This is a genomic window from Cryobacterium sp. TMT4-31 (assembly GCF_004403385.1).
GTDB classification, from domain to species: domain Bacteria; phylum Actinomycetota; class Actinomycetes; order Actinomycetales; family Microbacteriaceae; genus Cryobacterium; species Cryobacterium zongtaii.
On record NZ_SOGI01000044.1, the window covers coordinates 57,672 to 115,086 of the forward strand.

51 protein-coding genes and 3 tRNA genes (2 of these 54 only partly in view) are annotated in these 57,415 nt (G+C 68.2%); 20 read left to right on the plus strand and 34 right to left on the minus strand.

Features of this window, described 5'->3' with window-relative positions:
- From hutH to hutI, 5 genes are all read left to right on the plus strand, one after another.
- Positions 1-773, plus strand: the final stretch of a protein-coding gene (gene hutH / locus E3T19_RS10805) for a histidine ammonia-lyase (protein WP_241980165.1). Its footprint begins 817 nt before the window's first position; 773 of the gene's 1,590 nt are visible here — the last part of the coding sequence; its start codon lies off the left edge, out of view; it ends in the stop codon at positions 771-773.
- Between the two features lie 41 nt (positions 774-814).
- Positions 815-2,566, plus strand: coding sequence for a urocanate hydratase (hutU, locus tag E3T19_RS10810; RefSeq protein ID WP_134408790.1), 1,752 nt, complete (start codon positions 815-817; stop codon positions 2,564-2,566).
- Entirely contained in the window at positions 2,559-3,767 is a 1,209-nt protein-coding gene (locus E3T19_RS10815; protein WP_134408791.1) for an allantoate amidohydrolase, read from the plus strand. Before hutU ends, E3T19_RS10815 begins: the two co-directional genes overlap by 8 nt.
- Positions 3,764-5,227, plus strand: coding sequence for a formimidoylglutamate deiminase (locus E3T19_RS10820; protein WP_241980169.1), 1,464 nt, complete (start codon positions 3,764-3,766; stop codon positions 5,225-5,227). The genes E3T19_RS10815 and E3T19_RS10820 overlap by 4 nt, the downstream gene beginning before the upstream one ends.
- Before the next feature lie 183 nt (positions 5,228-5,410).
- Positions 5,411-6,619, plus strand: a complete 1,209-nt coding sequence (gene hutI / locus E3T19_RS10825; RefSeq protein ID WP_088454819.1) for an imidazolonepropionase — start codon at positions 5,411-5,413, stop codon at positions 6,617-6,619.
- A 37-nt stretch (positions 6,620-6,656) separates the two neighbouring features.
- On the opposite strand, the gene E3T19_RS10830 is transcribed toward hutI, so the two are convergent.
- From E3T19_RS10830 to pnuC, 17 genes are all read right to left on the minus strand, one after another.
- Entirely contained in the window at positions 6,657-8,087 is a 1,431-nt protein-coding gene (locus E3T19_RS10830; protein ID WP_240632317.1) for a Mur ligase family protein, read from the minus strand.
- 274 nt (positions 8,088-8,361) lie between these two features.
- Entirely contained in the window at positions 8,362-9,165 is an 804-nt protein-coding gene (locus tag E3T19_RS10835) for an ABC transporter permease (protein ID WP_241980178.1), read from the minus strand.
- 109 nt (positions 9,166-9,274) lie between these two features.
- On the minus strand, positions 9,275-10,300 hold the full coding sequence (locus E3T19_RS10840) for an ABC transporter ATP-binding protein (RefSeq protein ID WP_088454818.1): 1,026 nt from the start codon (positions 10,298-10,300) through the stop codon (positions 9,275-9,277).
- On the minus strand, positions 10,297-11,349 hold the full coding sequence (locus tag E3T19_RS10845; RefSeq protein WP_174776711.1) for an outer membrane lipoprotein carrier protein LolA: 1,053 nt from the start codon (positions 11,347-11,349) through the stop codon (positions 10,297-10,299). Before E3T19_RS10845 ends, E3T19_RS10840 begins: the two co-directional genes overlap by 4 nt.
- Before the next feature lie 54 nt (positions 11,350-11,403).
- Complete coding sequence (locus tag E3T19_RS10850) at positions 11,404-12,261, minus strand: aminoglycoside phosphotransferase family protein (protein WP_134408792.1); 858 nt, start codon at positions 12,259-12,261, stop codon at positions 11,404-11,406.
- Positions 12,262-12,299: 38 nt separating this feature from the next.
- Positions 12,300-13,157 (minus strand): Cof-type HAD-IIB family hydrolase, encoded by an 858-nt coding sequence (locus E3T19_RS10855; RefSeq protein WP_134408793.1) that lies wholly within the window; start codon positions 13,155-13,157, stop codon positions 12,300-12,302.
- Positions 13,158-13,237: 80 nt separating this feature from the next.
- Positions 13,238-14,659, minus strand: a complete 1,422-nt coding sequence (locus tag E3T19_RS10860) for a glycoside hydrolase family 1 protein (protein WP_134408794.1) — start codon at positions 14,657-14,659, stop codon at positions 13,238-13,240.
- Positions 14,660-14,758: 99 nt separating this feature from the next.
- A complete protein-coding gene (locus E3T19_RS10865) occupies positions 14,759-16,612 on the minus strand; it encodes a beta-glucoside-specific PTS transporter subunit IIABC (protein ID WP_088454814.1) in 1,854 nt (617 codons plus the stop codon).
- A 200-nt stretch (positions 16,613-16,812) separates the two neighbouring features.
- Positions 16,813-17,700 (minus strand): PRD domain-containing protein, encoded by an 888-nt coding sequence (locus E3T19_RS10870; protein ID WP_134408795.1) that lies wholly within the window; start codon positions 17,698-17,700, stop codon positions 16,813-16,815.
- A gap of 52 nt (positions 17,701-17,752) precedes the next feature.
- Complete coding sequence (locus E3T19_RS10875; protein WP_088457787.1) at positions 17,753-18,271, minus strand: DinB family protein; 519 nt, start codon at positions 18,269-18,271, stop codon at positions 17,753-17,755.
- A 95-nt stretch (positions 18,272-18,366) separates the two neighbouring features.
- A complete protein-coding gene (locus E3T19_RS10880; protein ID WP_241980170.1) occupies positions 18,367-19,752 on the minus strand; it encodes an AMP-binding protein in 1,386 nt (461 codons plus the stop codon).
- Positions 19,745-20,575, minus strand: coding sequence for a phosphohydrolase (locus E3T19_RS10885; RefSeq protein ID WP_134408796.1), 831 nt, complete (start codon positions 20,573-20,575; stop codon positions 19,745-19,747). Before E3T19_RS10885 ends, E3T19_RS10880 begins: the two co-directional genes overlap by 8 nt.
- On the minus strand, positions 20,568-22,550 hold the full coding sequence (locus E3T19_RS10890; RefSeq protein WP_241980180.1) for a VWA domain-containing protein: 1,983 nt from the start codon (positions 22,548-22,550) through the stop codon (positions 20,568-20,570). The genes E3T19_RS10885 and E3T19_RS10890 overlap by 8 nt, the downstream gene beginning before the upstream one ends.
- A complete protein-coding gene (locus E3T19_RS10895) occupies positions 22,550-23,290 on the minus strand; it encodes a hypothetical protein (RefSeq protein ID WP_134408797.1) in 741 nt (246 codons plus the stop codon). The genes E3T19_RS10890 and E3T19_RS10895 overlap by 1 nt, the downstream gene beginning before the upstream one ends.
- Positions 23,287-24,864, minus strand: a complete 1,578-nt coding sequence (locus E3T19_RS10900; RefSeq protein WP_241980172.1) for a MoxR family ATPase — start codon at positions 24,862-24,864, stop codon at positions 23,287-23,289. The genes E3T19_RS10895 and E3T19_RS10900 overlap by 4 nt, the downstream gene beginning before the upstream one ends.
- Positions 24,865-24,874: 10 nt before the next feature.
- Positions 24,875-25,978 (minus strand): AAA family ATPase, encoded by a 1,104-nt coding sequence (locus E3T19_RS10905; RefSeq protein ID WP_241980174.1) that lies wholly within the window; start codon positions 25,976-25,978, stop codon positions 24,875-24,877.
- Between the two features lie 4 nt (positions 25,979-25,982).
- Positions 25,983-26,630 (minus strand): nicotinamide riboside transporter PnuC, encoded by a 648-nt coding sequence (pnuC, locus tag E3T19_RS10910; protein ID WP_088454810.1) that lies wholly within the window; start codon positions 26,628-26,630, stop codon positions 25,983-25,985.
- A 161-nt stretch (positions 26,631-26,791) separates the two neighbouring features.
- On the opposite strand from pnuC, the gene E3T19_RS10915 reads away from it, so the two are divergent.
- Positions 26,792-28,282: an MDR family MFS transporter gene (locus E3T19_RS10915; RefSeq protein ID WP_134408798.1), complete on the plus strand. Its 1,491-nt coding sequence runs from the start codon at positions 26,792-26,794 to the stop codon at positions 28,280-28,282.
- A 22-nt stretch (positions 28,283-28,304) separates the two neighbouring features.
- Here E3T19_RS10915 and fmdA read toward each other — a convergent pair whose 3' ends face one another.
- Together fmdA and E3T19_RS19515 are read right to left on the minus strand one after the other, a co-directional pair.
- Positions 28,305-29,561, minus strand: a complete 1,257-nt coding sequence (gene fmdA, locus E3T19_RS10920; protein ID WP_134408799.1) for a formamidase — start codon at positions 29,559-29,561, stop codon at positions 28,305-28,307.
- A gap of 37 nt (positions 29,562-29,598) precedes the next feature.
- Positions 29,599-30,105: a zinc ribbon domain-containing protein gene (locus E3T19_RS19515; RefSeq protein ID WP_255416758.1), complete on the minus strand. Its 507-nt coding sequence runs from the start codon at positions 30,103-30,105 to the stop codon at positions 29,599-29,601.
- 196 nt (positions 30,106-30,301) lie between these two features.
- Between E3T19_RS19515 and E3T19_RS10930 the strand changes: the two genes are divergently transcribed.
- From E3T19_RS10930 to E3T19_RS10940, 3 genes are all read left to right on the plus strand, one after another.
- Entirely contained in the window at positions 30,302-31,030 is a 729-nt protein-coding gene (locus E3T19_RS10930; protein WP_134408800.1) for an HAD family phosphatase, read from the plus strand.
- The gene (locus E3T19_RS10935; protein ID WP_134408801.1) at positions 31,027-33,543 is read left to right on the plus strand and encodes a glycoside hydrolase family 65 protein; all 2,517 of its coding nucleotides are present in this window, start codon (positions 31,027-31,029) and stop codon (positions 33,541-33,543) included. Before E3T19_RS10930 ends, E3T19_RS10935 begins: the two co-directional genes overlap by 4 nt.
- Positions 33,544-33,632: 89 nt before the next feature.
- Positions 33,633-34,187 (plus strand): DUF4287 domain-containing protein, encoded by a 555-nt coding sequence (locus E3T19_RS10940; protein ID WP_134408802.1) that lies wholly within the window; start codon positions 33,633-33,635, stop codon positions 34,185-34,187.
- 10 nt (positions 34,188-34,197) lie between these two features.
- Here the strand turns inward: E3T19_RS10940 and E3T19_RS19000 are convergent, their stop codons facing one another.
- The 3 genes from E3T19_RS19000 to E3T19_RS10950 are packed head-to-tail and all read right to left on the minus strand — an operon-like array spanning position 34,198 to position 35,607.
- Entirely contained in the window at positions 34,198-34,359 is a 162-nt protein-coding gene (locus E3T19_RS19000; protein WP_166788854.1) for a hypothetical protein, read from the minus strand.
- A gap of 40 nt (positions 34,360-34,399) precedes the next feature.
- A complete protein-coding gene (gene mtnN, locus E3T19_RS10945; protein WP_134408803.1) occupies positions 34,400-35,158 on the minus strand; it encodes a 5'-methylthioadenosine/S-adenosylhomocysteine nucleosidase in 759 nt (252 codons plus the stop codon).
- On the minus strand, positions 35,155-35,607 hold the full coding sequence (locus E3T19_RS10950; RefSeq protein ID WP_088457783.1) for an S-ribosylhomocysteine lyase: 453 nt from the start codon (positions 35,605-35,607) through the stop codon (positions 35,155-35,157). Before E3T19_RS10950 ends, mtnN begins: the two co-directional genes overlap by 4 nt.
- 161 nt (positions 35,608-35,768) lie before the next feature.
- On the opposite strand from E3T19_RS10950, the gene E3T19_RS10955 reads away from it, so the two are divergent.
- Together E3T19_RS10955 and E3T19_RS10960 are read left to right on the plus strand one after the other, a co-directional pair.
- A complete protein-coding gene (locus E3T19_RS10955; RefSeq protein ID WP_134408804.1) occupies positions 35,769-37,181 on the plus strand; it encodes a hypothetical protein in 1,413 nt (470 codons plus the stop codon).
- A gap of 739 nt (positions 37,182-37,920) precedes the next feature.
- Positions 37,921-38,739, plus strand: a complete 819-nt coding sequence (locus E3T19_RS10960) for a hypothetical protein (RefSeq protein ID WP_134408805.1) — start codon at positions 37,921-37,923, stop codon at positions 38,737-38,739.
- Between the two features lie 6 nt (positions 38,740-38,745).
- Here E3T19_RS10960 and E3T19_RS10965 read toward each other — a convergent pair whose 3' ends face one another.
- Entirely contained in the window at positions 38,746-39,681 is a 936-nt protein-coding gene (locus tag E3T19_RS10965) for an aldo/keto reductase family oxidoreductase (RefSeq protein WP_088454800.1), read from the minus strand.
- 268 nt (positions 39,682-39,949) lie between these two features.
- A tRNA-Leu gene (locus E3T19_RS10970) sits at positions 39,950-40,033 on the minus strand.
- Between the two features lie 216 nt (positions 40,034-40,249).
- Here E3T19_RS10970 and E3T19_RS10975 point away from each other — a divergent pair.
- The 7 genes from E3T19_RS10975 to pknB all read left to right on the plus strand — a co-directional run bounded on the left by E3T19_RS10975 (position 40,250) and on the right by pknB (position 49,170).
- Entirely contained in the window at positions 40,250-40,996 is a 747-nt protein-coding gene (locus E3T19_RS10975; RefSeq protein WP_088454799.1) for a DUF3662 and FHA domain-containing protein, read from the plus strand.
- Positions 40,993-41,586, plus strand: a complete 594-nt coding sequence (locus tag E3T19_RS10980; RefSeq protein ID WP_088454798.1) for an FHA domain-containing protein — start codon at positions 40,993-40,995, stop codon at positions 41,584-41,586. Before E3T19_RS10975 ends, E3T19_RS10980 begins: the two co-directional genes overlap by 4 nt.
- 3 nt (positions 41,587-41,589) lie before the next feature.
- Entirely contained in the window at positions 41,590-42,819 is a 1,230-nt protein-coding gene (locus E3T19_RS10985; protein ID WP_088454797.1) for a PP2C family serine/threonine-protein phosphatase, read from the plus strand.
- Positions 42,803-44,203 carry an FtsW/RodA/SpoVE family cell cycle protein gene (locus E3T19_RS10990; protein WP_088454796.1) on the plus strand — a complete coding sequence of 467 codons (1,401 nt, stop codon included), beginning with the start codon at positions 42,803-42,805 and terminating at the stop codon, positions 44,201-44,203. Before E3T19_RS10985 ends, E3T19_RS10990 begins: the two co-directional genes overlap by 17 nt.
- Positions 44,204-45,655: a penicillin-binding protein 2 gene (locus E3T19_RS10995; protein WP_088454795.1), complete on the plus strand. Its 1,452-nt coding sequence runs from the start codon at positions 44,204-44,206 to the stop codon at positions 45,653-45,655.
- Entirely contained in the window at positions 45,652-47,391 is a 1,740-nt protein-coding gene (locus E3T19_RS11000) for a protein kinase (RefSeq protein ID WP_134408806.1), read from the plus strand. Before E3T19_RS10995 ends, E3T19_RS11000 begins: the two co-directional genes overlap by 4 nt.
- An 81-nt stretch (positions 47,392-47,472) precedes the next feature.
- Positions 47,473-49,170, plus strand: coding sequence for a Stk1 family PASTA domain-containing Ser/Thr kinase (gene pknB / locus E3T19_RS11005; protein WP_121678457.1), 1,698 nt, complete (start codon positions 47,473-47,475; stop codon positions 49,168-49,170).
- Positions 49,171-49,274: 104 nt separating this feature from the next.
- On the opposite strand, the gene E3T19_RS11010 is transcribed toward pknB, so the two are convergent.
- Genes E3T19_RS11010 through E3T19_RS11015 form a run of 3 tightly spaced genes read right to left on the minus strand, consistent with a single transcriptional unit; the run spans position 49,275 to position 50,918 of the window.
- A complete protein-coding gene (locus E3T19_RS11010; RefSeq protein ID WP_088454792.1) occupies positions 49,275-49,913 on the minus strand; it encodes an aminodeoxychorismate/anthranilate synthase component II in 639 nt (212 codons plus the stop codon).
- A complete protein-coding gene (locus E3T19_RS19005; protein ID WP_166788855.1) occupies positions 49,910-50,071 on the minus strand; it encodes a hypothetical protein in 162 nt (53 codons plus the stop codon). Before E3T19_RS19005 ends, E3T19_RS11010 begins: the two co-directional genes overlap by 4 nt.
- 46 nt (positions 50,072-50,117) lie before the next feature.
- Positions 50,118-50,918, minus strand: coding sequence for a class E sortase (locus E3T19_RS11015; protein WP_241980175.1), 801 nt, complete (start codon positions 50,916-50,918; stop codon positions 50,118-50,120).
- 85 nt (positions 50,919-51,003) lie between these two features.
- Here E3T19_RS11015 and E3T19_RS11020 point away from each other — a divergent pair, with 85 nt between their 5' ends.
- Positions 51,004-51,246, plus strand: a complete 243-nt coding sequence (locus tag E3T19_RS11020; protein ID WP_088454791.1) for a cell division protein CrgA — start codon at positions 51,004-51,006, stop codon at positions 51,244-51,246.
- 150 nt (positions 51,247-51,396) lie between these two features.
- Here E3T19_RS11020 and E3T19_RS11025 read toward each other — a convergent pair whose 3' ends face one another.
- Positions 51,397-52,242 carry a rhomboid family intramembrane serine protease gene (locus tag E3T19_RS11025; RefSeq protein WP_134408807.1) on the minus strand — a complete coding sequence of 282 codons (846 nt, stop codon included), beginning with the start codon at positions 52,240-52,242 and terminating at the stop codon, positions 51,397-51,399.
- A gap of 13 nt (positions 52,243-52,255) precedes the next feature.
- Positions 52,256-52,795 carry a peptidylprolyl isomerase gene (locus tag E3T19_RS11030; RefSeq protein WP_088454789.1) on the minus strand — a complete coding sequence of 180 codons (540 nt, stop codon included), beginning with the start codon at positions 52,793-52,795 and terminating at the stop codon, positions 52,256-52,258.
- A 123-nt stretch (positions 52,796-52,918) separates the two neighbouring features.
- On the opposite strand from E3T19_RS11030, the gene E3T19_RS11035 reads away from it, so the two are divergent.
- Positions 52,919-53,455, plus strand: a complete 537-nt coding sequence (locus E3T19_RS11035) for a hypothetical protein (protein WP_088454788.1) — start codon at positions 52,919-52,921, stop codon at positions 53,453-53,455.
- A gap of 245 nt (positions 53,456-53,700) precedes the next feature.
- On the opposite strand, the gene E3T19_RS11040 is transcribed toward E3T19_RS11035, so the two are convergent.
- The 5 genes from E3T19_RS11040 to gyrB all read right to left on the minus strand — a co-directional run.
- Positions 53,701-53,773: transfer RNA gene (locus E3T19_RS11040), tRNA-Ala, on the minus strand.
- An 87-nt stretch (positions 53,774-53,860) separates the two neighbouring features.
- Positions 53,861-53,934 (minus strand) — tRNA-Ile (locus E3T19_RS11045).
- Positions 53,935-54,018: 84 nt separating this feature from the next.
- The gene (locus tag E3T19_RS11050) at positions 54,019-54,426 is read right to left on the minus strand and encodes a DUF3566 domain-containing protein (protein WP_088454787.1); all 408 of its coding nucleotides are present in this window, start codon (positions 54,424-54,426) and stop codon (positions 54,019-54,021) included.
- Positions 54,419-56,911, minus strand: coding sequence for a DNA gyrase subunit A (gyrA, locus tag E3T19_RS11055; RefSeq protein ID WP_241980184.1), 2,493 nt, complete (start codon positions 56,909-56,911; stop codon positions 54,419-54,421). The genes E3T19_RS11050 and gyrA overlap by 8 nt, the downstream gene beginning before the upstream one ends.
- An 82-nt stretch (positions 56,912-56,993) precedes the next feature.
- Positions 56,994-57,415, minus strand: partial view of a DNA topoisomerase (ATP-hydrolyzing) subunit B gene (gene gyrB, locus E3T19_RS11060; protein ID WP_134408808.1) — the 3' portion only. Its footprint extends 1,558 nt past the window's final position; only the last 422 of its 1,980 coding nucleotides appear in the window; the start codon falls outside the window, past its right edge — the gene reads right to left on this strand; it ends in the stop codon at positions 56,994-56,996.

The following is a 57,415-nucleotide window of genomic DNA, read 5'->3' on the forward strand; positions in this document are numbered from 1 at the left end:
AGAACCTCCGCCACCTGCTCGCCGGCTCGCCGATCGTGGCCAGCCACCAGACTCCGGAGTGCACCCGGGTGCAGGACGCGTACTCGCTGCGCTGCGCCCCGCAGGTGCACGGCGCCGCCCGGGACACCGTTGAGCACGCGGGCCGCATCGCCGACCGCGAACTGGCCTCAGCGATCGACAACCCCGTCGTCACTCTCGACGGCCGTGTCGAGTCCAACGGCAACTTCCACGGCGCCCCGGTCGCCTACGTGCTCGACTTCCTCGCCATCGCCGTCGCGGACGTGGCGAGCATGTCCGAGCGCCGCACCGACCGGATGCTCGATCCGGCCCGCAACAACGGTCTCCCGGCCTTCCTCGCCCACGACGTGGGGGTCGACTCCGGCCTGATGATCGCCCAGTACACCGCCGCCGGCATCGTCTCCGAGCTCAAGCGCCTCGCCGTGCCGGCCTCGGTCGACTCGATCCCCTCCTCGGCCATGCAGGAGGACCACGTATCCATGGGCTGGCACGCCGCCCGCAAGCTCCGCACCGGCATCGACGGCCTCGCCCGGGTGCTCGGCATCGAGATCATGACCGCGAGCCGCGCCCTCGACCTGCGCGCGCCGCTGAAGCCCGGGCCCGCGACCGGTGCCGTGCTGGCCGAGGTGCGCCGGGGCGTTGCCGGCCCCGGCCCCGACCGGTTCCTCTCCCCCGAAATCGAGTCGGTCGCCGCATCCGCACGCAGCGGCGCCCTACTCGACGCCGCCCAGACCATGACCGGCTCGCTGTACTAACCGCATCCGCACGCTCAGCTCTCGAGAAAGCAGACCCGCTCATGACCGACCTGACCGACAGCACGGCGCCAGCAGCCGCGGATGCGCCGCCCACCGACCCGCACGCCCCGCGCGTCGTGCGCGCCGCCCGCGGCAACACCCTCACCGCCAAGAGCTGGCAGACCGAGGGCCCGCTGCGGATGCTGATGAACAACCTCGACCCCGAGGTCGCCGAGCACCCGGAGAAGCTGGTGGTCTACGGCGGCACCGGCAAGGCTGCCCGCAACTGGGCGGCGTATGACGCCATCGTGCGCACCCTCACCACGCTGGAGAAGGATGAGACCCTGCTCGTGCAGTCGGGCAAGCCGGTGGGCGTGTTCCGTACCCACGAGTGGGCGCCCCGGGTGCTGATCGCCAACTCCAACCTCGTCGGCGATTGGGCCACCTGGCCGGAGTTCCGCAGGCTCGAGGCCCTGGGCCTCACCATGTACGGCCAGATGACCGCCGGATCCTGGATCTACATCGGCACCCAGGGCATCCTGCAGGGCACTTACGAGACCTTCGCCGCCGTGGCCGCCACGAGGTTCAACGGCACCCTGGCCGGCACCCTCACCCTCACCGGCGGCGCCGGCGGCATGGGCGGCGCCCAGCCGATGGCGGTCACCCTCAACGAGGGCGTCGTGCTCATCGTCGACGTCGACCCGTCCCGGCTCGAGCGCCGGGTCGAGCGCGGCTACCTCGACGAGATGACCGACGACATCGACGACGCCATCGCCCGGGTGCTGGCGGCGAAGGCCGATCGCCGGCCACTGTCGGTGGGCCTGGTCGGCAACGCCGCCACGGTGTTCGCCGAGCTCCGCGCCCGCGAGGTAGCCATCGATATCGTCACCGACCAGACCAGCGCACACGACCCGCTCGCGTATCTGCCCGAGGGCGTCAGCGTCGCCGACTGGCACGCCTACGCCGCCGACAAACCCGAAGAGTTCACCGACCGGGCCCGCGCCGCGATGGCCAAGCAGGTGCAGGCGATGGTCGATTTTCAGGATGCCGGAGCCGAGGTCTTCGACTATGGCAACTCCATCCGCGCCGAGGCGCTGCTCGGTGGCTGCGAGCGGGCGTTCGAGTTCCCCGGCTTCGTGCCCGCCTACATCCGGCCGCTCTTCGCCGAGGGCAAGGGCCCGTTCCGCTGGGCCGCGCTCTCCGGCGACCCGGCCGACATCGCGGCCACCGACAAGGCGATCGTGGACCTGTTTCCGCACGACGAGCACCTGCGCCGCTGGATCACCGCCGCCGGCGAGAAGGTGCGCTTCGAGGGCCTGCCCGCCCGCATCTGTTGGCTCGGCTACCAGGAACGCCACCTGGCCGGCCTCAAGTTCAATCAGATGGTCGCCTCCGGCGAACTCTCCGCCCCGATCGTGATCGGCCGTGATCACCTCGATTCCGGCTCGGTCGCCTCGCCCTACCGGGAGACCGAGGCCATGAAAGACGGGTCAGACGCCATCGCCGATTGGCCGCTGCTGAACGCCCTGCTGAACACCGCGTCCGGCGCCACCTGGGTCTCGATCCACCACGGCGGCGGGGTCGGCATCGGCCGCAGCATCCACGCCGGCCAGGTGATCGTGGCCGACGGCACCCCGCTGGCCGCCGAGAAGATCGAACGGGTACTCACCAACGACCCGGGCACCGGCGTCATGCGCCACGTCGACGCCGGCTACGAACGCGCCGAAGAGGTGGCCCGCGAACGCGGCCTGCGGGTGCCGATGTGGGAGACGGATGCACCCGCCGGCTCGGTCGCGGATGCGCCGCATGCCTGACCTCATCGCGCACGGCCTGCTGGCCGGCCTCGACGAGATCGCCGACACCGGCAGGGACCGGCGTGCCGCCGGCTACTCCCGGCACCTCTGGGAGCCGGCCGAACACGAGCTGCGGGCCTGGTTCACCGAACGTGCCGAGCGGCTCGGGCTGGCTGTGGAGACAGACCGCAACGGCAACACCTGGGCGTGGTGGGGCGAACCTGGCGCGGATGCCGTGGTGGTCGGCAGCCACCTCGACTCGGTGCCCGGCGGCGGCGCCTACGACGGCCCGCTCGGCGTGGTCTCCGCCCTCGACGCCGTCGCCCGACTGCAGGCCGCCGGTTTCGTGCCGAGCCGGCCCTGCGCCGTGCTGGTGTTCGCCGAGGAGGAGGGCTCGAGATTCGGGGTGGCCTGCCTCGGTTCCCGGCTGCTCTCCGGCGCGATCGACGCCGATACGGCCCGTGCCCTGACCGATCGGGCGGGAATCACCCTCGCCGAGGCGGCGAAAACGGCCGGGCTCAACCCTGCACACCTGGGCCGAGACCAGGCCGCCCTCGACCGCATCGGTATATTCCTGGAACTGCATGTGGAGCAGGGCCGGCGCCTGATCGACCTCGGTGAACCCGTCGCGGTGGCCTCCTCCATCCTCGCCCACGGGCGCTGGCGGCTGAGTTTCACCGGCCAGGGCAACCATGCCGGCGCCACCCCGATGACCGGCCGCCGCGACCCCATGGTGGCCGCGGCACACGCCATCGTCGCGGTGCAGCAGGCCGCCCTGGCCAACCCGGGGGCCCGAGCCACCGTCGGCCGCATCGAGGCGATACCCGGCGGCACCAACGTGATCCCCTCCGTCGTCACCGCCTGGCTGGACGCCCGCGCGGACACCGACGACCAGGCCCGCGCCGTGGTCGCCGACATCACCGCCCGGCTGCAGGCCCCGCACTCCGGCTGCGCCGCGACCGTGGTCGAGGAGTCCTGGACCGGCACCGTCACCTTCGACCCGGAGCTGGCCGCCCGCCTGGCCCTCGCGCTCGGCGGCGTGCCCGCGCTGGCCACGGGAGCCGGCCACGACGCCGGAGTGCTCGCCGCCCGGCTGCCCACCGCGATGCTGTTCGTGCGCAACCCCACCGGCATCTCGCACTCCCCCGAGGAATTCGCCACCCTGGCGGATTGCCTCGCCGGCGTCGAAGCCCTAGACACCCTGCTGCGGGAGCTGCTGTGACCCCGCCCCCGGCGAGCAGCCCGCTGCCGAGAGTCGCCACCTACTGGTGCGAGGCGCTGCTGGTCGACGGCGTCGCGGTCGCCGGCGTGCGCCTGTCCGCCGGCATCGACGGGCGCCTGACCGACCGCGCCGATGGTGTTCCGGTCGAGCCCGGCGACATCCGCCTCGGCACTGTTCTGCCCGGCCTGGCCAACGCGCACTCGCACGCCTTCCACCGGGCACTCCGCGGCCGCACCCACGACCAGGGCGGCGATTTCTGGCACTGGCGTGAGTCCATGTACGCCATGGCGCAGGCACTCACCCCCGAGCGCTATCTGCGACTGGCGCGGGCCGTTTTCGCCGAGATGCTGGTCAGCGGCTACACCGCCGTCGGCGAATTCCACTACCTGCACCACCAGTCGGGCGGCGCGCCGTACCCGCAGGCCCACGCCATGGAGCTCGCGCTGGCGACCGCGGCCCGCGAGGTGGGCATCCGCTTGGTGCTGCTGGACACCAGCTACCTGGCCGGCGGTATCCATACCCCGTTGCGGCCCGAGCAACGCGCCTTCGGCGACGGTTCGGCCGCCGGCTGGCTGGCCCGCTGGGCGCGTCTGCGCGAGACTCTCGACGCGGATGCCGCCGCCCGGCCGGCCGAACCGGCCCTGGTCAGCCTCGGTGCCGCGCTGCACTCCGTGCGGGCGGTCCCGACGGAGGCCATGCGCGAGATCCTCGCCGGGTTGCCGGCCGACGTTCCGCTGCACATCCACCTCTCCGAACAGGTGCAAGAGAACGCTGACTGCCTGGCCGCCTACGGGGTCACGCCGACCGGACTGCTCGACGGCCTCGGCGCGCTCACACCACGGTTGAGCGTGGTGCACGCCACCCACCTCAGCGACGACGACGTGCGCCTACTCGGCACCAACGGTGTCACCGTATCGATGTGCCCGAGCACCGAGGCCGACCTCGGCGACGGCATCGGTTCGGCCCGGGCCCTGGCCGACGCGGGCTCACCGGTCGCCCTGGGCTCCGACCAGAACGCCGTGATCGACCCGTTCCTGGAGCTGCGCGGCCTGGAGATGGGCGAACGCCTGGCCTCCGGTTGTCGCGGCCGGTTCACCCCGGCGGAGCTGCTGCAGGCCGCCGGCACCGACGGTTACGCCGCCCTCGGCCTCGGTCGGGCGCGCCTGGTCCCGGGTGACCCGGCCGACCTGGTCGAGGTCGATGCGCGCAGCATCCGCACCGTCGGTGCCCGGCTCGACCAGCTCGTGCTCGCCGCCACGGCGAGCGACGTGCGGCGGGTGATCGTGGCCGGCCGCATCGTCGCCGACAGTGGCCGCTTGGTGGGCACCGCCGCGGCCGCCCTCGCCCTCGACGGGTCGCCCGCGGCGCTCCTCGGCGAGGTGCTCGACGCCCTCGATCCCTTCGACGCCCTCAGCTCCCCCGACACAGGCAGCTTCCCCGCCGCCCCGAGCCCCGCATGACCACCCGCGCCCGGCTCTTCTGTGCCCCATGCGGACAATTGTTACCGGCGCACCGGCCACAATTGTCCGGAACAGGAACAGTTGCATCGGGCCGGATGCCCGGGCCGCGGTCCGCCGAGAAACCCCGCCTCGCTCAGCCCGACCCGACTCCCACCGTTCTACACCCGACCGGAAGGCCCGACGATGACCGCCGAACTGATCACCGGGATCGCAGAGCTCACCACCCAAGCCGCCGAGTCCAGCCAAGACAGTCATGACGACAACAGGCTGGCGGATGCCGCGCTCGTGATCGAGAACGGCCGCATCGCCTGGATCGGGCCGGCCGCCGACGCGCCCGCCGCCGACAGTGAGGTGAATGTGCACGGCCGGGCGGTGCTCCCCGGTTGGGTCGACACCCACACCCACCTGGTTTTCGCCGGTGACCGGGCTGCCGAGTTCGAGGCCCGCATGGCCGGGCAGAGATATGCAGCCGGCGGCATTGCCACCACGGTGGCCGCCACCCGGGCGGCGAGCGAGGCCGATCTGGTCGCCAATGCCCGCCGCCTCCGCCGGGAGGCCGCTGCCTCGGGCACCACCTTCCTGGAGACCAAGACCGGCTACGGCCTCGACCTGGCCAGCGAACTCCGCGGGGCCAGGGCGGCGGCCGAGGTCGCCGACGTCGTCACCTTCCTCGGCGCCCACCTGGTGCCGCCGGGCATCGACCGGCGCGACTACCTCGACCTGGTGACCGGTCCGATGCTTCAGGCGGTGGCCCCGCACGTCGACTTCATCGACGCGTTCTGCGAGACCGGGGCGTTCGACGTCGACGAGTGCCGCGAGGTGCTGCTCGCCGGCCGGGCCGCCGGGTTGGGCCTCCGCCTGCACGGCAACCAGCTCGGCGCCGGCGGTGGCGTGCGGGTCGCCGTGGAGCTCGGCTGCGCCAGCGTGGACCACTGCAACCACCTCGACGACGCCGACATCGACGCCCTGGCCGGCTCCGACACCGTGGCCACCCTGCTTCCGGCCTGCGACCTGTCCACCCGGCAGCCGTTCCCGCCCGCCCGACGGCTGCTCGATGCGGGCGCGCACATCGCACTGGCCAGCAACTGCAACCCGGGCACCTCGTACACCACGTCGATGCCGTTCTGCGTGGCCACGGCGGTGCTGCAGATGGGCCTGACCGTGCGCGAGGCGGTGTGGGCGGCCACCCGCGGCGCGGCGCGGGCGGTCGGCCGTGAGCACGGGCCGGATGCCGTGGGCTCGCTCCGCATCGGCGGCCGCGCCGATCTGCAGGTGCTGGATGCCCCGTCGGTGGCACATCTGGCCTACCGGCCGGGGGTACCGCTCTGCGTCGCCACCTGGACCGAGGGTGTGCGCGCCCACCCCCGCGTAAGCCGTGACTTGAGCACCTGAAACCGGGAGTCTTGGTGATTAAGTCACAGTTCGCGAGTTAGGAGACCGGCCAGCCGTGCCGGGCGAGGGCCTCCCGGGCCAACGCGCGCGCCGAGTACGGTGTGCGCACGCCTCGAATATCGCGGTAGTCCTGGTGGCCGGGTCCGGCCCAGAGGATGGCATCGCCGTCCCTGGCCAGGTCGACCGCGTAGTCGATCGCGGCCTCCGGCGGTGAGACCTCCACGATCTGCTTGGTGGGGAAGGCTTCCCTGGCGGCGTCCACGAGCATCCGTCGGATGCTGGCCGGGTCTTCGAAGCGGGGGTGATGGTCGGTGATGACCACGATGTCGGAGCCGGCCGCCGCGACGCGCGCCATTTCGGGGCGCTTGACCGGGTCCCGGTCGCCGTCGGCGCCGAAGAGCATGATGACCCGGCCCGTGGTGACGGCCTTGACCGCACGCAGGGTCTTCTCGAACGCGTCGGAGCTGTGGCCGAAGTCCACGTAGACGCGCGGGCCGGTCGGACCGGACACGCTCTCGGTGCGGCCGGGGATGTACACCTCGATGCCGTCCTGCAGCGCCGCCTGTACCCGGGCGGCGTCGTAGCCGGCCTCGACGATCATCGCCACGGCCAGCCCGGCGTCCGCGACGAGGTGGTCGCCCAGCAGCGCGACCGTCGTTTCGACGAACTCGCCGGCCCGGTTCTGCACCCGGAACCGGGTGGCCTCCGGCAGGGCCTCGAGGATCTCCAGGCGCCAATCCGGGTCGGTCTTGGCATCCGCCGAGATCGAGGTCACCGGGATCTTCGGCTCGGACAGCAGCTTGAGGCCCCAGGGGGTCTCCATGCTCACGACGCCTCTGCGGGCGCGGTCCGGCCGGAACAGAAGCTCCTTGGCGTCGAAGTAGTTCTCCATGGTGCCGTAGTCGTCGAGGTGGTCGATCGAGAGGTTGGTGAAGCCGGCGACGTCGAAGACGATGCCGTCGACCCTGCCGTGGGTCAGGCCCTGGGCGCTGACTTCGAGCACCACGGCCTCCACCTGCTTTTCCTTCATGCGGGCGAGGAGAGCGTGCACGTCGGTGGCCTCTGGGGTGGTGAGCCTGGAGACGAAGACCTCGCCCGCGATGTGGCGTTCGGCCGTGGTGGACAGGCCGGTGACCAGGCCCATCTGGCGCAGCACGGCCTCGAGCACGTAGGCGGTGGTGGTCTTGCCGTTGGTTCCGGTGATGCCGAAGATCGTGGGGGCGCTGTCGGCGGTGCCGTAGATGAAGGCGCTGAGGTCGCCCAGGCGACCGCGCAGGTTGTCGCTCACGAGAACGGGCACGCCGGCGGCACGCGCCTCGGCCTCGCCGTCTGCATCGGTGAGCACGGCGACCGCGCCGGCCTGCACCGCGCCGTCGGTGTACGCGGCGCCGTGGCCGTTCTTGCCGGGCAGGGCCACAAAAAGGTCGCCCGGCTGCACCGACTGGGTGGAGAGGGCGATGCCCGTCACGATTGTGCCCGCGTCGGCCGGGGCGCACGAGGTGTCGGCCCGAACGGCAACATCCGCCAAGCGAACCCGCGGCGGGCTGCTCGGTCTAACGACGGGTGGGGTACTTTCGATTGCCAAAACAGGTGCCTCCGGATTCACCCCCCGAATGAGGGCAGAATATTACCGTAGGCTCCCGTTCTGCAAGTGACCTGCGATAGCGGCCCGTTCTGGCACACTCATGTCAATTGCATAGAAAGCGGCGCAGCGCGGGCCCGTCTCGGGTTGCCCCGCGCCCTCAGCTCAGGATGTCCTTGGTGGCGAATCGGCCGTAGGCGAGCGCCCCGAAGACCAGCAGATAGCCGCCCTGCAGCAACGCGTTGGCGCCGAACGAGGTGAAATCGATCGGTTGCCGCAGCAGGTCGGCGAAGTCGAGCCAGTAGTGGCTGAACAGCCACGGATGCAGCCAGTCCAGTTGCGGCAGAGAGTCGAGCACTTGCGCCACGACCGAGAGCACGATGGTGGCGGCCATCGCCCCGACGGGCACCACGGTGAGGGTGGAGAGGAACAGCCCGATGGCCGAGAGGCCGAGCAGTGAGACCGTGACGTAGCCGGCGATGAGCACGGCCCGCAGGAATGACTCGGCCAGGCTGATGGTGTCTCCGGAGAGCAGGGTCAGCGGGCCGACCGGGAACAGTGCCAGCCCGGCGAGCACCCCGGCGGTGACGACGGTGAGCGTTGCCGCGAGGCAGAACACCGCGGCGCCGATGTACTTCACCACGAGCAACCAGACCCGTCCGGCCGGGGCCGCGAGCAGGTAGCGCAGGGTGCCCAGGCCGGCCTCGCCAGCGATGGTGTCGCCCGCGACGACGCCCACGGTGAGCGGCAGGAACAGCGGGATCGACACGATGAGTCCGGTCACGGCGACGAACAGGCCGTTCTGGGTGACCTGGTCGAGGAACGGCGGACCGCGGCCGGGGGTCGGCTCCTGCGAGGAGAGCCGCACGGCGACGGCTATGAGCACCGGCACCGCGGCCAACGCGAGCAGCAGCGCCCAGGTGCGGCGGCGGCGGAAGAGCACCGTCAGTTCGGAGACCAGCAGCGCCCAGGCGCCGCCGGGTCGAGCCGTCGCCGAGGATGCCGCTGGCCCACTCTCTGGCGACGTTCTGTCGGACACCGACCTATCGGACACCGTCTTATGGGACACCGTCTTATCGGACAACGTCGAACCCCTCTCCGGTGAGAGCCACGAAGCGGTCCTCGAGGCTGGTGTCCTGCAGGTGGAAGCCACGCACCCGCACCCCGCCGGCGACGAGCGCCGCGACGAGGTCTTCCTCTGCGAGGTGTCCGCCTGCGGGCACCTCGAGGGGGGCGCTCACCCAGTGGTCGGCGGGCCGGTTCGAGGAACCGCCGGCGGAGGAGAAACTCTCGGCGCCGCGCTCGTCCGGCGGGGACTCCAGCTCGGCCACCAGTCCGGCGGCGGCCAGCACCCGGATCGCCGCCGCGGCATCCGGGGTTCGCACCCGCACCCTGGCTGCACCGGCGCGCAGCTCGTCGAGGGTGCCCTGGGACACTAGGCGTCCGGCGCTCATGATGGCCGCGTGCGTGCACATGTGCTCCACCTCGGCGAGCAGATGGCTGGACACGAAGACCGTGGTCCCCTCGCCGGCCAGGGATCGCACCAGGGCGCGCACCTCGCGGGTGCCCTGCGGGTCGAGTCCGTTGGTCGGTTCGTCCAGCACGAGCAGTCGGCGCGGCATCAGCAGGGCGTTGGCGATGCCCAGGCGCTGCTTCATACCCAGCGAGTACGCCGACACCTTCTTGCCCGCCGCGTTCGACAAGCCCACCCGGTCCAGCGCGCGGTCCACCCGGGCCCGGCGGCTGCGGCCGGGCGCGGCGCGGTCGGCGGAGTCGAGCCGGCGCAGGTTGGCGGCGCCGGAGAGGAACGGGTAGAACGCGGGGCCCTCCACCAGGGCGCCCACCTGCGGCAGCACCCTGGCCAGGCGGCCCGGCATCGACTCACCGAGCAGGCTGACCTCGCCGCTGGTGGCCGCGGCGAGACCGAGCATCACCCGGATACTGGTGGTCTTGCCCGACCCGTTCGGGCCGAGGAAGCCGAACACCGAGCCCATCGGCACGGCAAGGTCGATGGCGTCCACGGCGATCTGGCGGCCGAACCGCTTGGTAAGAGCCCGGGTCTCGATGGCCAGGTCGCCGGCCCGGGCGGCGATGGTCACTCCTGGGCTGCGGCGGCCTGCAGCCGCTCCACAGGGACGGAACCGGCGAACACCCGGCCGTCGTCCGTGATCAGCACGCTCATGAGGGTGGTGCTCAGGGCCCGGCCGCCGTCAACGGCGTCGGTGAGCTGGCTGTACAGGGGTGAGGCGGTGAGTTCGGCCATGGCCGCGGCATCCGCGCCGGCCGGCACAGACACGACGGCGTCCCAGCCGGAGCCCGTGACGGTCACGCCGCTGGTCTCACCCTCGGGGTGGCCGGCCGCGTCCTTGGCGGGCAGGGTCTCCTCGGTGACCGTGGCTCCGGCCGGCGCGGTGAAGACGAACAGGTCGGCGGGCGGGGCGTCGAAGCTGAGCGAGGTGAAGGCCACGCTGATCACGGGCTCCGCTGCCTCCTGCGCCTCGACCTGCACGCGCAGCGGCAGCCCGGTCTCGGAGTCGACAGCGATCGAGACGGATCCCACCAGGGTGTCGTCGGTGTTCGGGGTGAGCACCAGCTCGTACGCGGTGCGACCGGCCACCTCGGTGTTCTCACCCAGGGTCACCTCGGTGCTTGGCGCCACCTCGGCGAGGAACGTGTCGGCCATCTCGCTCGGCGTGTAACCCGGCGCCGACCGGTCACCCGTGTCGGCCGGCAGGGTCGTGTGCGCGGCGGTGTTGTCGGCGGAGTCGTAGAGCCAGAGGTCGGCGCCGTTCTGAATCAGGTTGCGCTCGGACATGGTGTCCTGCACCTGTACCCGGCTCTGGTCGGGGCCGTTCTGGTAGACCCGCACGGTGTGACTGCCGGTGAGCAGGTCGAGGGCGTCGGCGAAGTCGGCGGTGGCGGCGTCCCCGGTGCTGGGGATCTCGGGCAGTCCGAGTTCCGAGGTCTGCTCGATGGTGCCGGAGAAGGTGTCGACGGTGCTGCCGGCCGCCAGTTCGAGCACGTCCTGCGGGGTCTTGTCCGGCAGGTCAACGGCCGCGCCGGCCTGCAACGGAACCGCGAGGACCCCCGCGACGATCACGGTGGGAACCGCGACGGCGGGCATCCACTTCAACCAGGTTCGGGACATGACAGAAGACCTCCAGTGTCACCACATAGAACTGCGCAATGCGTATCCCCGACACTACGCTCCGATGCTGAAAGTTCCACTCGACTTATACCCGTCGTTCAGGCTTTCCAACAGGAGTTCCGCCACGGCGCGGGCGGTTCGGGCATGCCAGGTGGGAATGGCGTCGCCCAGCGCCCAGGCCAGGGACAGACCGCACCAGGCGATGGTCCACTCCGCTAGCGTCACCGGGTCGATGCTCGCCTGGCGGCTGATGGTGTTCAGCCGCGCCGCGAGATTGTCGAGCGCGGCCGTCTCTGTCGGGTTGCAGAGGATGTTGGCGAAGTCGAAGGCGCGATGCCCGATCAGGCCCTTCGGATCGATCACCGCCCAGCGGTCGCCGAAGTCGAGCACGTTGCCGTGGTGGATGTCGCCGTGCAACACCGCAACATCCGCCGGCGAGGTCGTGGCCAGCAGCCGTTCGGCCCGTTCGGCCGCCCGCTGCAGCACCGGGTCGTCGGACCGGGTGGTGAGCAGGACCTGGAACCAGTCGCGGAGGGCGACGAGAGGCACCTCGCTGGAGGAGGGCGGTGTGTGCTCGTGCAAGGTCAGCGCGGTCTGCACGAGGACGGCTGTCGCTGCCGCATCCTGACCCGCCGCCGCCATGACCGTCAGATCGCGAGAACCGGTCGCTCGCACCATCAGCGTCGCCCGGTCGGTCCGCGCCAACACCCGCGCGGCTCCATGCCCGCCCCACCACTCGAGGAGGGTGGCACCCCGAGCTTCCTCCTCCACCAGCGCAATCTTGAGCATCACGGCTTCACCCCCGCGGGTACCGGGCATGAGCTCGCTCGACGGTGTCGAGAACCCCGTCCCCACGGGCGTCACACCCCACGCGGTCAGCCGCGCGCGCATCTCGGCCGAGGGCTCGTTCATCCGCTCAGGCTACCCGCGCAACCCGGGGCGAGCAGCACTCAGATCAGGCCGTGGCGGCGGAACGCGTTCCAGACGCCGTCGTCGAGGACCGAGGTGGTGACCTCGTCGGCGTGCGCCTTGACCGTGTCGGTGGCGTTGCCCATGGCGATGCCGACGCCGCAGACCTGCAGCATCTCGATGTCGTTGGTGCTGTCGCCGATGCCGATGGCGGATGCCGCGTCGATGCCGACCCTGTCGAGCAGCTGCAGGAGGGTCGTGCCCTTGTTCACCCCGTCAAGGGTGACCTCGCCGCTGCCCCTACCCATGTGCGGGATGGTGCCGGTGATCACGTGGAAGTCGCCGCTGAGCGCTTCCGACACCCTGTCGAAGGCCGTGAGGTCGGCGGCGAGGAACACGGACTTCGCGATGCCGGTGTAACGAAGCGGTCGTACGTCGGCGAATGCCTTCAGCGCGGGGTGCTCGTCGGCGTCGGTCACGGAGGCCAGGTCAGTACGGGTTTCACCCTTCCGCTCGCTGTCGTCGTCGAGGTACGCCGCGAACCGCCCCCGAACCCCGGGGCTCGGGAAGAGCTCATCGTAGGACTGCAGGTAGAAGTCGTACCCCGACTCCTCATAGAAGCCGACCATCCGGGCGACCGCATCCTCGGGCATCGTGCGGGAGATCACGAGCTCGTCGCCGATCTCGGCGAAACCGCCACCGGCGGTGATGGCACCGTCGAAGCCGATGTCGCGGATCGCCGCGTAGATCTCCACCGACGCCCGCCCGGTGCTCAGGTAGACCAGGTGCCCGTTGGCCCTGGCGGTCCGCACCGCCTCGATGGTGGACGGGGCGATCACTTCGCCCGAGTCGATGAGGGTGCCGTCCACGTCGAGAAAGGCGATGCGCGGGGAAATCATGTGGAGCTCCAAACGAGGCGGTCTCCCGGGCCGAACCGGGTCCGGAAGACCACCCAAGGGTTAATACCTATACATCGACGCTAGCGGGTGAGGCTGGCACCGTTCGACTCGATGACCTCGGCGTACCAGTCGAACGACTTCTTCTTGTACCTATCCAGGGTGCCGCTGCCGTCGTCGTAGCGGTCGACGTAGATGAACCCGTAGCGCTTGCTCATCTGTGCCGTGCTGGCGCTGACGAGGTCGATGCAGCCCCAGGGTGTGAAGCCCATCACCTCCACGCCATCGGTGAGCGCCTCACCGACCTGCACGAGGTGGTCGTTCAGGTAGGCGATGCGGTAGTCGTCGATGACGGTCTTGCGGCCGTCGACCTCGACGAGTTCGTCCTTGGCACCCAGGCCGTTCTCCACGATGAACAGCGGCTTCTGCCAGCGGTCCCAGAACTGGTTGAGCACGATGCGCAGGCCCACGGGGTCGATCTGCCAGCCCCACTCGGATGCCTTCAGCGTCGGGTTGCGCACGCCGGGGAAAATGTTGCCCTCCCCCACGACCCGCTGCGATTCGTCGGCCGTCTCGGCCACACTCACGTAGTAGCTGAACGAGACGAAGTCGACGGTGTTCTCTTTGAGGACAGCGCGGTCGTCGTCGGTGATGACAAGGTCGACGCCCTGGTCGCGCAGGCTCCGCAGGTAGTAGCCCGGGTATTCGCCGCGCACGTGGATGTCGCCGAACGCGAGGTTGGTGCGCTCGGTGGTGAGTGACGCCATCATGTCATCGGGAGACGGCGACAGCGGGTACACCGGCATTGCGAGGATCATGCAGCCGACCTGGGCGTTCGGGGCGAGCTCGCGGGCGGCCTTGGTAGCCAGCGCGCTGGCAACCAGCTCGTTGTGCACGGCCTGGTACAGGTCGGTTTTGGTGAGCTGGCCCTTGGGTGTGTTGATACCGCCAGAGAGAAGCGGGGCGTGCAGCACGGAGTTGATCTCGTTGAACGTGAGCCAGTACTTCACCCGGGCACCGTAGCGGGCGAAGAGCACGCGGGCGTAGCGCTCGTAAAAGCCGATCAGCTCGCGGTTGACCCAGCCGTCGTAGGTGTCGGTGAGGTGGAGCGGCGTCTCGTAGTGCGAGATGGTCACCAGCGGCTCGATGCCGTGCTTCTCGCACTCGTCGAGAACCCGCTCGTAGAACGCGAGGCCCTCTTCGTTGGGCTCGGCCTCGTCGCCGAGCGGGAAGATCCGGCTCCAGGCGATGGAGAAGCGGAAGGTCTTGAAGCCCATCTCGGCGAACAGGGCGATGTCTTCGGCGTAGCGGTGGTAGAAGTCGATGGCCACCTGCTTGAGGTTGTCGTCGGTGGGGCCGTCAGTACGCGGCGTAGTGATGCCCTGGGGCATGACGTCCTGGATCGACAGGCCCTTGCCGCCCTCGGTGTATGCGCCTTCGATCTGGTTCGCGGCAGTGGCGCCGCCCCAGAGGAAATCAGCGGGAAACGTTGTTGAATCAGTCATTCGTGTGCTCCTTCTATTGCGCAGTGCAGATGGGGTGCAGTGCACGGGGCGGAGGAGCGGCCGGGCCGATCCTCCGCCGAGACGTGCTGGGTGTGCTTGTTAGGCGGTGGCTAGTTCTGCTTCGGCGATGGCGAGGAAGAGGGCGTCACCGTGGGCCACCGGTCCCGATGCGGGCGAGCCGATAGTCGGGTACTTCTTCGGGTTGGTGATGATGACCGGCGTGGTCACGTCGTAGCCGGCCGCGGTGATCGCGGCGATGTCGAACTCCACCAGGAGGTCGCCGGCTTTGACCTGCTGTCCCTTTTCGACCTTGAGGGAGAAGTGCTTGCCGCCGAGCTTGACAGTGTTGATGCCGATGTGGATCAGCGCTTCAGCGCCGTCGGCGTGCTGCAGGCCAATCGCGTGACCGGTCGGGAACGCGGCGACCACGAGAGCGTCGAACGGGGCGTACAGAGCGCCGACGCGGGGGATGATCGCAACACCCTTGCCGAGTGCGCCACCGGCGAAGACGGCGTCGGGAACCTCGGTGATCGGAACGGCGGTGCCGTCCAGCGGGCTGAGGACGACAAGGTCGGTGCCATCCACCGGGGCGGCGCTCTCAGCGACCGGATCCTTGAAGCCGACGATGACGGTGAGGAGGAACGGCACCAGGATGGCGACGGCAAGGCCGAGGACCAGCATCACGATGCTTCCCTCGCTGAATAGCGCGGGAAGGCCCAGTGCCGAGGGGAGCACGAAGGCGTTGCCGGCCACACCGCCCGCCGAAATCAGCCCGCCGCCGATGACACCGCCGATGATTCCATACAGGAACGGGCGCTTGAGCGGCAGATTCACGCCGTAGATGGCTGGCTCGGTGACACCGGCCAGGAAGCCAGACAGCGCGGCGGGGGCCGCGAGGGACCTCAGGTTCGCATCTTTGGTGCGAACCCAGACACCGGTGACGGCCGCGGCCTGCGCCAGAACTGCAGCGAATAGGGGCGCCAGGAGGTAGGTCAAACCTGTGCTCTGCAACTCGGCCGTCATCAGGGGAACAAAGCCCCAATGCAAACCGAAGATTACAAAAACCTGCCACAGACCGCCCATGATTGCGCCGCCGAGCCACGGCAGAACGGTGAAAATCCAGCCGATGCCGCCGGCGAGGCCGCCGCTGATCAGGTTGGAGAGCGGGCCGATGGCGAGGAAGGTCAGCGGAACGAGAACAACAACCAGGAGCATCGGGGTGACGAACCGGCGGATCGCGGCGGGAAGCTTGGCGTAGAGAAAGCGCTCGGCGTGGCTCTGCAGCCAGACGATGACGATGATCGGGATGACACTCGACACATAGCTGACCATTGTGACGGGGATACCGAAGAAGGTTATGTCGGGCACCCCGTTGAGGGCGACGATCGACGGATAGACGAAGGCGCCCGCGATCGCGAGTGAGGTGAACTGCTCGGCCTTGAAGTACTTTGCCGCCGTGATCGCCAGTGCGAGCGGCAGGAAATTGATGAACGCATCCGACAGCGCATTGAGGATCACGTACGTCGTGGTCGTGTTGTCGAGCCAGCCGAAGGTGACCGCCGCGGCGAGGAACGCCTTGAGCAGGCCCGTTCCGGCCAGAGCCCATACCAGCGGGGTGAAGATCGCCGAGATCATCGCGATGAAGCGGTTGAGAAGGTTTCCCTTGGGTCCGTCCGGGGCGGACGTCTCGTTCGCGGACAGACCGGCGAGCTTGGAGATCTTCGCGATCTCGGCGAAGACCTCTGGGACCTCGTTGCCGATGACGACCTGGTACTGGCCGCCGGCCTCGGCCGTGGCGATGACGCCCGGGGCCGCCTTCACGCCGGCCTTGTCGATTTTCGAGTCGTCCTTGATCACGAACCGCAGCCGGGTGGCGCAATGCACCAGCGACGAGACATTGTCTTCGCCGCCCACGCCCTTGAGAACCGCAGCAGCGGTTTTGGAGTAATCCATCGTTCTGGTTCACCTTCCGCCACGGCATCGCGGCTTCTTCGTGCCAAGGAAGCGGGACTTCGGATTTTGGGCAAAAAAAAGACCTGAACTCAGACATCGCGCTATGCGATGAGAGTCCAGGTTTTGCCTGCTTGCGCAGTAACAATCCGAAGAGCTTCCACAGGTCGTCTTCGCCCTGCGACGCTTACGCTAGCACACCGTCAGGGCGCTGCGCCATCCACAACCTGGTTGGCCAGGCGCTCCACGTGCACGATCACGTAGAGGAGTTCTTCATCGGTGAGCTCGGAGCCGGTGGCTTCACTGACGTACAGCTTGACGTCGGCGGCGATCGCGTACGAGCGCGGATAACTGTGTTTGGCGAACTCGAAGAACGACGTGTCGGAGCCTCGCAGCATCGTCTTGGCCACGAGTCGCTGCAGGAGAAATTGGATGTGCAGGATGAACCGCGCGTAGTCCGGGCTCGCCACGTCCAGCTGCACGCCGAGGCCGCCCTCGACCGTGGTGACCACGTGCTGTACCCGACGGAAGAGCAGCGCCGCGGTGCCGTTGGGCTCGTCCCGGGTCGCATTGAGAATATGCATCGTGAGGAATACGGCCTCCTCCGCCGGGAGGTCGGTCTGGAGACTGGCACTGACGGATCGTGCCATCGCCAGCGCCGCGTCGAACTCCTGCGGGTGCAGCACGCGCAGTTCGGGCATCGCCGTGCTCGGGATCCGAATGCCTTTCTGCATACGCTCGAGCACGTATTGCACGTGGTCAATGATGGCCATCGGCAGCCGCCGACCGAGGCTGCGCCCCAGGATCCGCTCGGCCTCATCGACGGCGGTCGTGACGGCCTCGATAACCGGGTACGGTACCGAGGCGAGCAGCTGCCGGGCGTGATCGGCTCCGCTACCCTGCTCGAGGATGAAGGTCTTCTCGACCTTCGCCGGGTCGATGGTGTCGGTGGGCTGCAGCTGGAATCCCAGCCCCCGCCCCATCAGTACCCGTTCCTGGCCGGCGCTGTCGACCGAGATGACGACGTTGTTGTTGAGCACCTTGTGCGCCACAACGGCCGGGCTGCGCGCCACGCTGCGGTCCGTCGTCATGGCCGAAGTTTACAGCGTCGGCCGTTCAAGTGACCGGATCGCTGACGTCCGGTCAGCGGGACACGTCGTGCAGGTGGTGCGTCGGGTCGTGGAGGAAGTACTGGGCCAGCGTGGTCACGGTGAAGCGGGCGCCGTCGCTGCGGCGGCCGGTGCGCTGCCGGTCGGCGGGCGGCACGGCAGCAAAGGCGTCGGCAACGGATGCCGCGGCCGCGGCCAGTTCCGCCGCCACGACCCGCGGATCCTGCTCGTTGTAGCGTTCGGCCACCGCGGTGGCGTCCTGGTCCCAGTTCGCGAAGAGCGGGTCGTCCTCGGCGCGGATCAGGCCCAGCCGAAGGTCGAAGATGCGGAACACGTCACGCACGTGGGCCGCGTATTCCAGCTCCGACCAGGTGGTGTCGTCGGGCCGCGCCGTAACATCCGGTCGGTCGAGCACGGGTGCCCAGGCGGCCGCGTTCTGGCGCACAAGATCGGGTACGTCGTCGTAGCGGAGCTCGGCGGCGGAGAATCCGCACTCGGGGCAGGGGCGCTCGAGCACCCAGGTCCAGTCTTTGGTGTCGGGGGTGATCGGCATCTTCACAGCCTAGGGAAACCGGCCGGCCGGCTGCGGGAACTGACTGCCACAAATGGTGCAGACACTGCCAATCGCATCCGTGTCGCAACGGTGAGCTAGGTGCCCGGCGCCTCCGACTCGTAGCGGCGCGGTTTGCCCTCGCCGAGGTCGAGCAGGGTCGGCACCGCGGTCACGGTCACCGGCTGTGCCAGCAGCCGTCGGAGCGCCGTACCGATCTGCCCGGTTGCACCGCCCACCACGGTGGCGGTCACGCTGCCGTCGACGCCCTGCCGCACAGCCCAGCCGCGCGCCCCGCCGGCCTGCAACTGCTGGGTGAGGTCGACGCAGGGCACCAGGGAACCGTCCAGCGCCAGAAACCGGGTGGCCTCCCGGCCCTCCAGGTCGGCCAGTGCGGGCCGGCCGGCCACGTCGACCAGCCGGCCGAAGTCCCCGGTACGGTACCGCACCAGCGGCAACAGCGGGTTCTCCCCCGCGGTCACCACGATCTCGCCGCGCTCCCCGGGTGCCACCGGATGGCCGGAACCGTCGAGCACCTCCACGTGCACCCGCCGATCGAGGATCACGAAGGGTCCCCCGTCAGTGCTGGCGGCGATCGGCCGGGTCTCGTGCAACCCGTAGACGTCGATCACCGGGCAGTCGAATGCCGCCTCCAGGTCGCGGCGGAGGGCGAGACTGAGCGCCATCGCGCCGCTGAACAGCGCGAGCGGCCGCAGGTCCGCCACGAGGTCGGGGTGCAGCAGCTCCGCCAGGCTGGTGGGGTTGCCGGTGATCACCTGCGGCTGCTGGTCCAGCAGGAACCCGGCGCGCTGCCCGGGCGCCGGCCACTGCGAAGGGTGCAGGTTGAGCCTGGCCATGGTGGACTGACCGAAACTGCTGATCGAGGACGTGTACGTGAACGCCTGGCGCTGGTGCACCAGGTGGGCCAGGGCCATCCGTGCCGGGTCGGGCCGCCAGTCGATGCCCTGCTCGGCCACCAGGGTCACCAGCAGGTGGAAGCTGCGAGCGACCTCCTCGATGTCGTCGGGGATCTGCAGCGCCCGCCCGGTGGTGCCGGAACTGGAGCCCTCGATCATCCGATCGAGGTCGGCATCCAGCGGCACGAACGCCGACACGTTCTCGAGCAGGTCGTCGCGGGTCACGGTGGGCCAGGTGCCCAGCTCGCCGAGGGTATCGGCGACCCTGCGGTAGGCGGGCAGCCGGCGGGCGATGGCAAGGTGCTCGGCCAGCCAACCGGTGACGGGCAGCGCCCTCTGGGCCCTGGCGACTCCGTCGGCGGTGAGCCTGTCACCGGTCCGGTGTACCCAGGCCGGGGCGAGCGGATGCCGCTGCACGGTATCCAGCCGCGCCGCGCCGGCCACATCGAGGGTGGGCCACCGTTCGGCGTCGGTGAGCGCGACGGTGCCGCCCGGGGCGTATTCGGCCAGCGCCAGCGGGTCGTCCGGGTCGGGCACTGCCATGGCCGGCCCCGGCGGGTTACTCATTCGAGTACCGGGCGGCGGCCTCGCGGGCCCTGGCCTCCTGCAGCCGTTTGGTCACCTGGAGCCGGTGTTCGTGTTCGGCCATGGTCTGGGCCAGCGCCGCGTTCTGCTGCAGGGAGTCGCGCATGGCGAGGATCGACCTGGCGGTGGCCTCGTCCTCGCCGGCCGGCAGGTGGCCGGACCAGAGCAGGAAGGTGCGGGCTGCTTCGTCGCGACGGTCGGCCGTGCGCACCCACTCGGCCGGGTCGACCACCGCCGCCAACCGAAACGAGAGCGCGGCCATGGCGCGGCCGTACCAAACCGGGCTCAAGGGCACCGACAACGGACCGTTCAGGTCCTCGCTGGCCCAGAGCCACAGCACCAGGGCCGCGCCCCGGCGGGCGGCGGCCGACCCGGTGGCACGCACCTGGTCCACAATCCGGAGGACCTCCTGCCCCCTCCGGTCCGGCGGCGTTGATCCGACGCCGCCGTATTCCATTTCAAGAATATTCTCGGCGAGCGGGAGGATATCCACGTCGTCGGCGAGGAAGGACGCCGGAACCAGTGACAGGCGGGTGGCGATCTCGGCGGTATTCGCCCCGGGCAGGCAGGTGCGCCAGACGAGCATGTCGTCCTGCTCACGCGCGAACCACACCGCGAGAAGCGCCTCCGAGTCAACTGCATCCGGCGTGGCGCCGGCTGGCTCCGCGTCGGCCGCCGGGCGCGGCACCCGCGCGGTTGGAGGAGAGAACGGCGTGGCGTTCGTCGCCAGCTCCCCCCGGTCGGGCTCCCTGAGCCCGGCGGAGTTGGTCAGCCGTCGCCAGAACGGCGCGGGTCTCTCAGCCACGGAATCCTCCTGGTGTTCGGGTGGCACGGCGCGGATCGCTCTCCGTCAGTCGCCGGGCGAGCCGGGCGCAGGCGGCCGGGGCATCGTCCATCCGCTGGATGTACTCGACGTCATAGCCGGCCAGAGCGGCAGGCTCGGCGACGGAGCGGCGGGGATCCTGCAGGATCAGGGTGGCCGTGTCGAGCCCGCGGCGCACCCGGGCGGCGACGTCGGCGTGCTCTGGCTGCCCCGCGCCGAACATCGAGAGCAGTCCCTCGTCGGAAAGCACCACCACGTGCCGGCGCACACTCGCGCTGGTGCGGCCCAGGCCGCGATACCGGCTCCCGTACAGGTCGAGCGGGAAGACCGTGGCCCAGCCGAAGTAGGTGGTGAGGTCACGCAGCGCCTCGAGGCGGTCACGGGTGAATCTCTCGCCACCGGCGACCTGTCCGGCCGCCGAGAATGAGGTCACCCGCACCCGGCCGCCGCCGCGCAGCACCGAGAGGATGAGGATGCTGCCGGCCAGGACGGCCGGCGACTCGTTGGCGGGACTCACCATCGACCCCGAGGAGTCGATGTACAGGTCCAGATCGAGGCTCGCGGTGGCCACGGGCGGCGCGTCGGGCAGGTATTCCCGCTGCCGGGTGGTCACCCCGGGCACGACCGTGGGGCTTCTCGCCATGGACGCGGCCCAGTCGATGTCGGCGAGGTCGTCGCCGAGCTCCCACGCTGCCAGGGGACCCGGGATCTCGGCGTCCGCCGGGGGCGCATCCGGAGTGCGCTGCAGCAGCGGCTTCACGTAGCTGCGCGCCCGGGTCTGATACCAGGCGGCGATGACAGCGTTGGCGCCGCTGTCGCGGTAGAGCTCCAGCGTCCGGGCCAGGCCGTAGCCCTGGCCGGTGGGCGCAGTGGGCGGGCCGTCACCCGGGGAGTCTGGGGCGCCCGGCACCGTGCTGGCGCCGGGGCCGGCCGTCGTGAGGCCGCGGGCCTTGGCCACCGCCGGATGCTCCGGGTCTTCCCGTAGGCGCGCATCCCCCAGCACCGCGACCAGCTCACCCGCGGTCGCCGGGGTTGCTCCGGACTCGCCGTCGCAGCCTCCCCCGTGCACCACCAACCCGGGGCGGTTCCTGGTGGGCCCCTGGGCCACCAGGTACGGTGCCAGCAGCATCCCGAAGCGCAGCGCCCCGCTCACCGGATCGTCACCGAAGGTGCGCACGGTCTCAGCCAGCAGCACCGCGTCGAGCCGCGGGTCGGTGAGCGCCAGGGCGTCGAACTCGCGCTGCACTTCGGCGGCCAGCTCCTGGGTCCGCTCCGACAGCTGCAGCTCGGCGAGCTTTTTCGGGTCTTTGGTGGCCAAGACCTCATTGAGCCGGTTCTTCTTCTGCCACGCGTCGGTGATCTTCGATATCCGCTGCCGCACCACCTCGTCAGGGTCGATCGGGACGGCCGGTGGCTCGGCCGGGCAGAGTGCCCCGGCCGCGAGCACCCACAGAATCTCGTAGGCCCGCAGGAGCACCCACCAGAGCCGATCGGCGCTGTCGTTCCCGCCCAGCACCGCCCACATCCGCACCATCTCCGGCGGCGTCGCCTCGCCGTCCCGCCGCCGTTGCAGCTCGGCCACCCGCACGTTGATGAGCATGTCCGACCACAGGTTCGAGAGTTTGTGAACCTGGTCGGCGACATCCGGGATGCGCGCGGCATCGGTGGCCGCGAGCGCCCGCGCGATCTGGTGCCGTATTTTCAGGCTTGTCAGCCGGGTCGAGGGAGAAAGGGCGTGGTGGCCGATCTCGTGCGCGAAGATGCTCTCCAGAAACGCCCCGACGCCCAGCCGCTCGGCCTGCGGAAGGTCGAAGGTCACCTGGGGCGGGAAGCTGAACCAGGCGAAGGACGCCTCCTTCGCGTCCGGCGCGAGCTCGGGGTCGTGGAGTTCGACGCCCCAGAGCGCCTGGGCGCTCTGCCAGGCGCTGCGCTGCTCGGGGGTGAGCGGCGCAGCCATCACGGGCTCTCCTCCGGGGTCCACAGCTGTGCGGTGTAGGCGCGCACGGTCAGCACCGCGCCGGCCGCACCAGTCTCGGCGAGCCCCTGCGCGGTATCGCCCGCTGCAGACCACCGTGCGTCGGCCGCAGCGTCGACATTCCCCTGCTCGTCGGTCGCGAGCCGCACGAGGGTGTGCCCGAAGACATCCACGGTGAGCAGCCAGTCCTCGGCCGTGGCAGCACTGCCCGTGCGGATCAGGAAGCTGCCCGGCCGGTCGCCGGGCAGCGCCGCCACCGGGGGCGCCAGCCACGGGCCGTAGAGGCCGCGGAAACCGCCGATCACGGCGAGGAGTTCTCCGGGAGCGTGCAGGCCGGGCCAACCGAACCGGGAATTCAGTTGCAACGCCGCGAACGGGGCCACCTCGCCCTCACCCAGGCCCAGCGCCGCGGCGAGGGCGGGCAGGCCGGTGCGGCCGGCGGCCAGGGCCAGGTCGAGGCGACGCAGCGCATCCGTTCGGAACGCCGGCGCACCCGAGCGCCAGGCGGCGAGGGCGGCGAGGGTGAGCAGGTCATCCCGGTCGGCGGCGGGCGCTGCCGCCACGGCCCGGCCGATGAAGTGGCGGTAGCGGGCGCCGGCCGCCTCGCCGTGCCGCTCCTGAATGCGGGTCGCCGAGAGCTCGAGGTCGACCGTGGTCTCCGGCAGGGCCTCGTCGGTGAGCTCCAGCGACTCGTTCACGAGGTGCCGGGGGCGCTGGGTCACCCGCTGAACCCCAACCAGCTGACGTAGTTCGTGTAGCGCTGGTGCAGGTACTTGAGGGCGAGCAGGTCGTCGAAGTGCCGACCGTAGAGCTTGCCCTGCTTGGCGATGCCGCTGATCAAGGATTCAATACCGGTGAGGCGCTGCGCGGCCTCGGCGGAGCTGACTGCATCCAGGCCCTGGTTGAACAGGTCGAGGGCGTCGCTGATCGGGTCGTTGCCGCCGAGGCCGAGGGCGGTGAACTGCCGGCGGGACTCGGTGAAGAGGTCGGCGAGCCAGCTGATCGAGTCGGTAGCTAGCTCCCGGTCGGCACCCACGTCGAAGCGGGGGTGCAGTTCGTTGGGCAGTAGTTTGCCGCGCAGGGCGAAGGGCAGCACGGCGGCCAGGTCGTCCAGGCCCACCACGGGCCGGCCGCGAAAGTAAGCCATCGCCTTGGCGTAGCGGATGAGGGTCTGCAGCGACCGCACCGAGAGGCTGTTGCTGGTCTGCGAGCCGAGGTCGACCTGCAGGTCGGCACCGGAGTTGGCCTCGATCACCTCGGCCACCTCGCCGCCGCCGATGCGCACGGTGTCCTTGGTGCGGTATTCGAAGCGGCGCCCGCCCTGCTGCACGAATTCGAAGTGGCTGGCGAAGAACTCCAGCTGGCGACGCACCGCACCGGGCAGTGGCACGGCCCGGATGGCCGCCTCGAGCAGGCGCTGTTCGTCGGCGTCGAAGATGAGCTCGGGCGGCAGGTGGTCCTCCGGCCGTTCGCCGGCCTCGACGCGGGCGACGAGTTCGTCGAAGAACCGGTTGTTGAAACCCTGCGCGGCGACGGTCACGTCCATCCGGTCGCGGAGCGCCTGGATCACCGGGAAGGTGCCGCCGCCGGCGTCGTCGTTGGCGGTGAAGAACCAGCTCTCCACCCCGGATTCCGGCGCGGTGGAGTGCATCTGGTCGTGGCTTTCCACGTAGCCCTCGGCCACCATCGTGAGCAGCGCCGACTGGGTCTTGGTGGGGATGCGGTTGTACTCGTCGATGATCTTCACCGGCTGGCTGAGCCAGCCGCGCCAGGCGATCTCGATCTCGGCCAAGCTCCCGGCGGTGACGAGGTCGCGCGGCAGCGGCATCCCGACCAGGTCGCTCACCGTGACCTGAGGCTGGCCCTGTTGCACGTTGCGGCGCACCTCGCGGGCGCTCGACCCGGCGAGCACACCCATCAGGATGGCCAGGGTGGTCTTGCCACGCCCGGGACCGCCCACGAGCAGGCACTTGCCGCCCACCGCGAAGGTGAGCAGCGGCAGCAGCACGTTCGAGGAGTAGGACTGGTCGGTGGGCAGGTGCAGTTCGGCGCCGGCGTCGCCGAGTTCGAAGGTGACCGGGGAGCCGGTGGAGAATTCGACGTCGTAGAACGGCGAGATCACGGCCCGGTTCACCAACCAGAAGTAGGCCTGGCGCAGCTTCTCGTCCAGCGCCGTGTCCACCACCGCCGGCGCCTCGGTGAAGAGGTCCTCCGCGGTCAGCTCCTCGGCCAGTGTGGCGGCGTTAGCGCGCGTCGGTGATTCGGATACCTTGTTCCAACGATTCCCCAGCGCCATGGTTTTCAGCCTATCGGGCGGGCCCGGCGGCGACGGCGGCCTCGAGCGCGGCCTGCTGTTCCAGGGGCAGCGCGAAGTCGAAGACTCCGGCGAGCATCCGGTCGATGGCCACGGCCGCCTGCGCCAGGCGCTCCGGCACCGACCCGGTCACCTCCAGCCACGGCACGTCCTGCCCCGCCAGCGTCTGGCGAAACCGGTGCTGCATGGCGTGCCGGATGTGCTCGCCGTCGCGCAGGCCGTCCTGCACGAACGGGATCTCGTCCCCGGTGAGCAGGTACAGCGCGGGCGGATGCGCGGCGGCGCGCGCCACGAGCCCCGCCGGGGTCGGTCCCACGTAGCGCTCGTGCCAGAGGGTGGTGGCCAGCACGTCGGTGTCGCAGATGAGCAGCGGCCGCGGCACCCGGCGCAGGGCCTGGTTCTCCCAGCCGATCTGACGGTCCACGATGACGTCGAACTCGTCACTACGCCACGGGGTGTCCAGGCCGCCCACCCGTGTTTCGCTGTGCTCGCGGCCGTACTCCGGCACCCACGCGGTGTCGTAGTGGTCGGCGAGGGCTTCGGCGAGGGTGGTGGAGCCGGTGGATTCGGCACCGAGCACCACCACGCGCGGGGTCAGCCAGGCGCGCACGGCGGGGGCCAGCGCCCACCAGTGACCCGGCACATCCGCTCGGATCGCGGTGCCGGAGACCGGGGTGTGCCGCCGGCCGGGGTCGACCTGCACCCACGCGGCGCCCAGGCGGGCGGCGAGTTCGGCGCCGTAGGGGTCACTGGAGAACACGGCGTCGACCGGGGAGTCCAGCAGCGCCCGGATCAACACCATGTGCTCGTCCCAGGCGTCGGCGGAGTCGAAGTCCACCGGAGCGTCGTCGATGGCGCTCACGACGTGCGCGGTGGGGTGCTCTTCGCGCAGCCATTCCTCGCGCACGCTCAGCGGGATGGATTCCACGCTGGCCCCGAACAGTTGCACGGTGACCCTGTCACAGCGGCTGAGGGCCGCGCGGATCAGGGCCGAGTGCCCGGCGTGCAGAGGATAGAACTTGCCGAGCACCAGGCCGTGCCCGAATCGGGTCGCCGCCACCGGCACCGGGTCAGCCGCCGGCAGCGGGTCAGACACCGGCTCAGGCACCCGTCGTGCCGGCTGGCACCGGTTGGTGGGGCGAGGCGCCGGCCGCCCCGGAGTCGCTCGCCGTCTGATCTGTGCGGGCCCGCATCCAGCCGCGAAGGCCCCAGACGCACAGGCCGATGAAGAGCAGGTAGAGCGCGGCGGTGATGTTCAGCCCCTTATATAGGAACAGGCCCACATAGGCCACGTCGACGGCGATCCAGACGAACCAGTTCTCCAGCCAGCGCCGGTTGAGCATGTACTGCGCGACCAGGCTCACCGAGGTGGTGGCGGCATCCGCGATCTCGGTGGTGGAGTCGGTGTAGGAGTGCAGGGCGTAGGCGATGATCGCGGTGCCGGCCAGCGCGGCGGCGACCAGCGGCAGGATGGCTTGCCTGGGCATCCGGCCGATCAGCGCGCGGTCGTCGGCGGCCCGGTGCCGGGACCAGCCGAGCCAGCCCATCACCCCGAGCACCAGGTAGACGATCTGCAGGCCGAGGTCGGCGTAGAGCGCGGCGCCGAAGAACAGCACGATGAAGACCAGGTTGTTCGCGATGCCGAGCGGGAAGGTCCAGATGTTGCGGCGCGCGGCCAACCACACGCACGCGGCCCCCGTTCCGAATCCCAAAACTTCGGTCCAGTTGTCGATCAGCCATTCCCCCATGCTCCCCAGTCTAAAAGACCGGCAACTGTTGCCCGTGCGGACAAATGGTGCCGGTGCGCCGGACGCAATTGTCCGATTCGGGAACATAACCGGCGCATTCTGGTTGAACCATGGGTACCTCAAACCGGGGTCGCACCTGAGCCCGTTCCGTTAGGACCCCGATGACCGACTCCGCCGTCACCACTGCCCCCGCGCCCGCCGCGCCGACCGGCAATGCCCCGGATGCCGCCGGCACCAAGCTCGTCATCTCGCTGCTGCTGGTGTCCGCGTTCGTCGTCATCCTCAACGAGACCATCATGGGTGTGGCGCTGCCGCACCTGATGAAGGACCTGAACATCACGGCCGGCGCCGCCCAGTGGCTGACGACCGCGTTCATGCTCACCATGGCCGTGGTGATCCCGATCACCGGTTTCCTGCTGCAGCGGTTCAACACTCGCCCGGTCTTCCTCGCCGCGATGACCCTGTTCAGCACGGGCACCCTCATCGCTGCCATCGCACCGGGCTTCGAGGTGCTCATCGTAGGCCGGGTGGTGCAGGCCATGGGCACCGCCATCATGATGCCGCTGCTGATGACCACCGTGATGACCCTGGTGGCACCGGCCGCCCGCGGCAAGACCATGGGCAACATCTCCATCGTGATCTCGGTCGCCCCGGCGATCGGCCCCACCATCTCCGGCCTCATCCTGAGCGTGCTCGACTGGCGCTGGATGTTCATCCTCGTGCTGCCGATCGCCCTCGGCTCCCTGGCCCTCGGCGCCGCACGCATCAAGAACGTGACCACTCCCACCGCGGTGCCTCTCGACGTCGTCTCGGTGATCCTCTCGGCTTTCGGCTTCGGCGGCCTGGTTTACGGGCTGAGCAACCTCGGCGAATCTGCCACAGGCAACGCCGCCGCCGGCCTGGTGCCGCTGGCCATCGGCGTGCTGGCGATCGCCCTGTTCGTCTGGCGCCAGCTCACGCTGCAGCGCACCGACCGGGCCCTGCTCGACCTGCGCACCTTCGTCTCGCGCACGTTCAGCTTCGCCATCGTGATGCTCGCCGTGAGCATGATGGCCCTGTTCGGCACCCTGATCCTGCTGCCGATCTACATGCAGACCGTGCTGGGCCTGGATGCGCTGACCACCGGCCTGCTACTGCTGCCCGGCGGTCTCACAATGGGCCTGCTCGCCCCGTTCGTCGGCCGGTTCTACGACAGGTTCGGCCCCACCGTGCTGCTCGTGCCCGGGTCGATCATCGTCAGCGGCGCGTTCTGGTTCCTGACCATGCTCACCGCGACGACACCGTTCTGGTACGTGCTGGTGGCCCACGTGGCGCTGAGCTTCGGCCTGGCGTTCCTGTTCACCCCGCTGTTCACGTCGGCGCTCGCCTCCCTCAAGCCGTCGCTGTACTCGCACGGCAGCGCCGTCGTCGGCACCGCCCAGCAGCTGGCCGGCGCCGCGGGCACCGCCCTGTTCGTCACGGTGATGTCCTCCACCGCGGCAACCCAGCTCGCCATCGGCGCCGGCGAGGTCGCCGCAACCGCGGCGGGCACTCAGAGCGCCTTCCTCTACGGGGCGATCATCTCGCTCTTCGCAATCCCGCTGGCGTTCTTCATCCGCAGGCCGGCCCCGTCGGTCACCGACACGCTCGACGCGCCGATGACGGCGCACTGACCAAAAGCGCGCCGAGCCCGGGTCACCGGTTGGCAGCCCGGGGCGCTCCGATCCCCCGCTCGATCTGGAACGGCCCGGCCGCCGACGGCCGCACGTCGAAGTCGAAGATGGCCGTGGGGATATACACCGTCGAACACGAGTTGGGGATGTCCACCACACCCGACAGGCGGCCTTCGATGGGTACGGCCCCGAGCAGCAGGTAGGCCTGCTCCGGGCTGTAGCCGAACTTCGTCAGGTAGTCGATGGCGTGCAGGCAGGCCCGCTGGTACGACAGGTGCGAGTCCAGGTACTTCTGCTCCCCGTCCAGGGTCACCGAGGTGCCGGAGAAGGCCAGCCACTGGCTGAACCGCGGGTCGACGGTGCCCGGCAGGAAGATCGCGTTCTCCCCCACGCCGTAGGTCTCCATGCCGCCGCGGATGATATCGACGCGCAGGTCGATGAAGCCGCCCATCTCGATCGCACCGCAAAAGGTGATCTCGCCGTCCCCCTGGGAGAAGTGCAGGTCGCCCAGGGACAGGTTCGCGCCGTCGACGAACACCGGGTAGAAGATCCGGCTCCCCTTCGACAGGTTCTTGATGTCCTGGTTCCCGCCGTTCTCCCTCGGCGGCGCCGTGCGGGCCGCTTCACCGGCCACCCGCGCGAACTCGGCCGCGGGCAGGCTGCCCAGCACCGCATGTTCCGCCTCCGGCGGCAACGCCAGCGGCGGCACCCGGTGCGGGTCCGTGGCGATGAGGGCACCCTCGCGCTTGTTCCAGGTGGCGAGCAGCTTCGCTGAGGGGGCCGTGCCCATCAGGCCGGGATGGATCAGTCCGCTGAACGAGACTCCCGGGATGTGCCGCGACGAGGCCACCTGCCCGGTGAAGTCCCAGATGGCCTTGTAGGCATCCGGGAACTGCTCGGTGAGGAAGCCACCGCCGTTGTTCCGGGAAAAGATGCCGGTGTATCCCCAGCCCTGACCGGCGAGGGGGCCGGAGTCCTCCTGCGGGATGGGGCCAACGTCCAGGATGTCCACGATCAGGAGGTCGCCCGGCTTCGCCCCCTCCACCGCGAACGGTCCGCTGAGCTTGTGCACGGTGAGCAGCGGAGCGTTGAGGATGTCTTCGGCCGAGTCGTCATTGACGATCGCGCCGTCAAACCACTCCCGGCAGTCGACCCTGAAGGAGCTGCCGGGCTTGACGGTTGCGACCGGCGGGACCTCCGGATGCCACCGGTTGTGCCCCACCTTCTCCTGGTCTTCGAATTTCCTGCTCGAATCCAACGGGAACAGTTGCTCTGGCATGTGGAACCCCTCTTTTTCGGTGCCGCGCGTAGGCGAACTACGGGCGCGGCAATTTCCTGTGGAGCGGATTGGCGGTGAATTGCGCACCGGCGCCCGACCGTCGTCCCGGGAGCGCGGACTCGACCACCTCCGGTTCGAAGGCACTGCGCGCAGACGAATCGATCAGGCCGAACGCGGCGGACCCCGCCGCAGACAGGTGGGGGGCACTCATCAGCCGGCGCGCGGGCGCGCGGCAGGTGGGACAGTCGACGGTCTCCGGGGCCGAACCCATCGGGTGCATCTGCTCGAAACGGGCGCAGACGTCGCACCTGAACTCATATATCGGCACGGGTTGTCCCCTGCATCGTCGTCTTCTCCCGGTGTCGCAGCATCGCTGGTGCGCTTCCCTGACCTGGTTCTGGACCGTCGTGTGAACATATTCGGGGTGACACCCGAAGTCAACAACGGCACGGGACCGGCTGATTCGGTCGGCGAGGGGAGATTTGCAACAGAACGTTAACACATCGGCACCACGTTGGACAGGTCCGAGACCTAGGATCGACATGCACGCGCTCCGTCTCCCTGACCCGCGACGACACCCCCCCCCCAAGAATTTCGTGATCCACAGTGCAAGTGACAAGCTCGACTACCCGGTTTAGCCATTTCTTCACGCATCTACCAAGCAGGGCTCCATATTGACTTCCCCCCACTCCCCCCTTACGCCAGCTGAGACCCGAGACCGGGTACTTGGCGCGCGCGGCGTGCTCTTCGACCTTGACGGTGTGCTCACCCCCACCGCCGAGGTGCACATGAGCGCTTGGTCGCGACTGTTCACCCCGTTCCTCGAGTCGAAGGGCGTCAAGCCGTACACCGACGCCGACTATTTCGGCTTCATCGACGGCAAGCCCCGGTACGACGGCGTGCGGTCACTGCTGGCCTCGCGCGGCCTGTCCCTGCCCGACGGCGAGCCCACGGATGCGCCGGAGCTCGAGACCGTCTGCGGTCTCGGCAACCGCAAGAACAAGGCATTCAACGAGACCCTCGCCGAGGACGGCGTGAGCCCGTACCCCGGTTCGCTCCGGTTCCTCGACGCGGTCGTCGCGGCCGGCATCCAGGTCGCCGTGGTCACCAGCTCCCTCAACGGTGAGATGGTGCTCACCGCCGCGGGCCTGCGTAACAGGTTCGAGATCGTCGTCGACGGTGTGCGCGCCCGCGCCGAGAAGCTCGCCGGCAAGCCCGCCCCCGATACCTATGCGTTCGCCGCCGCGCTGCTCGGCCTCACCGCCGCCCAGTGTGTCGTCGTCGAAGACGCCGAGTCCGGCATCCAGTCCGGCCGCGCCGGCGACTTCGGCCTGGTGCTCGGTGTCGACCGCGGCGTCGGCGCCCACGTGCTCTTCGAGGCAGGGGCCGACACCGTCGTCACCGACCTCGACGAACTCCTGCCGCTGATCGGCAGCACCGTCCTGACCCCGAGTGGAGTGCGCGCATGACTCTTGACGCGACCATCCAGAACCTCTCCGACCCACTGGACCGCAGCCGGTTCCCGCTCGATGAGTGGGCGCTGGTGGAGACCGACTTCTCCGGCGAGGACATGGGCCGCACCGAGACCCTGTTCGCCGTCGGCAACGGTTACCTGGGGCTCCGCGGCAACGTCGACGAGGGCCGCGACGGCCACGTGCACGGCACCTTCATCAACGGGTTCCACGAGACCTGGCCCATCCGGCACGCCGAAGAGGCCTTCGGTTTCGCCAGGGTCGGCCAGACCATCGTCAACGCACCGGATGCGAAGATCATCCGCATCTACGTCGATGACGAGCCCCTGGTTCTCACCCTCGCCGAGCTGCTCAGCTACGAGCGCCGGCTCGACTTCGCCGACGGCATCCTGTCGCGGTCGCTGGTCTGGCGCACCCCGTCGGGCAAGCAGGTGCTGATCCGCTCGCGCCGCCTGGTGTCGTTCACCGAACGCCACCTCGCTGTGATCGAGTACGAGGTCACCATGCTCGATGCCGACGCGTCGGTCGTCATCTCCAGCCAGACCCTCAACCGGCAGGACGGCATCGGCGAGTACGACCGGCCCAAGTCCGGTTCGGCGAACGACTGGGATCCCCGCCGCGCCGAGACGTTCACCGACCGGGTGCTGCAGCCGCGGTTGAAGCGGGCCAACAACGGCCGCTACATCCTGGGCTTCCGGTGCACCAACTCCGGCATGACCATCGCCACGGCGTCCGACCACTCGATCGACACGATCAACGACTTCGACGAGTCGTCGCAGCTGGGCGACGACCTGGCCAAGCACGTGTACAAGGTGAAGGCCAAGATGGGCAACCCCATCCGCATCACCAAGCTGCTCAGCTACCACACCTCGGCCGGGGTGCCCACGCACGAGCTCGCCGACCGGTGCGACCGCACCCTCGACCGTGCCAAGGAAGCCGGCGTCGCCGCGATCATCCAGGAGCAGCGCGACTGGCTCGACGCATTCTGGGCCCGCACGGATGTCGAGCTGCCCGGCCAGCCGGCCCTGCAGCAGGCCACCCGGTGGAACTTCTTCCAGCTCGCCCAGGCGTCCATGCGCGCCGACGGCCAGGGCGTCTCGGCCAAGGGGGTGTCCGGGTCCGGTTACGGCGGGCACTACTTCTGGGACACCGAGGTCTACGTGCTGCCGTTCCTCACCTACACGTCGCCGAACGCGGCCAGGAACGCCCTGCGCTTCAGGCACGGCATGCTCGACCACGCCCGCGCCCGCGCCACCGAGCTGAACCAGCTCGGCGCCCTGTTCCCGTGGCGCACCATCAACGGGCTCGAATCCAGCGCGTATTACGCGGCCGGCACGGCGCAGTACCACATCGACGCCGACATCTCCTATGCGCTCAGCCAGTACGTCGCGGCCACCGGCGACGAGGACTTCCTCGCCCGCGAAGCCATCGACATCCTGGTGGAGACCGCCAGGATGTGGGCCGATCTGGGCTTCTGGCGCGGCAACGGCAACGACGTCTTCCACATCCACGGCGTCACCGGCCCGGACGAGTACACCACCGTCGTCAACGACAACCTGTACACGAACATCATGGCCCGCTCCAACCTGCGTGCCGCGGTGAAGAGCGTGCGCCGGCTGTACTCGGTCGACCGGGCCTCGTTCGACTCCATGTCCGCACGGTTGAAGCTCGATGAGGCCGAGGTGATGGAGTGGTCCTTCGCCGCCGAGGCGATGCACATCCCCTTCGACCGCAACCTCGGCATCCACCCGCAGGATGCCCAGTTCCTCGAGAAGGAACGCTGGGACCTCACCGCGACGCCGCCGGAGAACCGGCCGCTGCTGCTGCATTACCACCCGTTGGTGATCTACCGTTTCCAGGTGCTCAAGCAGGCCGACGTGGTGCTGGCGCTCTTGTTGCAGGGCGACCAGTTCACGCCGGAAGAGAAACGGGCCGACTTCGACTACTACGACCCGCTGACCACGGGCGACTCCACGCTGTCGGATGTCGTGCAGTCGATCATCGCCGCCGAGGTGGGCTACCACGAGCTCGCGCTGAACTACTTCACCTCCGGGCTGTTCGTGGACCTCGCCGACCTGCACCACAACGCGCAGGACGGCGTGCACGTCGCCTCCGCCGGTGGCGTGTGGAGCGCGCTGGTCTACGGGTTCGGTGGCCTGCGCGACCACAGCGGGCGCATCACGCTCGACCCGCGCCTGCCGGAGGACTGGGATGAGCTGATCTTCAGGGTCACGCTGAAGGGCTCTCGCCTGCGCGTGGCCGTCACGCAGACCATCGTGCACCTCAGCATCGAGGAGGGCACCGAGGCGCGGCTCACCGTGCGCGGCCTGCAGGTCATCGTGACTGCCGGCCAGCCGGAGACCGTTCCGTTGTCGCACCAGGGCGCCCGCGACCCCGGCGCTCCCACGGCGGCGCTCATCGAGGACACCCGTCGCGCCGACGGCACCGTGATCACCTCGTCGATCCCCACGATCGCGCACATCACCGAGCAGATGCCCACGCTCGACTAGCGTTCGCACCATTGCAGGGCCGCGCATCCACCCGGATGCGCGGCCCTGCTACGTTAACGTCACTGATCCGGCTCGCAGCGAGGACCTCCATGACGATCCAGGCGTATTTCGACACCATCAAGGCCAAAACCGGCCTCGACCCGGACGGCTTCCGTGCCGCCGCGGCCGCCAAGGGCCTGCTCGGGCCCGACGTGAAGACCGCCCGCATCGTGGCCTGGCTGAAGGACGACTATGGCCTCGGCACCGGCCATGCGATGGCCCTCGTCTCGGCCCTGGGGCAGGTTTCCGGGCAGCGCCTGCCGGTCGACGAGAAGATCAACGCCCAGTTCGGCGGCGGCAAGGCGCACTGGCGGGGTACCTACGACGACCTGGTCAGCCACGCCCGTGAGAGCGGCGAGGTGAACCTCGCTCCCACGAACAGCTACATCAGTCTGCTCAAGGGGACGAAGAAGTTCGCCATCGTGCAGGTCACCGCCGGCCGGCTCGACCTGGGCCTCAAGCTGCCCGGCGTCGATGGCGCCGACGCGTTGGAGGCATCCGGCAGCTGGAACAGCATGGTCACCCACCGGCTGCGCCTGGCCGAGCCCGACGATCTCACCGCCGAGGTGCTCGATTGGCTGCGGCGCGCCTACGAGGCTGCCTGACCCGCCCCGGTTACGGCTTCCAGACCATCAGCACGGTCACGCCGACCAGCAACAGGGTGACGATGCCGGATCCGGCGGCGATACGCGGGTAACCGGCCACCCTGGCGGTACCGGCGGGGTTGGCCATCACCTCCTCGGCGGATGCGCGCAACGCCGGCACGACCAGCAGCACCGTGATCGGTCCGGTCTCCCCCGCCCGCGATGGACGAGCTCTAGAGCCGGCGGAGGGTTTCCAGCACCACCACGGCCGAACGTTCGGCCGCATCGTCAACGTGGGTGAGGTGATCGCCCACGGGTCCGCACAGATCCGAGATGCCGCGGATGGCCACAAAGGGCACCCCGTAGGCGAAGCAGGTCTGCGCGATTCCCACGGTTTCCATGTCGGTGCAGAGCACCCCCGGGAACAGCTCGCGCAGTGTCTCGGCGAGCTCGGCGCCCACGAACTTGTCGTTGGAGACCATCAGCCCGCGCTGCACGACCAGGGCCGACCCGTCGGGCATCCGGGTGGGCGTTTCGGCGGCGTCGAGGGCAGCGGCCGCGCCGGCATACCGGGCGGGCATGCCGGGCACCTGGCCGAGGGCGTAGCCGAAGGGGCGCGCATCCGCGTCGCTGTTCAGGCAGTCGCTGCCGATCACGACCTCACCGACCCGCACCTCTACGCCCACGCCGCCGGCCGAGCCGGCGCTGATCACCAGCGGCGCGGCCACAGGGTCACCCGCCCGGGCGGCGAGAATCGCGGATGTCGTTGCACCGGCCGCATTGACCAGCCCGATACCGCCCTGCACGAGCAGCACATCGCGCCCGGCCAGCGTCAGCCGGTACTGCAGGGCCTTGCCCACGGTGACCGGTTCGGCGGCGACGGTGGCCGCCGCCAGGAACGGCGCGGCCTCCTCCGCCATGGCGACCAGGACGATCGCGTCGGGGCTGTCAGGGATGAGGGTGCTCGCGCCGAGGGTGTCTACGCTGCTCATGCGGTGACGTTGGCCCAGCCGTCGCGGCCGGCCAAGAACACCGTCACGGCCTCCTGGGCGGCGCTCAGCGAGTGGTTCGCGCCCCAGCCGCACTGCACCTCGTTGGCCGCCGGCACCTCGGAGGCGCCGAGGATGTCGGTCATGGTGGCCTCGATCAGCTCGAGCACCTCGGTGAACTCCGGTCGTCCCTGCAGGATTAGGTAAAAACCGGTCTGGCAGCCCATCGGCGAGAAGTCGATGACCCGGTCCGAGTGGTTGCGGGAGTGCTCGGCGAAGAGGTGCTCGATCGAGTGCACCGCCGGCATCTCCAGGTGGGCGACGTTGGGCTGAGTGAAGCGCACGTCATATTTCACGATGACATCGCCCAGCGGCAGCACCTTGGTGTCGGCCAGGCGCACGTACGGCGCAACGACGGTGCGGTGGTCGAGGTTGAACGACTCGACGTTCATGCGCGGCTGATTCACGGGATCTCCCTGACGACTGTGGTGTCAGCTCGGTTCGAGGTGACCAACCGACAGTAACAGGCAGGCCTTGAGTCGGCCGTGAGTGTTCAGCCGGGCGCCTGGCTCCGCGTGGCACACCGTCCAGGTCGGTGCGGGATACTGGCTCGATGACAGCACGGGGGTTCTTACGGATGACGGCCGGCGCGGGGGTCGGGGCGCTGGCGCTGGCGCTTACGCTGACGGGGTGCGCGGCCTGGGCAGGGCCCGCCGACGGGCCACCGACAAAGGTCACTACGGTGGTCGACGAGGCCCTGACCGAGATCCGGGCCACCCCCGGGGTGGCCAGTGTGACCGCGGACATCCGGGTCAGCGACGGCTTCGCCCAGTCCGACAAGTCGCCCACCGCACCGGACCTGTGGGACGCCCACTTCACGGTGCAGGCCGACGACTCGAACGTGGACGTGCCGGCTCTGGCGGTGTCGGTCGACTCGGCTGCCCAGAACGGCACGGTCTCGATGAGTTCCGTCGTGCGGATCCCTGGCGAGAAGGGCGGCGCCGACGTGTCGCTGAGCTTCTCGCCGCCCGGCATCGGCGTCATCACCAGCCTCGATCCTGAGCAGATGGCCGACGCGGCCGTCGCCCTGCGCGACCTGCCTGGAACCCTGTCGGTGTCGGTGTTCCAGCACGGTGAGCCTGTCGGCATCGAGGTCGAGTCCGCCTCGGTCTGGGCCGACCTGACAACAACAGTCCGGGCACTGCCCGGTTTCGGCAGCGGAGCCCTGCCGGCGATCACTCTCACCTCGCCGGCGGACGGCTCGAGCGAGGGCTCCTCCCTGACAATCGACCCCACTTCGCCCGGAACCGGCCTGGTACGGTTTCTCGCCGAGCTCAGCACAGACTTGGCGGTCACTTCCGTGTACTTCGACGGTGTCGACAACCGCAAGGACTCCGCAGCGTGGCGTCCGAACCTGAGGGTGCGGGTCGCGGCTCTCGGAGACGTCGAGGACGTGGCCGGCCTGCTGACCGAGCTCGACGACTCCCAGACCCAGGTCGACGGCCTGCCTCTGGCATCTTTCGACGTATCCCTGGCACCAGCCACCGCCACCGACTCACCAGAGACCTTGACGGGCTATCTGGGGCTCCCGCTCGGCTCGGCCGAGCCCGACGACAGGTTGGCCGGGCTGCCCGGCGCCACTCCCCCGGCCGTCGTCGATCCGGCGGATGCCACCACCCGGATTGCCGGCGACCTCGCCCTGGTGACGGCGCTGCTGGATGCCGCCGGCGACGAAGCGGGCATCCGCGGGCCGGCCTCTGTCACCACCACGACGTGCACCGGCGGCTCCGACGAGCAGGTGACGGGCTCTGTCGTGATCCCGATCTTCGAGATCGCCGACAGCGCCGACGAGGCCTTCGACGCGATCACAACGGCCTGGGAGATCAGCGGCTTCAGCCGATCCGACCGTGCCATGGGAACAGACTTCTACTCCGTGCCGGACGGCAGCCTGGAGACCCTGTCGATCCGCGGCACCGCCGCGGGCATCTCGATCAACGCCACCGCGCCCTGCGTTCGTTCTCGATAGTCACCCGAGCGGGGCGGATGCGCCATACTTGCAGTCTTGGCGAGCGCGCCAGGGGGGATTCGGGGGAAACCATGTTCAGAGCCACGTCCACGCTGCCGATCGCGGCTCTGGTGCTGCTGGTGGCTCTCACCGGCTGCACACCGGGGACCAGCTTGATCCCGGAAAGCGCCGCCGATATCGCGGCTCGGGAGCTCGACGAGGTGGCCACGCCGGACTGGTCCGTCGACGCGTCCCTGGTCGGCGATCCCGCCGCGGCAGACGGCGTGGTTCTCGCCTACGCGAAGGCGTCCTCAGGTTCCCTGCAGGTCGTGGCCTGGGACGCCACGACCGGTGAACAGCTCTGGGCCGACAGCGCAGTGACCGGGGCGGCAACGGTCGGCGTGCAGGCGTCGGCCACCATCATCAGCGACGGCGACCAGCACTACGCCGCCTACCTTCGCCCGGGCGACGACAAAGACTGGCAGGACCTGGTGCTGGCGGACCTCGGCACGGGAACGCCTGTCCCGCTGACCGACAACCGGGTCTGGGCGACCAGCCGACCGTCATCCTGCGCCGACGGCACCGATATCTGTTTCACGGGCTGGAAGCAGACCGACTACGACGCCGGCAGCCTGAGTTACCGCTTCACCACCGCCGGAGGCGAGATCACCCCGGATACCGACGTCGTGCTGCCGGACTCGGCCCGCCTGATCGGCAACCGCGTCTATTCCACCAATAGCCGACCCCGGAAGGCACCGAGATGCTCGGCAGCAGCGCCGACGGCGAGTTTCTCTGGGAGCGCCCCTATCAGGATGTCTTCGGTGAGGGCACCTCGTCCGACGGCGGTTGGTTCTGGACCAAAGAGAAAACCACCGGCCTGTTGATCGGCGCCGGGGGCCTGTTCGACGCGTCCCGTGCGGACGCCACCGAATACACCGACGACGCAACGCAGCAGCGCGTCGTGGCGCTGGATCCAGAGTCCGGTGAGAGCGTCTGGAGCCTCGACGGAGCCGAGTTCTGTGACTATTACGTGCGTGAAGAGGCGCGGGCCGACGGCAAGCGCACCTTCTGCGTCATCAACTCCGGTACAACATCGGTCGTCAAGAAAGCAGACGGGTCGGGCTTCGACGTCACCCGCACCGACTTCGACGTCGATCTCGTCGGGGTCGACGTGGCAACAGGGGAGATCGACTGGACCCTCCCGCTGGGCGGCGACGACTACAACGGCACCGGCGACGAGAAGGAATCGACCTTCGCCTCATTCTCTGCCGATAGCGTCAGGCTCATCGACGGCGAATCGACGATCGTGAACCTCATCACCGGGGAGCACTCCGACGCCTCGGAGGAGGCCGTCTACGCCTGCTCCATCCAGCGCGAGCCGCTGATCGCGATGTACCCCGGAACCGGCGAGAGCACGTCGTTCGGTGGCGGCGACGACCACCAAGCCTGCGAAGCGACCGGAGAGCTCAGTGACACGTTCTCGATCGGGTCGGTGCGGATGGTCGGGGTCGACGCCGGAGCCGGGCGACTGATCGTCGCCTCCCCCGGCGCCCTCCTCGGCTTCACCGTCGAGGACTAGCCAGGGTTACGGCACCCGGTAGCCCGCGGCGCGGAACAGCTCGTACCACTCTGAGCGGGTGAGCGGGATCTCCGAGCCGAGCGCGGCCGCGGCCACCCGCTCAGGGCTGGTGGTGCCGAGCACCACCTGCATCTGTGCGGGGTGGCGGGTGATCCAGGCCGTGGCGATGGCGATCGCGGGAACGTCGTAGGCAGCGGCGAGACGGTCGATGACCGCGTTCAGCTCGGGGTACTCCGCTGAGCCGAGGAAGACCCCGGTGAAGAAGCCGGCCTGGAACGGCGACCAGGCCTGAACCGTGATGTCGTTCAGCCGGCAGTAGTCCAGGATTCCGCCGCCGTCGAGGGTGAGCGACTGCTGCTCTCCGGCCATGTTCGCCGCCACGCCCTGCGCGACGATCGGAGCGTGGGTGATCGAGAGCTGCAGCTGATTGGCAACGAGCGGCTGTCGTACGTACTTCTTGAGCAGGTCGATCTGGCGCGGGGTGTGGTTGGAGACACCGAAGGCGCGCACCTTGCCGGCGGCGTCCAGCTCGTCGAAGGCCCTGGCGACCTCTTCGGGTTCGACAAGCGCGTCGGGGCGGTGCAGCAGCAGGATGTCGATGTGGTCCGTTTTGAGCGCGGCCAGGGAACCGTCCACCGAATCCATGATGTGTTCATAAGAGAAGTCGAAGTACGGCCCATCCCCCACGATCCCGGTCTTGGTCTGGATGGTCAGCTCGTCACGCTGCGACGGGGTGAGCTGCATCGCCTCGGCGAACCGGCGCTCGCACCCGTGCAGGTCGGTGCCGTACACATCGGCGTGGTCGAGGAAGTCGATGCCGGCGTCACGGGCGGTGCGCACCAGTTCGCGCACCTCGTCGTCGGTCTTCTCCGCGATCCGCATCAGGCCCAGCACAACGTTCGGGGCGACGATCTCGGTTCCGGGCATGGTGAAACGCTTCACGGTGGTCCTCTCGGTGATGCACCGGCGGCGGGTGCTGCACGTTCGAGCCTCTCGCGCCGCTGCGGTGTAATTCCACCGTAGGGACGCGCGGTGCAGAAGTACAACAACACTCACCGATGCCATTGAGAACCAGAACTGGTGAATCCGGTGAGAGCGTGACAGCGAGTGCAGTTCCGTATGCACCACCGAGAATGACGAAAGGCCCCCGGTTTCCCGGGGGCCTTTCCTGTTCGCGCAGATTATTCATCCATCGTGCACTTTTTCACTGTGCGCGAGGGGGGACTTGAACCCCCACGTCCTTTCGAACACTGGCACCTGAAGCCAGCGCGTCTGCCAATTCCGCCACTCGCGCGAACTTTGAAATCCTAGCATTCCGCAGGGCCTGAACGCCATTCGAGGGCTTCCGCCCCCATTCAGCCTGCCCCAGACCCGCGGAATGCCCCCCGTTAGTGGTCTGACCGCACTACCCCCGTAGGATGACTTCCCGTGCCCTGACCCGCCCATTGGGCGAGTTAACACGTGAGGCAAGTAACATGCTCATAGCCAAACGGACCGGATCGGGAGACCTGTGGGCATACTGGATAACTTTGAGAAAGGTCTTGAGCGCGCCGTAAACGGCGCTTTCGCCAAGACCTTCAAGTCGGGCGTGCAGCCGGTGGAGATCACCTCAGCGCTGCGTCGTGAGCTCGACACCAAAGCCGCGGTCGTGTCGCGGGATCGTATCCTGGCGCCCAATCGCTTCACCGTGCGCCTGGCCCAGGCCGACTTCGGCCGCATGAGAGATCTGGGCCCCGCCCTCATCGACGAACTCGTCCAGCTCGTGCAGCAGCACGCGTCCTCGCAGGGTTATCAGTTCACCGGCGTCGTCTCGATCACGTTCGCCAACGACCCCGGCCTCAGCGAGGGCATGGTGCAGATCGATTCCACCTCCGTCAACGGCAGCGTGGCCTGGACCCCGGTCGTTGACATCAACGGGCACCGTCATCAGCTCGTCAAGTCCCGCACGGTGATCGGCCGCGGCTCGGACGCCGACATCACCATCGACGACACCGGCACCTCCCGCCGCCACGTCGAGATCATCTGGGACGGCGCCCGCGCCCAGGTACGCGACCTCGGCTCCACCAACGGCTCCCAGCTGAACGGCTCCCCCGTCAAACAGGCCATCCTCGAGCCCGACTCGGTCATCACCATCGGGCGCACCAGCATCGTCTTCAGGGTCGTCGCCCAGGCCGGCACCGACAGAACCGAGGCCCGCCGGGTCGACGAGTCCACCCAACGGCACGATATGGGCGGTTTCTGGGGGCCGAACGCATGAATCCCAGTGAACTGACCCTTCTTGTTCTGCGCCTGGCGTTCCTGCTGGTGCTCTGGCTGTTCATCTTCGGCATCGTCTACGCCCTCCGCAGTGACCTGTTCGGCCAGCGAGTGCGCAAGATGTCCACGGATGCGCCCGCAGCGGCACCCGTACCCTTCGCCACCCCGCCACCCGCGCCGGTACCCGCCGGAGCGTTCGCGCAGCCCCCGGCGGCCTCGGCCTCCGCTCCCACCGAGCAGTTCTCCCGCCAGCAGGCCGCTCCGCTTCCGCAAGCCGGGCCAGAGAAGGCCACCGCGCAGACCGCCACCCGCCTGGTCATCACCTCCGGACCCAAGGCCGGCACCGAGTTCCCGCTCGGCACCGAGCCGGTCACCATCGGCCGGTCCAGCGATTCGAGTCTGGTCATCCGGGACGACTACACCTCCACCCACCACGCACGGCTGATGCTGTGGCATGACGACTGGATGGTGCAGGACCTGGATTCCACCAACGGCACCTTCCTCGACGGCAAACGTGTTGCCGTGCCAACGTCGGTGCCGCTGAACGCCACCGTGAAAATCGGCGCGACGAGCTTCGAGCTTCGGCGGTAGTGCATGGCATCGGTTAGTCACAGCGCAGCCGCGTCCAACGTTGGCAAGATTCGGTCCAACAACCAGGACTCCGGGTACGCGGGACACACCCTGTTCGTCGTGGCCGACGGCATGGGCGGACACGCCGGTGGTGACGTGGCGTCGGCCATCGCCACCAAGCGCATCATGGAGGCCGACACGGCCTACCTGTCGGCTCAGGACGCCGAGTTCGCGCTCCAGGCTGCGCTGATCGCCGCGAACTCGCAGTTGGCCGAGACTGTTTTCGAGCACGCCGAACTCACCGGCATGGGCACCACCGTCAGCGCCCTCGTGGTGCTCGATGACCAGGTCGCCATCGCGCACATCGGTGATTCCCGGATCTATCTGTTCCGGGACGGTGAGCTGTCGCAGATCACCACCGACCACACCTTCGTGCAGCGCCTCGTCGACAGCGGTCGCATCACCGAGGCCGAAGCCATGGTGCATCCGCGCCGGTCGGTGCTGATGCGGGTGCTCGGCGACGTCGAGTCCTCTCCGGAGATCGACACCTCGATCCTGGCCACCCGGGCGGGCGACCGCTGGCTGATCTGTTCCGACGGGCTGAGCGGCGTGGTGTCGAACACGGGCATCGGCAACGCCCTCCGATCCTCGCTCGATGCGCAGGCCGTTGCCGACCGCCTGGTCAAGGAGAGCCTGGACGGCGGCGCGCCAGACAACGTCACCATCGTCGTCGTCGACATCGGTTCCGGCGGAGAACGACTGGGTGAGCCGATCGTGGTCGGCTCCGCCGCGGCGCCGCTGGCGTTCGGTGAGGAGCCGGTGCGCACCCGCGCACCCCGCATCCCTTCGCTGCGACTGCACCCCGTGCGGGAAACCCACTTCGAACCCGACTCCCAGGACTACCTGTCCGAACTCATCGAGGAAGACGCGCGACGCGCCACACGCCGCAAGGTCACCTGGCTGGCCGCCATCGTGCTGCTGATCGTGACCATCGTCGGTGCCGCGTTGCTGGGTTACCAGTGGACGCAGAGCCGGTACTTCGTCGGCGTCGAAGGCAGCACCGTCGCGATCTACCAGGGCATCCAGCAGGATCTGGGCCCGCTTAAACTCTCCAGCGTCTACGAAGACACCAACCTGGAGCTGAACCAGCTGCGCGTCTACGACCGCCAGCTGGTGGAGCGCACCATCAACGCGTCATCCCTGGAAGACGCCAAACTCATCGTGGAACGGTTGAGCAATGCCCCGGCAGAGTAAAACGACCTCGGATGCCCGCGAGGCGGCCCCGCAGACCGGCAAAATCCGCCGGTTGCACCTGCCTCAGAAGCTGCGCAATCTCGAGCTGTTTCTGCTGATCCTCGCCTGCGGCATCAACCTGGGCGCCGTCGTGCTCGTGCAGCTGGGCGCACTCGGCCAGATCGACACCACCCTGGTGCTCCTGGGCGCGAGCTTGTCCGGCCTGGTGTTCGCGATGCACATCGTGCTGCGTTTTGTCGCACGGGAAGCCGACCCGTTCATCCTGCCCATCGCCACCCTGCTCAACGGCATCGGCATCGCGATGATCTACCGCATCGATATCGCCAACGAGGAGGCCGGCTGGGCCAGCGCCGCCGTGCGGCAGACCGTGTGGAGCGGGTTGGCCATCGCCCTCGCCATCGCCGTGCTCCTCATCATCCGCAACCACCGCGTGCTGTTCAGGTACACCTACGTCGCCGGCTTTGTCGGCGTTCTGTTGTTGCTGCTGCCGCTGGTTCCCGGTCTCGGCCGCGAGGTCAGCGGTGCCAGGGTCTGGATCGGCTTCGGCTCGTTCGCCACCTTCCAGCCCGGCGAGATCGCCAAGATCGCCCTGGCCGTGTTCTTCGCCGGCTACCTCGTGCGCAACCGCGACAGCCTCTCCATGGTCGGCAAGAAGTTCCTGGGAATGCGTTTCCCGCGTCTGCGCGACCTCGGCCCGATCCTGGTCGTCTGGGCCCTGTCCATGTCGGTCATCATCTTCCAGCGCGACCTGGGCACAGCCCTGTTGTACTTCGGACTGTTCCTGGTGATGCTTTACCTCGCCACCGGCCGGCTCAGCTGGGTGCTGCTGGGCATGGGCCTGTTCCTCGGTGGGGCCCTCATCGCCAGCCAGACCCTCGAGTACGTCAACGGCCGGTTCACCAACTGGCTGGATGCGCTCAACCCGGCCGTCTACGACGCAGCCGGCGGCAGTTACCAGCTCGTTCAGGGTCTCTTCGGCCTCGCCAAGGGCGGGTTGATCGGCACCGGCCTCGGCCAGGGCCGTCCGGAACTCACCCCGGTCCCCCAGAGCGACTACATCATCGCCAGCCTCGGCGAAGAACTCGGCCTGGCCGGCGTCTTCGCGATCCTGGCCCTGTACCTGCTCCTGGTCGCCCGCGGCTTCCGTATCGGCTTCGCCGGTCAAGACGACTTCGGCAAGCTTCTTGGCGTCGGACTCTCCTTCGTCATCGCCCTGCAGTGCTTCATCGTCATCGGCGGTGTCACCCGTGTCATCCCGCTCACCGGCCTCACCACCCCGTTCCTGGCCGCCGGTGGCTCCTCCCTCGTCGCCAACTGGATCATCGTGGCCCTGCTGCTGCGATTGTCCGACACTGTGCGCAACCAACCTCGGCTGGTGGTCTAGATGAATCGTGAACTCAAGCGCGTGAGCATCGTCGTGATGCTCATGTTCGCCGCCCTGCTCGGATCAACCTCCGTCGTGCAGGTCTTCCAGGCCGATAACCTCGCGGCGGATGACCGGAACACCCGCACCCTTCTCGACAGCTACTCCGTCGAGCGCGGCGCGATCCTCGCCGGCGGCGAGCCGATCGCCCAGTCGATGCCGGTCGATGACAACTACAAGTTCCAGCGCACCTACAGCAACGGCTTGCTCTACGCCCCGATCACCGGCTTCATCCCGGTCAACGGTGCGCCCACCGGGCTGGAGCAGGCCCTCAACGGGGAGCTCAGCGGCACCTCGAATGCGCAGTTCTTCGACCAGGTCTCCAGCCTGGTCACCGGCCAGGACCCCACGGGCGCCTCGGTCGAGACCAGCATCGACCCGGTCGCGCAGCAGGCCGCCTGGGATGCGCTGGGCGACAACACCGGCTCCGTCGTCGTCACCGAGCCCAAAACCGGCCGGGTGCTCGCGATGGTGTCCAAGCCGAGCTACGACCCCAACACCCTCGCCGTGCACGACAGTGCCGCGGTCAACGACACCTACGACGCCCTCGTCAACGCTCCGGGCAACCCGCTGATCAACCGGGCCATCAATTCGCTCAACCCGCCCGGTTCGGTGTTCAAGCTCGTGGTGGTGGCCGCGGCCCTGGAATCGGGTCAGTACACCCCGGAGAGCACGTTCCCGAACCCGGCGACCTGGACGCTGCCCAATTCCAGCTCCGTCGTGATCAACTCCGGCGGCGGCACCTGCGGTTCGGGCGACACCGTCACCATCGCCACGGCGCTCAAACTGTCCTGCAACATCCCCATGGCCGAGCTCGGCCTGGCGCTCGGCGATGACGCCATCCGCGCCATGGCAGAGAAGTTCGGTTTCAACTCCGAATTCACCATCCCCCTGTCGGTCACCGCCAGTGAGTATCCCGAAGACCCCGACGACGCGCAGACTGCCCTGTCGGCTTTCGGCCAGACCAGCGTGCGCGCCACACCACTGCAGATGGCGCTGGTCTCAGCGACGATCGCCAATGGAGGTATCGAAATGCAGCCCAACCTGGTCGATGAAATTCTGGCACCGGACCTCAGCCCGTTGCAGGCCTTCGAACCCGTCGCCGCCGACCGGGTGCTCAGCGCCGAAACCGCGGCGACCATGACCCAGATGATGGTCAACGGGGTCCAGGACGGGGCCGCGAGCAATGCAAGAATAGACGGAGTCGACGTGGCGGGAAAAACGGGGACTGCGGAGAACGGCGCCGATGACCCATACACACTGTGGTTCACCGGATTCGCCCCCGCGGCAGACCCGCAATACGCGATCACCGTTCTCATCGAAGATGGCGGGGGACTCGGTCAGACGGGGTACGGCAACTTGCTTGCCGCACCGATAGCGAAACAGGTACTAGAGGCGGTGCTGAATAAATGAGACCCACAGCAGGGCTCACCTTCGGGGGACGATACGAGCTGCAATCCCGCATCGCCATCGGCGGTATGGGCGAGGTTTGGCAGTCCGTCGACCTGGTGATCGGGCGCACAGTCGCCATCAAGATCCTCAAGGACGAGTACCTTGGCGACCCTGGATTCCTCGAGCGCTTCCGCGCTGAGGCCCGGCACGCCGCCCTGGTGAACCACGAGGGCATCGCCAACGTCTTCGACTACGGCGAAGAAGACGGCAGCGCCTTCCTCGTCATGGAGCTGGTGCCCGGTGAGGCGCTCTCCACGATCCTCGAACGCGAGCACACGCTGCCCGCCGACAAGGTCCTCGACATCGTCGCGCAGACCGCCGCCGCCCTGCATGCCGCGCACGCGGCCGGGCTCGTGCACCGCGATATCAAGCCGGGCAACCTGCTGATCACCCCAGAGGGCCGCGTTAAGATCACCGACTTCGGCATCGCACGTATCGCCGACCAGGTTCCCCTCACCGCGACCGGCCAGGTCATGGGAACGGTGCAGTACCTCTCGCCCGAACAGGCGAGCGGACGCTCGGCCTCGCCGACCACCGATATCTACTCCCTGGGCATCGTCGCCTACGAAAGCCTCGCCGGCCGGCGCCCGTTCACGGGCGAGTCCCAGGTGGCGATCGCGATGGCTCAGATCAACGAGCAACCACCGCCCCTGCCCGAAACGGTCTCGGAGCCGGTCCGTAACCTGGTGATCTCCTGCCTGGCCAAGAACCCAGCCGAGCGCCCCGCCTCGGCGGCGCACCTGGCTCGTGCCGCCATCGCGCTCCGCCGCGGTGACGTCGCGGCCGCTGCCGCATCCGTACCGGCCGTCATGACGGGCCTCACGCCCACAGCGGCCACCATGCTGATGCCCGGTGCCGGCAACGACCAGACCACCCAGTTGATGCCGTCAGCGTCCGGTGTGACACAGCCGGGCACCCGCGCTGAGGCGGCCGCCGCGGCAGCCGCAGCGGATCCCAAGAAAAAGAAGAAGCGCAGTCCCTGGACCTGGCCGCTGGTGGCGCTCATCTCCATCCTCGGTCTGGTTCTCGTCGGTACCCTGGTCACGCTGTTCATGCAGCCCGCCGCCACGCCGGAACCGGAACCCACGGTAACCTCCCAGACGCCGACTCCGCCGAAGACCACGCCCACGCCGACACCAACGCCGACCACCAACATGGTGGAACTCGACCAGAACGAGTTCCTCGGTATGACCAGCTCTGAGGCACGGGACCGGCTCAGCGAGCTCGGTCTCAGCGCCAACGTGGTGGCGGACAAGGCTGCCCCCGACGCCGACCAGGTCGACAGGGTCTACGGGATCAACCCCACGGGTCGGGTCGCCGAGGGCACGCCGATCGAGGTGCGGGTCTATTCCGATTTCATTCCCGCGCTCCCCGACGCGCCCTCAGGCACGCCGTCGGCCACGCCGTCCACCGTCGCTCCCGCCGGTACCGTCACGGTCACCTGGCCGGGGCAGTCCTGCCCGGCCGGCCAGGAGCTCTCCGGTTACGAGCTGCTCGCCGAGGGCAACGGGGTCTCCTCCCCCGCTCGCACCGGGCCGGACACGACCACGACCACCGTCACGGCGGGCACCGGAAACTTCACCGTGAAGTTCCGGTACTTCTGCGGCGAGACGGCCTCCGACTACTCGGGCGCCAGCACGGTCACCGTGACGGCGCCGGTTGTGCCCGTCCCGACCCCCACCACGCCTGCAGGGTAGGTGCACCCGGTGGGCGCCCGCCGGTGCCCACCGGATCTTGACTAAAATGATCAACATTGTCCGCGAGCAGGGAGTTTTGCATTGAGTGATGAGGGCCGTCTGCTTGCTGGTCGATACCGCGTGGGGGCGTCGATCGGCCGCGGAGGCATGTCCGACGTGCACATCGGCACCGACTCCAGGCTCGGCCGCACGGTGGCCATCAAGCTCCTCAAGTCCTCCCTCGCCGCGGACCCCGCCTTCCGCACCCGGTTCCGCCAAGAAGCCCAGGCCGCCGCGCGAATGGCGCACCCGACGATCGTTCGGGTCTTCGACGCCGGCGAAGAAACCATCACCGAGGACAACGGCAACGAATCGCAGATCCCGTTCATCATCATGGAGTTCGTCGACGGGCGTCTGCTCAAGGACATCATCCGTGAGGGTCCGATCGATTCCGTCGAGGCCGTGCGCATCATCGACGGGGTCCTGACCGCCCTGGAGTACTCGCACCGTGCCGGTGTGGTGCACCGGGACATCAAGCCCGGCAACATCATGATCACCAAGGCCGGCCAGGTCAAGGTGATGGACTTCGGTATCGCCCGGGCCATCTCCGACTCCGCCACGACGGTCGCCCAGACCACCGCCATCCTCGGCACCGCCTCGTACTTCTCCCCCGAGCAGGCCAAGGGCGAGTCGGTGGATGCCCGCACCGACCTGTACTCCAGCGGTGTGGTGCTCTTCGAAATGCTTACGGGCCGCCCACCGTTCCGGGGCGACACCCCCGTCGCCGTGGCGTACCAGCATGTCAGCGAAGCCCCGGTCAAGCCCAGCTCCATCAACCCCAAGGTGTCCCCCGCGCTGGATACCGTAGTGGTACACGCCCTGGCCAAGGACCGCTTCGGCCGTTACCAGAGCGCCGTCGAGTTCCGCAACGACGTCGAAACGGCCGGCGCCGGCCACATTCCCGTGAAACGCCCGGCGGACGATGTCGCCGGCGGCCTGTTCGGCGCGCCTCCAGAGGTGGAATCGAGTTCGGAGCTCGCCCTCAAACAGCTTGCCGAAGACCAGACCATGGACCGTACCCAGCGTCGCCCCCCGGTGATCTGGATCTGGGCCGGCATCGTCAGTGTCATCGTCATCGTCATCGCCGTGATGTTCTGGGCGCTGAGTCTCACCCCCAGCAACAACCTGCCCGACACGTCACGCCGGGTTCCGGTCCTCACCGGCTTCAGCTACGACGACGCTCAGGATGCGTTGCTGGAATTGGATCTCGCCGCCACGAAGGCCGAAGAGAGCAGTCCCACCGTGGCCAAGGACGAGGTCATCCGCACCGATCCGCCGTCCGGCACCATCGCACCGCCGGCCACCGTCGTCAAGGTCTACGTGTCGTCTGGCGCTGAGCTTGTCGATATGCCGGATACCACCACGCAGCCGTTCGCTGCGGCCGAGCCGTTCCTCACCGAACGCGGCTTCGTGTCTGGCTCGGTGACCACCGAGAACTCTCCGGACGTTCCGGAGGGCATCGTGCTGAAGACCATCCCGGCTCCGGAAGAGAAGACGCCGGTCGGCTCCACGGTGGACTTCACGGTGTCCAGCGGCCTGGTGACCATGCCCAACGTCGTCGGCCAGGCCCTCACCGCGGCCACCGCGCTCCTGCAATCCGACAACACACAACTGGAGTTGGAGCTCGAGCCCGACTACACCTGTGACAGCGCCGACGGCTCACCGGTCACCAAGCAGTCGCTGCCACCCGGCGATGTGCCGCAGAAGTCTGAGGTCGTCCTGATCTACTGCGCCGGCTAACCAGCCGCCAACGCCGCGCAGGCCGTCTCACCGGGTCTCGCCAGGCTCGACCTGCACTGGGCACGCCCTCGATCCTGTCCGGACCACCTGAGGCCGCGGAGCCGTCAGTTGAGCTTGAGCATCGGGGTGAGGTGCTTGGCCGTCTCGCGCGCATCGGGCAGGCCGGCCAGCGCCAGCCAGTTGGCCACCATCAGGTAGCCCCCCTCCGTCAGCACCGACTCCGGATGGAACTGCACCCCGAGGATCGGCGCCGAGACGTGCCGCAGTCCCATGATCACTCCGCCCTGGGTGCGCGAGGTCACTACCAGATCGCTGGGGACGGTTCCGTCCACCACGGCCAGGGAGTGGTACCGGGTGGCCGTGAAGGGCTGGGGCACCCCGTCGTAGAACTCGCTGCCGTCGTGAGTGATCTGCGAGGTCTTGCCGTGCATGAGCTCTTCGGCGTTGGTGACTGTCGCACCGAAGGCCTCGGCGATGGCCTGGTGGCCCAGGCACACCCCGAACAACGGCTGATTGGTCGCGAGGGCCGCTTCCACCGCCGCGATCGATACCCCGGCGTCGGACGGCTTGCCGGGGCCGGGGGAGACGAGCACCCCGTCGAACTCGGCGAGGCGGGCGGCCACATCCGCTGCCGGGAAGGCGTCGTTACGCACGACCTCGGTCTCGGCGCCCAGTTCCCGCAGGTATCCGTTGAGGGTGTAGACGAAGCTGTCGTAGTTGTCGATTACAAGGATGCGGGTCATGGGACGCCCACCGTCACTTCCTGGTTGTTGACCATCGTGTCGACCCAGGGAAATACCCAGGTGGCGAGGGAAAAGAGCACCGCGGCCAGGAGCACCAGAACGAGCAGGATGCGCACCCAGACCGGTCCGGGCATCAGGCGCCAGATTGCTGCGTACATCGGATGTTCCTTCGGTCTTCTGTGTCGCGGGTGGAGGGAGGGGCCGCTAAGCGGCCGGGAGCAGAGCCGCCAGCTCGGCCGGCGGCCCTGCCGAGGTTGGCTGCCAGGACTCGAACACACCGTAAGCGATGATCCGTTCAGCGGTGGACAACAGCGGGTTGCAGGTGGTGAGGGCGATCAGCCGATCCACCGGTGTGCCGTCAGGGTTGTGCGGGACCGGTGCGATGGCCTCGACGGCGCTCGGCGGCACGTACTCCATGTCGCGGAACCTGTAGGTGTAGTAGCCGTCGGCGGTCTGCACGTAGATCGCATCGCCCAGCTGCAGCTCGTTGATCAGGTGCATCCCGCCGCCATTGGCGCTGCGGTGGGAGGCGATCGCGAAGTTACCCACCTCCCCGGGCATTTGGGTGCCCGGGTAGTGGCCGATGCCGAGGTCGGGGCTGTTCAGTACATTGGTGCCGATGCCCTCGGCGATGGTGCGCTTGTAGGTGTCGCCGAAGCGCGGCACGTACAGCACGGCGAAGGCCGTCTGATCACCGGGGGCCGTCGCAACCACGGGATCGCCGAATCCCGTCTCGGCAGCCGGAGCCGGTGCCGGGTCTGGCTTGACGTCTTCGACCCAGCCCTGGCTGATCGACTCCGCCGCACGCGACTGGGAGGCAGCCATCACGGCGTCGTTCCACCAGAGCTGCCAACCCAGGAAGAGCAGCACGAGCACGCCGCCCGTGATCAGCAGTTCACCGAGGACGCCGAACACGCTCACCCGGGGGCGCACCCGCGCCTTCGGCCCGCGAAGGGCTCTCCGCCCGCGCAGGGCCGCAACTTCGGTCTTGGCCGACTCGGTCATGCAGTCGATTCTAATCGGGGCGCACATGGTGATCTGCCGACAGTTCCGGCAGGCCCGCGCAGGCAGTGACGCTAGAATCGCAGGCATGGCACGCACAAATCCCCGAACCAAGCCCGCCCGCCCCGAGGCCCGCGCGGGAGAGGAAGCCCCGAACGCCGTCTGGTTCAAGCCCGTGATGTTCGGTTTCATGCTCATCGGGCTGGCCTGGATCATCGTCTTCTACGTGAGCCAGGGCGCCCTACCCGTCGCAGCGTTCGGATCGTGGAACATCCTCGTCGGTTTCGGGATCGCCTTCATCGGCTTCCTGATGACCACCCGCTGGCGCTGAGCCCGGTTGTTCACCACCCGTTCCGCGTGAATTAACCACCCGTTCGGGTAGTCAATTACAGCAGTGTAATTATCCCCAATGTGGAAACTCCTGTGGATAACTTTCTCCCGGGGTGTGGATAACCCTGGGGAAACTCAGTCGCCGGGCCGCCTAGACGAACAGCTTGGTCAGGCTCAAGGCGACCAACAGGGCAGCGAAACCGCCGATCAGGGCCAACTGCAGGGTCCGCCTACTGCGCTGGCGGGTCTGCACGTAGATCAGGCCGATGACGGCACCGCCGATGAGACCACCCACGTGGGCCTGCCAGGCGACGTTGAGCCCGGGCAGGAAGCCGATCACCAGGTTGATCCCCACCAGGATCAACAGTTGGGTGGCGTTGCCGCCGAGCTTTCGCTGGATGACCAGGAACGCGCCCATCAGGCCGAAGATCGCCCCGGAGGCGCCCACCACGGCCACGCGCGGGTCGGCCAGGAACAGCACGCCCAGTGAACCGGCCAGGCCGCTGAGCAGGTAGAGCGTGAGGAATCGGCCGCGTCCGAGCATCCGCTCGAGGATCTGGCCGAAGATCCACAGGGTGTACATGTTCAGGAGCACGTGGAAGAAGAACCCCGTGGAGTGCACAACAATGCTGGTCAGCATTCGCCACGGTTCGAAGGCGACCGGGTAGGAGTACAGGCCGGCGTAGAGCAGCCGGTTGGTGACATCGAGCCCGGGAACGAGCTGCAGCAGGAAAACCACGACAGTCAGGGCGATGATCGAATAGGTGACCACCGGCTCGCCGGCAGCGGTCATGCGGCCGAGCCGGGTGCGGGCGGCCGACTTGGTGCGGGGCGCGCTCTGGCGTTGCTCGCGCATGCACTCGGGGCAGATGACACCGACGGCGGCCTGGGTCTGGCACTCGGGGCAGATGGTGCGTCCACAGCGCTGACAGAGGATAAAACTCTGCCTGCCCGGATGCCGGTAACAGAAGTTGGCGGCGGTTCCGGGCAGGCTCATGAGCGGGGTGGTCCTAGACCTGCTCGACGGTGATGCTCTCGATGACGACGTCGGTGAGCGGACGGTCGCGGCCATCGGTCGGCACGGCAGCAAGCTGCTCGACGATCGCACGGGACGCCTCGTCCTCGACGGCGCCGAAGATGCTGTGCTTGCCCTGTAACCAGGTGGTGGGCACGACGGTGATGAAGAACTGCGAACCGTTGGTGCCGCGGCCGCCCTGGATACCGGCGTTGGCCATGGCGAGGACGTACGGCTGGGTGAAGTCGAGTTCGGGGTTGATCTCGTCGTCGAACTGGAAGCCGGGTCCGCCGGTGCCCTGGCCCAGCGGGTCGCCGGCCTGGATCATGAAGTCCTTGATGATGCGGTGGAAGACGGTGCCGTTGTACAGCGGGTCGTTGGAGGTCTTTCCCGTGGCCGGGTGCTTCCACTCGATTTCGCCGGTGGCGAGGCCGACGAAGTTCTTGACGGTCTTCGGAGCGTGGTTCCCGAAGAGGTTGACCTTGATGGGTCCGAGGGTGGTATTGAGCGTGGCGACGGCAGTGTGCTTAGACATAGGGACAATTCTTGCACAGCAGCTTTATCCGAATCCGTATGCCGGTCAGGCATTCAGAGCGCTCACAGGGTATTCAGTGGCAAGATGGGCAGTGTTCACCACAAGAAACGATGGAGGGTCCAGATGAGCCTGTCACGCAAGCGCCGAAAGGAACTCACTCGTCTGCGCAAGAGCGCGGACGAACTGTGGAGTAATCAGCAGGAAGTTCTCGACCGCGCCAACGAGATTGCACGTGAAGCCGGCCGTCAGGCTGGTGTGCTCACTCGTGAAGAAGTTGTACCCCGCGTTCGCCAGGGATACGAGCACTACCTGCTCCCCGGCGTGCACGCTACCCAAGATTTTGCCGGTGGAGTTCGCCACCAGGTCACTGACAAGGTTCTGCCGGGGATCGGAACCGCACTGGGCACTGTCATGTCGGTGGGGGATATCGCCAAGGACGCGCGCATCGCCGCTCTCAACCGGGTTCGCTTCCAGAAGCCCGTCGTGATTGAGAAGCAGGGTCTGGGCGCGGGCACGTACATCGCCATCGGAGTCGGCATCGCTGCCGCCGCCGGGGTCGCCTACGCCATTTGGCAGACCTTCCGTGCCGACGATGAGTTGTGGGTCTCCGAAGACGAGTCGCTGCTTGACTCGCCGATCGAGAAGTCCTCGGACATCTAGCTCCGGCACTTTACCGAAGAGGGCCCCCGTCATACGACGGGGGCCCTCTTTTGTGCTCCTTCGCCCGACCATACCTTCAACGGCGCTGGGTGCTGGTGTGAGCGGACGCGCATGCCGCCATGGATGCGGGTGGCCCGAGCGCATCCTGCGGTGTACAGAGGCCCACTGAAGCCCACTGGCGGGGCTCGAAGAGGGGACAATCAAAAAACCCCCGGCCGGCAGTGCCGACTGGGGGTTTTCTTCTGTGGAGCCACGGGGAATCGAACCCCGGACCTCCTGCTTGCAAAGCAGGCGCTCTACCAATTGAGCTATGGCCCCGAACCGGATCTTCACGGGTGAGAATCTGGCGGAGATGTAAGGCTATGAAGTACACGGTGTTTACGGACACGGTGTTGAGGTACTGCGTGGGGATACCGGGATTTGAACCTGGGACCTCTTCGTTATCAGCGAAGCGCTCTAACCAACTGAGCTATATCCCCCCATTGGGCAGGTTTCAGACTAACGGAAACTGGCGAAAAGTCCCAATCGAGGCCGCAAGCGACCATCGATTGGGCACACATCCGTCAGTTGTTGGTGAATCCGACGAGCAGGCCTCCGGTGACCTTGACGCTCAGGTTGTACAGTACGGCGAAGATTGCGCCCAGCGCGGTGACGACGACGGTGTTGATGACGGCGACGACCACGGCGAAGCCCATCACGTTGCCGATCGACAGGATCGTCGTGAGCTCGGACGCGCTCCCGGCGATATCCGTGTACAGGGCGTCGATCTGGGTGAAGATGCCGGTTCCATTGAGGACCGTGAAGGTGAGGAACGTGGCGACGATGGTCACCACGGCCAGGCACACGGCGATCAGGAAGGACAGCTTGACGGCCGACCAGAAGTCGATGTACACGAGCTTCAGACGTACCTGCTTGGACGACATTGCACCCCGACTCGACTTTTTGGCCAGTTTCTCGGCAACACTACTCATCTGCTGATTCTACTTTCCCCGAATCAATCTCGGTGGCCGCCTCGATTTCGAGGGCGACCAGATTGCGTTCGGTGTTCTTCGCGATGGCGATGATTCGATCTTCGGTCGCGAACTTTGCAAAAACGACGCCCATGGTATCCCGGCCTTTGGCCGGCACTTCGGCGACGTCAGAGCGTACCACCTTGCCACTGGCAAGGACCACAAGAACCTCGTCCTCCTCGTCGACGATGAGAGAACCGACCAGATCGCCGCGGTCATCGTTCAACTTGGCCACCTTGATGCCCAGTCCGCCGCGGTTCTGCAGGCGGTACTGGTCGGCGGCGGTGCGCTTGGCGTAGCCGCCCTCCGTGACGACGAACACAAACCCGTCGTCGGAGACCACGGACGCGTCCAACAGGGTGTCCTGGCCACGGAAGTGCATACCGATCACGCCGGAGGTGCTGCGGCCCATCGGGCGCAGCGCCTCGTCGGAGGCGGTGAACCGGATGGACATGCCCTTTTTAGACACCAGCAGCAGATCGGAATCCTCGTCGACGAGCAGCGCGGAGACGAGTTCGTCGCCCTCGCGCAGCTTGATCGCGATGATGCCGCCGGTGCGGTTGGTGTCGTACTCGCTGAGCGCGGTCTTCTTGATCAGGCCGTCACGGGTGGCCAGGGTGAGGTACTGGGCCACGCCGTAGTCCCGGATGTCCAGGATCTGGGCGATCTCCTCGCCCGGCTGCAGCGCGAGCAGGTTGGCCACGTGCTGGCCCTTGGCGTCCCGACCGGATTCCTGAGCTTCATAGGCCTTGGCCCGGTAGACCCGGCCGGTGTTCGTGAAGAACAACAGCCAGTGGTGGGTCGTGGTGACGAAGAAGTGCTCGACCACGTCGTCGGCGCGCAGCTGGGCGCCCTTGACGCCCTTGCCGCCGCGGTGCTGGTTGCGGTAGTTGTCGCTGCGGGTGCGCTTGATGTAGCCGCCGCGGGTGACGGTGACCACCATCTCCTCTTCGGGGATGAGGTCCTCGACCGACATGTCGCCGTCGAAGCCGAACATGATCTCGGTGCGGCGGTCGTCACCGAACTTATCGGTGATCTCACCGAGCTCGGTGCTCACGATGATGCGCTGACGCTCGGGGCTGGCCAGGATCGACTTGAATTCGACGATCTGCAATTCGAGTTCGGCGGCCTGGTCGATGATCTTCTGTCGCTCGAGAGCGGCAAGGCGGCGCAGCTGCATCGTCAGGATGGCGTCGGCCTGGAGCCTGTCGACCGTCAACAGGTCCATCAGACCCTCACGGGCGTCGTCCACGGTGGGGGAGCGGCGGATCAGGGCGATGACCTCGTCGAGCGCGTCGAGCGCCTTGAGGTAGCCGCGCAGGATGTGCGCATCCGCCTCAGCCTTGTTCAACCGGAACTGGGTACGGCGCACGATGACGTCGATCTGGTGCGACACCCAGGCGGTGATGAAGCCGTCCAGGGCCAGGGTGCGCGGGATGCCGTCGACGATCGCGAGCATGTTCGCGCCGAAGTTCTCCTGCAGCGGGGTGTGCTTGTAGAGGTTGTTCAGCACGACCTTGGCCACAGCGTCGCGCTTGAGCACGATAACGAGGCGCTGACCGGTACGGCCGCTGGTCTCGTCGCGGATGTCGGCGATGCCGGTGATCTTGGCGTCCTTGACCAGGTCGGCAATCTTGATCGCCAGGTTGTCCGGGTTCACCTGGTACGGCAGTTCGGTGATCACCAGGCAGGTGCGACCCTGCAGTTCCTCGATGCTCACCACGGCGCGCATCGTGATCGAGCCACGTCCGGTGCGGTAGGCGTCCTGGATGCCCTTGATGCCCAGGATCTGCGCGCCGGTGGGGAAGTCAGGGCCCTTGATGCGCTGGATCAGCGCTTCGAGCAGCTCTTCGCGGCTGGCGTCGGGATTCTCGAGGTACCACAGGGCGCCGGCGGCGACCTCGCGCAGGTTGTGCGGCGGGATGTTGGTGGCCATACCGACGGCGATGCCGACGGAGCCGTTCACCAGCAGGTTGGGGAAGCGGGCGGGCAGCACCGTGGGCTCGAGGGTCCGGCCGTCGTAGTTGTCCTGGAAGTCGACGGTGTCTTCGTCGATGTCGCGGACCATTTCGAGGGCCAGCGGAGCCATCTTGGTTTCGGTGTATCGCGGGGCGGCGGCGCCGTCGTTGCCGGGGGAGCCGAAGTTGCCCTGGCCGAGGGCCAGCGGGTACCGCAGGCTCCACGGCTGCACCAGGCGCACGAGTGCGTCGTAGATCGAGGAATCACCGTGCGGGTGGAACTGGCCCATCACGTCGCCGACGACGCGGGCGCACTTGGAGAACGCCTTGTCGGGGCGGTAGCCGCCGTCGTACATGGCGTAGATCACGCGGCGGTGCACGGGCTTCATGCCGTCACGCACGTCCGGCAGCGCGCGCCCGACGATGACGCTCATGGCGTAGTCGAGGTAGGAACGCTGCATTTCCAGCTGCAGGTCGACCTGGTCGATCTTGCCGTGCTGGGTGAGGTGCGCGGCAGCTGCCGCGACGCTGGCCGCGTCGGGGGCTTCCGGCGTGGTGCCTGTGGTGTCGTCAGATGTCAAGGAAACGCACGTCCTTCGCGTTCTTCTGGATGAAGTTGCGTCGGGATTCGACGTCTTCGCCCATCAGGGTGGAGAAAATCTCGTCGGCGGCTGCCGCGTCGTCCAGGGTCACCTGGAGCAGGGTGCGGGACTCGGGAGCCATCGTGGTTTCCCACAGCTCCTTGTAGTCCATCTCACCCAGGCCCTTGTAGCGCTGGATGCCGTTGTCCTTGGGGATCCGCTTGCCGGCGGCCGCGCCGTCGGCGAGCAGGGCGTCCCGCTCCGTATCCGAGTACACGTACTCGTGGGCGGAGTTGGACCACTTGAGTCGGTACAGCGGCGGCTGCGCGAGGTACACGTAGCCGAGGTCGATCAGCGGACGCATGTACCTGAAGAGCAGGGTGAGCAGCAGGGTGGTGATGTGCTGGCCGT

Excerpts from the sequence above, each read along its gene's own strand:
- hutU (WP_134408790.1), top strand. The coding sequence starts at position 815 with ATGACCGACCTGACCGACAGCACGGCGCCAGCAGCCGCGGATGCGCCG.
- E3T19_RS10815 (WP_134408791.1), top strand. The coding sequence starts at position 2,559 with ATGCCTGACCTCATCGCGCACGGCCTGCTGGCCGGCCTCGACGAGATC.
- hutI (WP_088454819.1), top strand. The coding sequence starts at position 5,411 with ATGACCGCCGAACTGATCACCGGGATCGCAGAGCTCACCACCCAAGCC.
- E3T19_RS10845 (WP_174776711.1), bottom strand. The coding sequence starts at position 11,349 with ATGTCCCGAACCTGGTTGAAGTGGATGCCCGCCGTCGCGGTTCCCACC.
- E3T19_RS10850 (WP_134408792.1), bottom strand. The coding sequence starts at position 12,261 with ATGAACGAGCCCTCGGCCGAGATGCGCGCGCGGCTGACCGCGTGGGGT.
- E3T19_RS10855 (WP_134408793.1), bottom strand. The coding sequence starts at position 13,157 with ATGATTTCCCCGCGCATCGCCTTTCTCGACGTGGACGGCACCCTCATC.
- E3T19_RS10860 (WP_134408794.1), bottom strand. The coding sequence starts at position 14,659 with ATGACTGATTCAACAACGTTTCCCGCTGATTTCCTCTGGGGCGGCGCC.
- E3T19_RS10865 (WP_088454814.1), bottom strand. The coding sequence starts at position 16,612 with ATGGATTACTCCAAAACCGCTGCTGCGGTTCTCAAGGGCGTGGGCGGC.
- E3T19_RS10870 (WP_134408795.1), bottom strand. The coding sequence starts at position 17,700 with ATGACGACGGACCGCAGCGTGGCGCGCAGCCCGGCCGTTGTGGCGCAC.
- E3T19_RS10875 (WP_088457787.1), bottom strand. The coding sequence starts at position 18,271 with ATGCCGATCACCCCCGACACCAAAGACTGGACCTGGGTGCTCGAGCGC.
- E3T19_RS10880 (WP_241980170.1), bottom strand. The coding sequence starts at position 19,752 with ATGAGTAACCCGCCGGGGCCGGCCATGGCAGTGCCCGACCCGGACGAC.
- E3T19_RS10890 (WP_241980180.1), bottom strand. The coding sequence starts at position 22,550 with ATGGCTGCGCCGCTCACCCCCGAGCAGCGCAGCGCCTGGCAGAGCGCC.
- E3T19_RS10900 (WP_241980172.1), bottom strand. The coding sequence starts at position 24,864 with ATGGCGCTGGGGAATCGTTGGAACAAGGTATCCGAATCACCGACGCGC.
- pnuC (WP_088454810.1), bottom strand. The coding sequence starts at position 26,630 with ATGGGGGAATGGCTGATCGACAACTGGACCGAAGTTTTGGGATTCGGA.
- E3T19_RS10915 (WP_134408798.1), top strand. The coding sequence starts at position 26,792 with ATGACCGACTCCGCCGTCACCACTGCCCCCGCGCCCGCCGCGCCGACC.
- fmdA (WP_134408799.1), bottom strand. The coding sequence starts at position 29,561 with ATGCCAGAGCAACTGTTCCCGTTGGATTCGAGCAGGAAATTCGAAGAC.
- E3T19_RS19515 (WP_255416758.1), bottom strand. The coding sequence starts at position 30,105 with ATGTCGATCCTAGGTCTCGGACCTGTCCAACGTGGTGCCGATGTGTTA.
- E3T19_RS10935 (WP_134408801.1), top strand. The coding sequence starts at position 31,027 with ATGACTCTTGACGCGACCATCCAGAACCTCTCCGACCCACTGGACCGC.
- E3T19_RS10940 (WP_134408802.1), top strand. The coding sequence starts at position 33,633 with ATGACGATCCAGGCGTATTTCGACACCATCAAGGCCAAAACCGGCCTC.
- mtnN (WP_134408803.1), bottom strand. The coding sequence starts at position 35,158 with ATGAGCAGCGTAGACACCCTCGGCGCGAGCACCCTCATCCCTGACAGC.
- E3T19_RS10950 (WP_088457783.1), bottom strand. The coding sequence starts at position 35,607 with ATGAACGTCGAGTCGTTCAACCTCGACCACCGCACCGTCGTTGCGCCG.
- E3T19_RS10955 (WP_134408804.1), top strand. The coding sequence starts at position 35,769 with ATGACAGCACGGGGGTTCTTACGGATGACGGCCGGCGCGGGGGTCGGG.
- E3T19_RS10960 (WP_134408805.1), top strand. The coding sequence starts at position 37,921 with ATGCTCGGCAGCAGCGCCGACGGCGAGTTTCTCTGGGAGCGCCCCTAT.
- E3T19_RS10980 (WP_088454798.1), top strand. The coding sequence starts at position 40,993 with ATGAATCCCAGTGAACTGACCCTTCTTGTTCTGCGCCTGGCGTTCCTG.
- E3T19_RS10985 (WP_088454797.1), top strand. The coding sequence starts at position 41,590 with ATGGCATCGGTTAGTCACAGCGCAGCCGCGTCCAACGTTGGCAAGATT.
- E3T19_RS10990 (WP_088454796.1), top strand. The coding sequence starts at position 42,803 with ATGCCCCGGCAGAGTAAAACGACCTCGGATGCCCGCGAGGCGGCCCCG.
- E3T19_RS10995 (WP_088454795.1), top strand. The coding sequence starts at position 44,204 with ATGAATCGTGAACTCAAGCGCGTGAGCATCGTCGTGATGCTCATGTTC.
- E3T19_RS11000 (WP_134408806.1), top strand. The coding sequence starts at position 45,652 with ATGAGACCCACAGCAGGGCTCACCTTCGGGGGACGATACGAGCTGCAA.
- E3T19_RS11010 (WP_088454792.1), bottom strand. The coding sequence starts at position 49,913 with ATGACCCGCATCCTTGTAATCGACAACTACGACAGCTTCGTCTACACC.
- E3T19_RS19005 (WP_166788855.1), bottom strand. The coding sequence starts at position 50,071 with ATGTACGCAGCAATCTGGCGCCTGATGCCCGGACCGGTCTGGGTGCGC.
- E3T19_RS11015 (WP_241980175.1), bottom strand. The coding sequence starts at position 50,918 with ATGACCGAGTCGGCCAAGACCGAAGTTGCGGCCCTGCGCGGGCGGAGA.
- E3T19_RS11020 (WP_088454791.1), top strand. The coding sequence starts at position 51,004 with ATGGCACGCACAAATCCCCGAACCAAGCCCGCCCGCCCCGAGGCCCGC.
- E3T19_RS11025 (WP_134408807.1), bottom strand. The coding sequence starts at position 52,242 with ATGAGCCTGCCCGGAACCGCCGCCAACTTCTGTTACCGGCATCCGGGC.
- E3T19_RS11030 (WP_088454789.1), bottom strand. The coding sequence starts at position 52,795 with ATGTCTAAGCACACTGCCGTCGCCACGCTCAATACCACCCTCGGACCC.
- E3T19_RS11035 (WP_088454788.1), top strand. The coding sequence starts at position 52,919 with ATGAGCCTGTCACGCAAGCGCCGAAAGGAACTCACTCGTCTGCGCAAG.
- E3T19_RS11050 (WP_088454787.1), bottom strand. The coding sequence starts at position 54,426 with ATGAGTAGTGTTGCCGAGAAACTGGCCAAAAAGTCGAGTCGGGGTGCA.